Source organism: Streptomyces sp. NPDC002156 (assembly GCF_053593675.1).
The window spans coordinates 1-57,478 of the sequence record NZ_JBSFDA010000040.1; the positions used below are offsets into that span (position 1 = coordinate 1).

Here is a 57,478-nt window from a genome sequence, read left to right on the forward strand (position 1 = left end):
GTACCACCGCGCAGGGCCCCGGTCGGCAGCCCTGCCCGTACAGCGCGTTCAGCGCGATAGGGGGGTCTGGGGGCGCAGCCCCCAGGGATGGGTATGGGTAGGGGCGGCGGGGGCGAAAACATCCAGGGGTGACGGTCACGCGGACATGGGGAACTCTTCGCCCAGGGCCCGGAAGACGCCCGTGTTGAGGGCGAACGCCTTCTTGCACTCCGCTACCATCCGCTGTCGCTCCAGCTCGTCCACCGCCACACCCGCCCCGTCCAGCAACTCGCGATACCCCCGCTTGAACGCCGCCGGGTTCGCGATCTCCTCGAAGACGTAGAAGCGGACACCGTCCCCCTTGCGGGCGAAGCCCCACGTCTTCTCGGCCCGGTCGCGGATGATCTGGCCGCCGGAGAGGTCTCCGAGGTAGCGGGTGTAGTGGTGGGCGATGTATCCGGCCGGCCACTCCCGGGCGCACTCGGCGACCCGGTCCGCGTACGCCCGCGTCGCGGGCAGTGCGGTGAGCGTCGCGCGCCAGTCGGGGCCGCGCAGATGCGCGAGGTCCTTCTCCAGCGCCGGCAGCCGCATCAGCTCGGGCTGGATGAAGGGACCCGCCACCGGGTCGGAGGCCAGCCGTCCGGCCGCCGCCTCCAGGGCCTCGTACACGAACCACAGCTGCTCGGTGTAGCGCGCGTACGCGTCCACGCCGAGCCTGCCGCCGAGCATGTCGCTCATGAACGTCGAGGTCTCCGCCTCCACGTGCTGCTCGTGCGACGCGGTGCGGATGACTGTCGAAAAGGAGTCCATGAGGCCTATCCTCTGAGGTAAGGCTAACCTAAGTCAATACCTTTACCGACTGGCTGTCGGTAAAAGCGTACCCAGAAAAGCAGCCAGCCCGCCCTCAAAGAGAAGGCGGGCTGTATGTCCGGTATGCGGATGGTGGGCGGGTCAGGGCAGCGTGAGGATCTCCGCGCCCGAGTCGGTCACCACGAGCGTGTGCTCGAACTGGGCCGTGCGCTTGCGGTCCTTGGTGACGACCGTCCAGCCGTCGTCCCACATGTCGTAGTCGTGCGTCCCCAGCGTCAGCATCGGCTCGATGGTGAAGGTCATCCCGGGCTGGATGAGGGTCGTGGCGTGGGGGCTGTCGTAGTGCGGGACGATCAGGCCGGAGTGGAACGAGGAATTGATGCCGTGGCCGGTGAAGTCCCGGACGACTCCGTAGCCGAAGCGCTTGGCGTACGACTCGATGACCCGGCCGATGATGTTGATCTGCCGGCCCGGCCTGACCGCCTTGATCGCCCGGTCCAGGGACTCCCGGGTGCGCTCGACGAGCAGCCTGCTCTCCTCGTCCACGTCCCCGACCAGGTACGTCGCGTTGTTGTCGCCGTGCACCCCGCCGATGTACGCCGTCACGTCGAGGTTGACGATGTCGCCGTCCCGCAGCACCGTCGAGTCCGGGATGCCGTGGCAGATGACCTCGTTGACGGACGTGCACAACGACTTGGGGAAGCCGCGGTAGCCGAGGGTGGACGGGTAGGCACCGTGGTCGCACATGTAGTCGTGCGCCACCCGGTCCAGCTCGTCGGTGGTCACCCCGGGCGCGATGAGCTTCGCGGCCTCCGCCATCGCCCGCGCGGCGATCCGCCCGGCGATCCGCATCGCCTCGATCGTCTCGGGCGTCTGCACCTCCGCCCCGGTGTACGGGGTCGGCGCGGGCTTCCCGACGTACTCGGGACGCCGGATGTTTCCGGGCACGGAACGGATGGGGGACAGGTCCCCTGGTACGAGCAGCGACTGGCCAGACATGACAGCGAGTTTAACGAGCCCGGGTGGGGGACGATGAACGTGGTGAAAGGAGCGTGGGCAATGGCCCTGTTCAAGAAGCGCACGGTGGGTAAACCGGGCGAGTGGTACTACTGCCTGGAGCACAAGAAGGTCGAGGAGGGGCCGGACTGTCCGGGCAAGGACCGGTTCGGCCCTTACGCCACTCGCGCGGAGGCCGAACACGCGATGGAGACGGCCCGCGAGCGGAACCTTGAGTGGGAGAACGATCCCAAGTGGCATGACTCGGCGTCGCGTGGGGACGAGGAGTGAGGTTTGGTTGTCGGCTGCGGGTTCGTCGTGGCTGGTCGCGCCCACGCGGCGGAGCCGCAGATCAGATACAGCCCCGCGCCCCTAGGGGGTTGCGCCTAGGCGCGTTGCAGACTCCCGTTGCTCCCGCAGCCGTATCGCGTGTTCGTTCGTGCGGACGTCGTAGCGCATCAGGCCCGGTAGGCACAGGGCCAGTACGCCCACGCCCGCCACGCACGCCAGGCCGCCCGACCACACCGACGTGCGCACCCCGCGCAACGCGGCCACGCCGCCTGCTCTGACCTGGCCGAGCTGGGGGCCGACCGAGTAGGAGAGCAGTTCGATGCCGGCGAGGCGGCCGCGTAGCTCGTCCGGGATGGTCTGGTTCCACATCGCGCCTCGGAAGATCCCGCTGACCATGTCGAAGCAGCCGCCCAGGAGGAGGAACAGCAGCACCAGCCATACGTTCCCCACGACCCCCGCCCCGGCTATCGCCAGGCCCCAGCCCGCCGCCCCGAGCACCACCATCCGCCCGTGCCGGTGCACCCGGGAGGTCCACCCGCTGGTGACGCTCACGAGCAGGGAACCGGCCGGGATCGCCGCGTACATCAGGCCCAGCGACCATTCGGCGTTCAGCTCGTCCGCCAGGAACGGGAGGACGGCCAGCGGCATCGCCAGGAACATCGCGGCCAGGTCGATGGCGTACGTCCCGAGGAGTTCCTTGCGGTTCCACGCGTAGCGGGCGCCCTCCGCGATCGACCGGAGGGAGGGTTTCGCGGCCTCGTGGGAGGCGGGGGAGGCGGCGAGCCCCACGACGAACAGCAGGGACACGGCGAAGGTCACGACATCGACGGCGTACGCCCAGCCGAGCCCCGCGTACGCCACGACCACGCCCGCGAGCGCCGGGCCCGCGACCCCGCCGACCGTCCAGCGGAAGGAGTTGAGCGCCGCCGCGGCCGGCAGCTGCTCGTGCGCCACGATCCTCGGCATCAGCGAGTCCAGCGCCGGCCGCTGCACCGACCCGAGGGCCGAGGTGAGCGCCGCGACGACGTACAGCGGCCAGATGAGGGGGTCGGGCAGCAGGGCGTTGACGAGCAGTGCGGCGCACAGCAGCCCCTGCCCGGCCTCCGTCCACAGGATCAGCTTCCGTTTGTCCGCCGCGTCGGCCAGCGCCCCGCCGTACAGCCCGAACACGATCAGCGGGACCAGCTCCACGGCCCCGATCGCCCCGACCGCGGCGGCCGACCCGGTCAGCTCCTTCATCTGCACCGGCAGCGCGACGAAGGTCAGAAAACTCCCGAAGTTGGTGATCAGCCCCGACAGCCAGAGCTTTCGGAAGTCGGGGGAGGCCCGCCAGGGGGAGAGGTCGGGGAGGAGGGCACGGAGCGCTGAGGTCACGTGGGGTCATGCTGAGCGGTGGGGTGGGGGCTGGGCAACTGCTTTTCACCAGCGGGACGGCGGCGGTGCCGTCAGGACATCCGCCAGCCTCGACAGCCGGTCACGGAAACTCCGCCGCCCTCGGACCACCGGCACCGAGTTCTCCCCGACCGCCGCGCTGACCAGGTGCTGCACCGTGTCCAGGTCCAGTTCCAGGCCCTCCGGCACCGCCAGCGACTCATGCGCCAGAGACACCAGCTCCCCCTCGCCCGACCCCAGCGCCAGCACCTTCACGCCGCTCCGCCGGGCGTCGAGAACCCGCTCCAGCAGGCCGCCGTCCACCCCCTCCGGCGCCACCATCAGTAACGTCTCACCCCGGCGCGCCGCCTCGATCCGCCCGAGGCCGTCCGACCGTACGAGCGTCGGGGCCAGCTCGGGCGTCCCCGACCACGCCGCCTCGTCCACGAGATGCGCCGCCAGGTGCCACGGCTCGTACGCCGGCGTGCCCGCCAACAGGAGTCCGCCCCCGTACGACACCACGGACCCCCGTAACGCCCCCGCGAACCTCCGCGTGGCCCCCAACCACTCGGTTCCCGCGAGCACTTCGCGCAACAGCGCGACCCGTACGGCGTCCATGACCGCGCATCCTGCCGCAACGGACAACTCGGGGCGCTCAATTCACAGTGTTTTCGCCCAACCTGGGTAAGGACACGAATCACTGTGCTCACCACGCACTCATCTTCCACGTAGGCACCTACTTACCGACTCACCGCCCCACCGAGGAGCCGCACATGACCGTCGAGACGAGCATCCCCTTCTGGTCCGGCCAGGAGGGCTACGCCAGTTACCGCATCCCGGCCGTCGTCGTCACCCACTCCGGCACCGTGCTCGCCTTCTGCGAGGGCCGGGTCAACTCCGCGTCGGACCACGGTCACATCGACATCGTGCTGAAGCGGTCCACGGACGGCGGCCGCACCTGGGGCCCGCTCACGGTCGCCGCCAACAACGGCGTCCATCTCGCGGGCAACCCCGCCCCCGTCGTCCTCGACACCGGCCGTATCCTTCTCGTGTACGTCCGGGCCTCGGGCGCGGTGACCGAGAAGGACATCCTGCTCGGCAACGTCTCGGCCGCCGACGGCCGCCGTATCTGGGTCCGCCACAGCGACGACGACGGCGTCAGCTGGTCCTCCTCCGTGGAGATCACCGACCAGGTCAAGCACGCGGACTGGCGCTGGTACGCCACCACCCCCGGCCACGCCATCCAGCTGAGCAGCGGCCGGGTCGTCGTCGCCGCCAACCACACGATCCCGCCCACCGGCGACGACCTGGGCAACGAGGCCAAGTACAACAGCGGCCACTGTCTGCTCAGCGACGACCGCGGCGAGAGCTGGTACATCGGGTACCTGGACGAGAACACCAACGGCTACATCAACGTCAACGAGACCACCGCCGCCGAACTCCCGGACGGCCGCGTCTACTTCAACACCCGCAACGACTCCCCGTCCCCCGGCAACCGCGCCGACGCCCACTCCACGGACGGCGGCCGCACCCTCGTCAAGCAGTTCCGCCCGCAGGCCGGTCTGCCCGCCCCCATCTGCCAGGGCAGCGTGCTCCAGTTCCGCGACCCCGACCTGCTCCTCTTCTCCGGGCCCGCCGATCCCGCCGCCCGCGCCCTGATGACCATCCGCGTCTCCACCGACGGCGGCACCACCTGGCGCCCGGTGCACACGGTGAACGGTCTGCCCGCCGCCTACTCCGACCTCGTCCGGATCGACGCCGACACCGTCGGACTCCTCTTCGAGACCGGCGACTTCGGCCCGTACGAGAGGATCCCCTTCCGGCGGGTGCCCGTGACCCAGCTCACCTGATCCCATGGGTGCCCTGGCACGGACGTAAAGTCGGCCCATGACCTCTACCGACAGTGCACAGACCCCTGCCCAGGCCCCCGCGAAGGCTCCTGCCAAGGACCCCTGGGACCTTCCCGACGTCTCCGGGCTCGTCGTCGGCGTGCTCGGCGGGACCGGGCCGCAGGGCAAGGGCCTCGCCTACCGGCTCGCCAGGGCCGGCCAGAAGGTGATCATCGGGTCGCGCGCCGCCGACCGTGCCCAGGCCGCCGCCGACGAACTCGGCCATGGGGTCGAGGGCGCCGACAACGCCGAGACCGCGCGCCGCAGCGACATCGTGATCGTCGCCGTGCCCTGGGACGGACACGGCAAGACCCTCGAATCGTTGCGCGAGGAACTGGCCGGCAAGCTCGTCGTGGACTGTGTGAACCCGCTCGGCTTCGACAAGAAGGGCGCGTACGCGCTGAAGCCGGAGGAGGGCAGCGCCGCCGAACAGGCCGCCGCCCTGCTGCCGGACTCCCGGGTCACGGCCGCCTTCCACCACCTGTCGGCCGTACTGCTCCAGGACCCGGAGATCGAGGAGATCGACACCGATGTGATGGTCCTCGGCGAGGAGCGGGCGGACGTGGAGATCGTGCAGGCGCTCGCCGGCCGTATCCCCGGCATGCGCGGCGTCTTCTCCGGGCGGCTGCGCAACGCCCACCAGGTCGAGTCCCTGGTCGCCAACCTGATCTCGGTGAACCGCCGCTACAAGGCCCACGCGGGCCTGCGCGTCACCGACATCTGAGTGGATGGGGGACACTGGACGGGTTTCCGTTTCCGGCAGTGTCCCCCCGACCGGTGTCCCCGACAGGAGAGCAGTCCACATGCCCCGCCTCGCCCTCTACGCCCTGGCCGTCTGCCTGCTCGCCGTGGCCGCCGCCGTCGTGTCCTTCGTCCAGGGCAACCTGCTGGGGATCGTGTGGGTGCTGCTGGCCGGACTGTCGTCCAACATGTGCTGGTACTACGTCCGGCGCGGCAAGCAGACCCACGGATAAACCGAAGCCAGAGGAGTTTCACCGCTTCGAAGGAAGCTGCCGGGCTTTCCCTGGAGATGCCGGCCGGCCGGTCATAGCGTCCTGCGGGTAGACGGATCGCCGCGATCCTCACTGTGTCCGGCAAGGAGTACCGCACCCCGATGACCGTGGACAGCAGCCCGGAAGTCCAGGCCGAGCCAGCAGTGCCGCAGCAGGCCCTCGGCACCGCCGCCGCCCGCAACCTCGCCACCACCACCAAGTCCGCCCCGCAGATGCAGGAGATCACCTCCCGCTGGTTGCTGCGGATGCTCCCCTGGGTCGAGACCAAGGGCGGCGCCTACCGGGTCAACCGGCGGCTCAGGCACACCGTCGGCGACGGGCGCATCGAGTTCGTCCAGGAGGGCGCCACGGTCCGGGTGATCCCCCGCGAACTCGGTGAACTGGCCCTGCTGCGGGGCTTCGACGACGTGGACGTCCTGACCGCCCTCGCCGAACGCTGTGTGCAGCGCGACTTCGCCGCCGGTGAGGTCCTCGTCGAGCGCGGCAGCCCGGCGGACCGGATCCACCTGATCGCCCACGGCCGCGTCAGCCAGTCCGGCGAGGGCCCGTACGGCGGGGCGGTCGCCATCGCGGTACTCGCGGACGGCGACCGCTTCGGCGAGAACGCCCTGCTGGACTCCGACGCCCGCCACGACTACACGGTCACCGCCGAGACCTCCGGCACTCTCCTCACGCTCTCCCGCGCCGACTTCGCCGCCGTACGGGAGGCCGCGCCCGGCCTTCGGGCCCACATCGAGGAGTTCGGCTCCGCCGCCCGGCAGCCGCAGAACAAACACGGCGAGGCCGCGATCGCCCTGTCGGCCGGTCATACCGGCGAGGCCGACCTGCCGGCCACCTTCGTCGACTACGAGCTGAAGCCGCGCGAGTACGAACTCTCCGTCGCCCAGACCGTCCTGAGGATCCACACTCGGGTCGCCGACCTCTACAACGGGCCGATGAACCAGTCCGAGGAACAACTCCGGCTCACCATCGAGGCGTTGCGTGAGCGGCAGGAGCACGAGCTCGTCAACAACCCCGAGTTCGGACTGCTGCACAACGCCGACTTCAAGCAGCGCATCCAGACGCACTCCGGCCCGCCGACCCCGGACGACATGGACGACCTGCTCTGCCGCCGCCGCGGCACCAAGCTCTTCCTCGCCCACCCGAGGACGATCGCCGCGATCGGACGCGGCTTCAACGCCTACGGCCTCTACCCGGACCACGTCGACCTCGGCGGGCAGTCGGTCCCGGCCTGGCGCGGGGTCCCGATCCTGCCCTGCAACAAGATCCCGATCAGCAGGGAACAGACCAGCTCCATCATCGCGATGCGCACGGGCGAGAAGAACCAGGGAGTCATCGGCCTGCGGCAGACAGACCTGCCGGACGAGGTCGAGCCGGGCCTCTCCGCGCGTTTCATGGGCATCAACGAGCAGGCCGTCATCTCCTATCTCGTCAGCACGTACTACTCCGCCGCGGTCCTCGTGCCCGACGCGCTCGGAGTACTGGAGAACGTGCAGATCGCCCGCACGCGGGACTGACGGCGCGCCGCGTCGAACAGGTCGACGCCCCCGCTCGTCCCTCCACAGCAAGGAGCAACAGATGCCCGACACCGGGCCCCTCGGACCACCCGTGCCCGAGCGGCGGCCGGGGCCGTCCACCACCACGCCGGTCCTGCCCGCCAGGCCTCCCGAACCCGTCGTCCCCCCGGTCCTCGGCGGGCCGACCGGTCTGGGGACGGCCTCACTGTCCCTGGCCAGTGCACCGCGTCCACCGGCCGCACCTCCACCTCCCGTACCTCCACCTCCCGTACCTCCACCTCCCGTACCTCCACCTCCCGTACCCGTCGTCGAGCGGCGGGTCCTGGGCGGGCCGACCGGTCTGGGGACGGCCTCCCTGTCTCTGGCCCGCACACCCGACCCGGTGCTCCCCACTCCCGCGCCACCCGCCGAGGGCAAGGCTGTTCCCGGCCTGTACCACCACTCCGTCCCGGAGCCCGACCCGGTGCGCGTCGAGGAGGTGAGCGGCCGGATCAAACGCTGGGCCGAGGACGAGGTCCAGCTCTACCCCGAGGAGTGGGAAGGCCAGTTCGACGGTTTCTCCGTTGGGCGGTACATGGTCGGCTGCCACCCCGACGCCCCCACCGTGGACCATCTGATGATCGCCACCCGGCTGATGGTCGCGGAGAACGCCGTCGACGACTGCTACTGCGAGGACCACGGCGGTTCACCCGTCGGTCTCGGCGGCCGTCTCCTTCTCGCGCACACCGCGCTCGACCCTCTCCACACCACCCCGGAGTACGCACCGGAGTGGCAGACGTCGCTCGGCTCGGATCCGCCGCGGCGCGCCTATCGCAGCGCGATGGACCACTTCGTCCGCGCGGCCACGCCCTCCCAGGCCGACCGCTTCCGGCACGACATGGCCCGGCTGCACATGGGCTATCTCGCCGAGGCGGCCTGGGCCGAGACCGACCATGTCCCGGAGGTGTGGGAGTACCTGGCGATGCGCCAGTTCAACAACTTCCGCCCCTGCCCCACCATCACCGACACCGTCGGAGGCTACGAACTCCCGGCGGACCTGCACGCACAGCCGGAGACACAGCGGGTCATCGCGCTGGCCGGCAACGCGACCACCATCGTCAACGACCTGTACTCGTACACCAAGGAACTGGCCAGTCCCGGCCGGCACCTGAACCTGCCCGTGGTGATCGCGGAACGCGAACGGCTCTCCGAGCGCGACGCGTATCTCAAGGCGGTCGAGGTCCACAACGACCTCATGCACGCCTTCGAGGCGGCAGCGGCCGACCTCGCCGCGGCCTGCCCCCTGCCCGTCATGGCGCGCTTCCTCAAGGGTGTGGCCGCCTGGGTCGACGGCAACCACGACTGGCACCGCACCAACACCTACCGCTACACCCTGCCCGACTTCTGGTAATCGAACGGACGAACGGAAGCCTCTGTGACCACGGATATCACCCCCGCCCTCTCCACGATGATCCCGGCCCCGGCGACCCCCTATCAGGGGGACATCGCCCGGTACTGGAACAGCGAGGCGAGGCCGGTGAACCTGCGCCTCGGTGACGTGGACGGGCTCTACCACCATCACTACGGCATCGGCGCCGTCGACCACACCGCGCTCGGCGACCCGGAGGACAGTGAGTACGAGAAGAGGCTGATCGCCGAGCTGCACCGGCTGGAGTCCGCCCAGGCCGAGGTTCTCCTGGACCACCTCGGCCCCGTCACGGCCGACGACACCCTCGTCGACGCCGGGTGCGGTCGCGGCGGATCCATGGTCATGGCCCACCAGCGCTTCGGCTGCAAGGTCGAGGGTGTCACGCTCTCCGCCACGCAGGCCGACTTCGGCAACGGGCGGGCACGCGAGCTGCGGATCCAGGACCACGTCCGCTCGCGCGTGTGCAACATGCTCGACACGCCCTTCGAGAAGGGTGGCGTCGCCGCCTCGTGGAACAACGAGTCGACCATGTACGTCGACCTGCACGACCTGTTCGCCGAGCACTCCCGCTTCCTCAAGGTGGGTGGCCGGTACGTGACCATCACCGGCTGCTGGAACCCCCGTTACGGCCAGCCGTCGAAGTGGGTCTCGCAGATCAACGCCCACTTCGAGTGCAACATCCACTCCCGTCGTGAGTACCTGCGGGCCATGGCCGACAACCGGCTCGTGCCGCAGACCGTGATCGACCTGACTCCCGACACCCTGCCGTACTGGGAACTGCGGGCCACGTCCTCGCTGGTCACCGGGATCGAGGAGGCGTTCATCGAGTCCTACAGGGACGGTTCCTTCCAGTACGTGCTGATCGCGGCCGACCGCGTCTGATCCCAACAGGCGCCCGGGACGAAGCCCCGTTCACCCCGACACGTCAGCCGATGGTGGACGGGGCGTGGCCGGGGCTTCGACATTTCCGCAGGTCTTCGCAGGTCAGGGCGTACATCCGATGTTCGTGCCATTGTCCCGGAGGAAGCTGAACACAGAGTTGTACAAGTACTGACCGCAGTACGTGTCGAACTGGTCGATCCCCAGGCCGCGCAGCACCGAGTCGATCACGTCGAAGAACGCGCTGTTCACCTCGGGGATCCACAGCACCGCGAACACGAACAGCAGCCCGAACGGCGCGAACGGCTCCACCTGACGCTTGACCTTGTACGACAGCCAGGGCTCGATGACCCCGTAGCCGTCGAGGCCGGGCACCGGCAGGAAGTTCAGGATCGCGGCCGTGACCTGGAGCAGCGCCAGGAAGGCGAGCGCGAACCGGAAGTCCGTCGGCACCCCGTCCAGCGCGTCCAGCCAGAACGGCGCCGTGCACATCACCGCGAACAGAACGTTGGTCAGCGGCCCCGCGGCCGAGATCAGACTGTGCTTCCACCGCCCCCGGATCCGCCCCCGCTCGATGAAGACGGCGCCGCCGGGGAGCCCGATCCCGCCCATGATCACGAAGATCACCGGCAGGACGATGCTGAGCAGGGCGTGTGTGTAGGCGAGAGGATTGAGGCTCAGGTAGCCCTTCGCCCCAACGGTGATGTCACCCCCGTGGAACGCGGTGCGTGCGTGTGCGTATTCGTGCAGGCAGAGCGAGACCACCCAGGCCGCGGTGACGAAGAGGAAGACGGCAAGCCCTGGAGACGACGCGAAGCCCGTCCATACGGCCCACCCGGCCACCGCCGTGATGGCAGCGATTCCGAGGAAGACAGGGCTGATTCGCTGCTCTGTCGTAGGAGAGGTGGTGGTCATGGGCAGGTCTCCTGGTATGTGGCGGCCATGCTTAAGGAACGGCGACCGTAACAGCGGACGTGGGGACAACGTCTCGCGAGGCTGTGAGTTCCCGGAACGGACACGTCTGGGTGGGATCGTCTGTCCCGACCGTCGCAGGCCCGACTATCCCAGGTACTTCGCAAGTCGCTTCTGGAAGTCTTCGGGGATCTCCGGGACGTGGCCGCCGCCTCCCTGAGGGTGGCATCTGATGGTGATGCCGGCGTGGACCAGATCCTCGCCGATTTCGCTGATGCCCATGCTCTGCCACCGCTCGGCGAAGGTTTCACCGAGTGGCACGAACTGCCAGTGGTCCTCATCCGCGCAGTGTGACGATTCGCCTGATTCGCCGTTGGCTCTGGTTTGCTGGACGTAAACGCGGCGCGTGACAGGGGTGTTTCCCACAGCTTGGAGCAGCATGCGCAGGACCGGAGTGACGATTTCCTCGTCGGGCAGGAACACGTAGCCCGGGCATGCGGGGGAGGCGACGCGTGAAAGGCAGCGGATCTTCTCGGTGCTCCGGAACGTCCCGTCCTTGCGTCGCTTCCTGGTCGTGTGGAGTTGAAGGTTCTTTCCACACCCCCCGCACTTGATCACATTGAGGAGTGGGGTCCTGGGAGTTGACGAGCGTCGGCCGATCGGCGAAGCCGAATCGGCGAGGGCGTCCTGCAGAAGGTCGAACACTTCTTGGTCCAGCACACCCTCGGCCACACGGATGGGCCGGCCGTCCTGATCGTGAACCAGGACGCGCTTCTTGTATTTTTTCCCGGGGACGTCCTCGCTGCGTGTCTTCAAGCCCAGCAGGGTGGGGGACGTGAGGATTCCCTTCAACGTGCGGGGGTACCAGACGAAGTCCTTGCCGGACTTGTTTCGTAGATAGGTATCCGCAGGGGACGGCACCGCCCGTTCCTCGAAGTCCCGGCAGATGGCGTTGACCGACTCGCCGCCGATGACGCGTCGAGCGGCCTCCCGGACAATGTCAGCGGTCTCTGGGCTGATTTCCAGGTAGCGGGCACCGTCCTTCGCATAGGTGCGGTAGCCGAAGGGCGGTGAACTGCCGCCCCACCTGGTGGACGTGAGCAGGTGCGCACGCGACGAGGCGACCCGCTCGGCAGCGGCACGGGCTTCCATCTCGGCGAAGGTGGCGATCATGGTGGCTGTCGCCTGTCCTGTCGGACTCGTGAGGTCGAACGGTTCGGTGGCGGATACCAACCCCTTGCTCCCATGACTTTCCGCCCACTTGATCATCTGGTCCAGATCGCCGACTCTGCGAACGAACCGATCGAGTCGCCAGAAGACGATGACGTCGAAATCCGGGGCACGGTCGTCGAGCCATCGGGACAACTCCGGGCGCTTCCACGGAGGTACTGCGCTGGCGGAGACGGCAAGGTCCATGGCAACGCCGACGACCTCCCAGCCGCGAAGGAGGGTCCGTCCCCGCACCCCTTCCAGCCCGTCCGGCGTTTGAGGACGAGGCCGTTCAGGCCGAAGCGGGGGTCTGGGGGCGGCAGCCCCCAGGGATGGGTACGGGTAGGGGCGGCGGGGGCGAGATTCGCTTGTCGGTGGTCTGTAGGTGGTTTGTCGGTGGGGAGTGTCAGGTTGAGGGCATGACGCGAATCGACAATCACCCCGCCGACGGGGCCGAACGTGCCGTTTCCGTGCGGGGGCTGGTCAAGCACTACGGCGAGACCAAGGCTCTGGACGGTGTTGACCTGGACGTCCGGGAGGGCACCGTGCTCGGGGTGCTCGGGCCCAACGGCGCCGGCAAGACCACCCTCGTACGCATCCTGTCCACCCTGCTGCAGCCGACCTCGGGGCAGGCGACCGTCGCCGGATACGACGTCCTGCGCCAGCCCCGGCAGCTGCGGCGGGTCATCGGACTCACCGGCCAGTACGCCTCCGTCGACGAGAAGCTCCCGGGCTGGGAGAACCTGTACATGATCGGGCGGCTGCTCGATCTGTCCCGCAAGGACGCCCGTACCCGGGCCGACGAACTGCTGGAGCGGTTCTCGCTCACCGATGCCGCCAAGCGGCCCGCGAGCACCTATTCCGGCGGCATGCGGCGGCGGCTCGATCTCGCCGCCTCCATGATCGGCCGGCCTGTCGTCCTGTTTCTCGACGAACCCACCACCGGGCTCGACCCCCGGACCCGCAACGAGGTCTGGGCCGAGGTCAAGCGCATGGTCGGCGACGGCGTGACCGTACTGCTCACCACCCAGTACATGGAGGAGGCCGAGCAGCTCGCCTCCGAGCTGGCCGTCATCGACCGGGGGAAGGTCGTCGCCGGCGGTGCCATCGACGAGCTGAAGGCGAAGGTCGGCGGCCGTACCCTGCGGATCCGGCCCGCCGATCCACTGCAACTGCGCCCGCTCGCCCGCGACCTCGACGACCTCGGCATCACCGGCCTCGCCACCACCGCCGTGGACAGCGCGAGCGGCACCGTCCTGGTGCCGATCCTGAGCGACGAGCAGCTGACCGCCATCACCGGCGCGGTCGTCGCGCGCGGTATCACCATCTCCTCCATCAGCACCGAACTGCCCAGCCTGGACGAGGTGTTCCTGTCCCTCACCGGCCACCGTGCCGGTGCCCCGCTGGACGACGACGCCACGCCCGCCGACACCCGAGAGGAGGTCGCCGTATGAGCGCCGCGACCGCAACCGTCAATCAGAACGAGATCGACAGGGACTCGCGTGTCAAGGACGACGGGCGTATTCCGCTGCGCGCCCATCTGCGGCACACCGGCGCCCTCGTCCGCCGCAACCTGCTGTGGATCCGGCAGGACCCGGAGTCCATGTTCGACGCGCTGCTGATGCCGATCGTCTTCACCCTGCTGTTCGTGTTCGTCTTCGGCGGCTCGATCGGGCAGGCCCTGGGCGGCGGGCAGGACGGGTACGTGCAGTACGTGATCCCCGGCATGATCGCGATGATGAGCATGACGCTGTCCCAGGGCGTCGGCACCGGGTTCTGCCAGGACTTCAACTCCGGTGTCATGGACCGCTTCCGGTCCCTGCCGATCGGGCGCGGCTCGGTGCTGTTCGCGAAGATCTCGGTCGAGTTGGTCCGGATGCTGTTCGCGACCACCGTGCTGATGATCGTGGCCGTTCTGGTCGGCTTCGACATCAACCACTGGGTCGGCCTGTTCGCGGCCGTGGGCCTGGCCACGCTGTTCGCCTCGTCGATCATGTGGGTGTTCCTCACCCTGGGCGTGGTCATGAAGAGCGCGCAGTCCGTGCAGGCGATGGGGTTCCTGGTGCTGTTCCCGCTGCAGTTCGGTTCGTCGATCTTCGCGCCGACGCAGTCGATGCCGGGCTGGCTCCAGGCGTTCACCGACTACAACCCGCTGTCCACGCTCGCGGACGCGGCGCGCGGACTGATGGTGGGCGGCCCGGTGGCGCACGACCTGTGGGTGACCATCGGCTGGTCGGTGGCGATCACGGCGGTGATGGCGCCGGTCGCGATCCACAAGTTCCGTACGAAGAGCTGAGAGAGCCGGTTTCAGAGGAGGGCGGTCGCCTGCTCCGCGGAGAGTCGGCCGCCCTCCTCGTACGCCGCCTCGTACTCCTCGTCGGTGAGCAGGTCACGGATGGCTCGGACGGCGCGGGTGCGGACCTCGCGCTCCATGTGCCCGGGAATGTGGCCGGGCGGCAGCAGCGCGTCGGCGGCGCCCAGGCAGCGGGCGGCGTCGCGGGCGTGGCTGCCTCCGTCGAGACCGGCGAGGGCCACGGCGCCGGTGGTCAGGAAGGAGGTCTGGAGTTGGGGGGCGATGTTGCGGGACAGCGCGTCGTCGGCCCGGGCCAGCGCCTCCCTCGTCTTGGCGAGGGACTCCTCGTGCCGTCCCTCCACGACGTCCAGCCAGGCCTCCGAGCCGAGGATGAACGCGTCGAAGATGACGAAGGAGGCGGCTCTGAACTCCTGGCGCACCAGCCGGATCTGCTCACGTGCCTCGGGGACCCGGTCGGTGATGCCGAGATAGGCCGTGAGGAAGAGCCGGGCGGCGGGCAGGGCCTCGTTGACCATCCCCTCCGCCTCCTTGATCACCTGGCGCAGCAGCCGTTCGCCCTCGTCGGTCCGGCCGGCCTCCAGGAACACGTTGCCGAGGCGGGCGGCGAGTACGGTCTTCTGGGCGCGGGCGCCGAGTTGTTCGGCCAGTTCCATCGCGTCGGCGAAGTCGGTGGCGGCGCTGTCGTACGCGGCCTTCTTCTCGTGGGCCTCGCCGCGCGCGGAGAGCGCTTCGGCGGCGCCCCAGTCGTCGCCGAGGCGGCGGAAGATCTCCAGGGCCTCGTCGGCGTCGCGGGTCGCGTCGCCGGCCCAGTCGCTGCGGTTGGCGAGGACGTTGGCGCGCATCTGGAGACAGGCGGCGAGTTCCCACTCGAAGCGGGGGGCCGCGTCGCGGCAGGTGCGCACGGACTCGTCGACGATGACACGGAGCCGGTCCATGTCGCGGGTGAGCATGACGGCGTAGAACCAGAGGAGGCCGGGGTAGCGGCAGGTCTGGGGGGCGCCGGGTTCGTAGACGCGGGTGATGGCGTCCAGTTTCTGTTGGGCCTCGGGGGTCTGCCAGGACTCCAACTCCATGTCCATGCAGGCGAGATGGATGAGGTGGACGCCGCGCCGGGCCTCTTCGAGGACGTCGTCGCGCCAGGGCGGCGGGGTGTCCGTGCAGCGCTCCCAGAGGGGCGGTGCCGGGCGGATGGGGAGGGCGAAGGGGTCGGGGCCGAGGTTCATGACCTCGCGGGACCAGTTGCGGGCGGCCAGCCGCAGGTCGCGCATCTGCCAGTACCAGGCGATCGACAGGACGAGGCAGAGCGCCTCCTGTTCGTCACCGGTGACGACGGCGTGCCGGAGAGCGGCGCGGATGTTCTCGCTCTCCTCCTGGAACACGTCGAGGGCGGCGCGCTGGCCGGAGCCGCGCAGCAACGAGTCGGTGGTGCGGGCGAGTTCGCGGTAGTACGTGAGGTGCGCGCGCTCGGCCTCGGGCCGGTCGCCGGACTCGTCGAGGCGGGTACCCGCATACTCCGCGACGGTCTCCAGGAGCCGATACCGCATCCCGCCGCTCTCTCCCGAAGGGGCGGCCACGACAAGGGACTTGTCGACGAGCGAGCCGAGCGCTTCGAGGGCGACGGGGCCGCACACGGCCTCGGCGGCGGCGAGGTCGCAGCCGCCCGCGAAGACGGACAGCCGCCGCAGGACGTCCCGTTCGTCCTCGTCGAGCAGGTCCCAGGACCAGTCGACGACGGCCCGCAGGGTCTGCTGGCGAGGCAGGACGGTACGGCTGCCGGAGATCAGCAGCCGGAACCGGTCGTCGAGGCGGTCGGCGATCTGCCGCAGCGACAGCATCCGCAGCCGGGCGGCGGCCAGTTCGATGGCGAGGGGCAGCCCGTCGAGCCGTCGGCAGATCTCGGCGGCGGCCGCCGGATCGTCCTCGACGCGGAATCCGGGCCGGGCGGCGGCCCCTCGGTCGGCGAGCAGCCGTAGCGCGACGGGCTCGGGCAGCGGTTCGACGGGACGCACCAACTCCCCCGGTACGCCCAGGGGTTCACGGCTGGTGGCGAGCACGGTAACTCCCGGGCAGCGCACCAGCAGCTCCGCGACGAGCCGCGCGGCGGCGTCGACGACGTGCTCGCAGTTGTCGAGGAGGATCAGCATCCGCCGGTTCGCACAGTGCTCGACGAGCCGTACGAGAGGGTCGTCGTGGCGGTCCGCGGAGGCGACGCGCAGTTCCTCGGCGCCGGCCCCGCGCAGTACGGTCTCCCGCGCCCCGACAGCGGTGAGCACGGCCTCCGGCACGGCGTCCGGATCGACGACAGGCGCGAGTTCGGCCAGCCACACCCCGTCCGCGGCCCGGTCCCGCCCACCGTCCCGTGCCGCGTCCCGCACGGCCTCGGCGGCCTCCTGCGACAGCCGCGTCTTGCCCGCCCCGCCGGGCCCGAGCAGGGTAACCAGCCGGGCGACGGCGAGGTCCCCCCGGATCGCCTCGATGTCGGCCTCCCGACCGACGAAGGAGGTGAGCCGGGCGCGGAGGTTGCCCGGGGGCGGGGGTTGGGGGACGGCGGGCCAGGGCTGCGGGGCCGCCGGGGACTGAGCCTCGACACGGTGCGCCGGGCCCGTGGCCGCTGTCGGCCCGGCCGTCCCGGCATCCCCGGAGGCCGCCATCGCCCCTGCGGCCCCGCCGGCCCCGCCGGCAGTGTGGTCCGGGTGGCGCGGGGCGCCCGGTGCGGAGTCCTCTCCCTGGCTGGCCGGAGCCCCCGGTCCGGCGGAGAAAGCGTGCGTCCCCGATCCGCTTGGCGCGTGAGTCGCGCCCGGGCCGAACGGGGCGGAGACCCCGTCGTCACCGACGTACACCGTGCCCCTGCCCACCCCGCGCGATATGTCGTCCGGTCTCAGCAACTCCGCGTGCAAGGACCGCAGTTCGGGGCCCGGGTCTGCGCCGAGGCTGTCTGCCAGGAGGGTGCGTACGTCCTCGTAGGCGGCCAGGGCCTGGGCTGGGCGGCCCGTGTCTCGGAGGGCGCGTAGGCGGAGGGCCTGGAGGGGCTCGTCCAAGGGGTGGCTGTCGCACAGGGCGGTCAGTTCGGGGAGGGACTGTTCCGCGGCGCCCAGGGCCAGGGCGGCGGTGAGGCGGGCGCGGCGCGTGTCCAGGCGGCGGGTCTCCCAGCGGGCTGCCTCGGCGGTGCGGTCGGGGAGGTCGGCGAGGGCCGGGCCGTGCCACAGGGCGAGGGCGTCGTCGAGGACGACGGCGGCCTTGGCGGGGTCGCCGTCGGCCAGCGCGCGCTTGCCCTCGTCGGCCAGCCGCCCGAACCGGTGCAGGTCGACGTCGTCCGGCGCGGCGCACAGCCGGTAGCCGCCCTCGGCGGAGGCGATCGCGTCCGGGCCGAGCGCACGGCGCAGCCGGCCGACCAGTGCCTGGAGCGCTCCCTGTGCGTCGGCGGGCGCGTCCCCGTTCCAGACCTCCTCTACCAGGACCCCCGCGGCCACGGTCCGGCCGGGCCGCAGCGCGAACACGGTCAGCAGGGCGCGCAGCCGTGCTCCGCCGACCGGGACGGAGGTGCCGTCGGGACGGAGTGCCCGGGTGGTGCCGAGGATGCGGTAGCGCACGGGTCCATTGTCACTTGCCTTAGCCCAGAGGGAGCAGGGGATAGGCAGGCGCGGCGGGGGCGGAAAAGAATGGCGCAGCCCGCCGATGGGGGAAGTCGGCGGGCTGCTGTGGTGCCGCAGTGGCTTGTCCGGTCAATGGGCTCAGTGCACGGAGTGCTCCTCCAGCGGGAACGTCCCGCCAGTCACATCCTCCGCGAACGCCTTCGCCGCATTCCCCATCACCTCACGCAGATTCGCGTACTGCTTGACGAACTTGGGCACCCGCCCCCCGGTCAACCCGAGCATGTCCGTCCACACCAACACCTGCGCGTCCGTCTCCGCCCCCGCCCCGATACCGACCGTAGGGATGTGCAGAGTCCGCGTGACCTCCGCGGCCAACTCCGCCGGCACCAGCTCAAGGACCACCGCGAACGCCCCCGCGTCCTGGATCGCCTTCGCGTCCCGCAGCAACTGCTGCGCGGCCTCCTCGCCACGCCCCTGCACGCGGTACCCCATGGAGTTCACGGACTGCGGCGTCAGCCCGATGTGGGCCATCACCGGAATCCCGGACTCGACCAGCAGCTCGATCTGGCGGTGCGAGCGCTCGCCGCCCTCCAGCTTGACGGCCCCGACCCCCGCCTCCTTCACCAGCCGGGTCGCCGAGCGCAGCGCCTGCACCGGCCCCTCCTGGTAGGACCCGAAGGGCAGGTCGCCGACGATCAGGGCGCGGCTCGTGCCCCGTACGACGGCGGCGGACAGCATGGTCATCTCGTCCAGCGTGACGGGCACGGTCGTCTCGTACCCGAGGTGACAATTGCCCGCCGAGTCGCCGACCAGCATGACCGGGATCCCGGCCTCGTCGAAGACGGACGCGGTCATCGCGTCGTACGCGGTGAGCATGGGCCACTTCTCGCCGCGCTCCTTGGCGGCGCTGATGTCGCGGACCGTGATGCGGCGTGTGCCCTTGCCTCCGTACAGCGCGTTTGTGCTGCCGGCGGAGGTCTGGTGGGCAGCCTGAAGCTGCGTCATGGCAACGGCTCCTTCAATCATCTCGAGGCGCCCTGACGGCGTCCCCGGATCACCACCCATGGTGGCACCTCGCGTCCGGGATCGGCTAGTGGTCGCCCGCCGAGCGGATGCCCCTGTGCTGAACATCTCGTGCCCCGCGTTGCACACGGACCCCACCCTGTTTAAGGTCTCGGTAAAGACTTTCGATACGAGACGGTCTCGTATCGAAATGAGCTTAGGGTGGCAGCCATGACGACTTCTGCCGGCCCGTCCGCCCTCGGCCCACGGATCCCCGAGTCCGTGCACCGCAGACGCTGGGTCATCCTCGGCGTGCTCATGCTCAGCCTGTTGATCGTGGTCCTCGACAACTCCATCCTCAACGTCGCGATCAAGACCATCTCCACCCCCGCCCCGACCGGTCTGGGCGCCACCCAGAGCGAGCTGGAGTGGGCGATCAACGCCTACACCCTGGTCTTCGCGGGGCTCCTGTTCTCCGCCGGCATCCTCGGCGACCGCCTCGGCCGCAAGAAGGTGCTCCTCGGCGGCCTCACCGTCTTCGGCCTCGGCTCCGCCCTCGCCGCATTCGCGGGCTCGCCCACCGAACTCATCCTCTTCCGGGCCGTGATGGGCCTCGGCGCCGCCTTCGTGATGCCCGCCACCCTCGCCGTCCTCATGAACGTGTTCGAGCGCGAGGAGCAGCCCAAGGCCATCGGCATCTGGGCCGGCGGTGTCGGACTCGCCATCGCCATAGGGCCGATCACCGGAGGCGTCCTCCTCGACCACTTCTGGTGGGGGTCCGTCTTCCTCATCAACGTACCGATCGTGATCATTGCCGTCGTGCTGATGACGGTCCTGGTGCCCGACTCCCGAGACCCGAAGCCGGGCCGGATCGACCCCGTAGGGGTCCTGCTCTCGGTCGTCGGTCTCGTACTACTCGTCTACGGCATCATCAAGGGCGGCCAGCTCGCCGACTTCACCGACCCGCAGGTGCTGGCGACCATCGGCGCCGGTCTCGCCGTACTCGTCGGCTTCGTGCTGTTCGAGAAGCGCAGCGACCATCCGTCGATCGACGTGACGTACTTCCGCGACAAGACCTTCTCGGCCGCGATGTCCGTCATCGCGCTCGTCTTCTTCGCGCTGATGGGCGTGACCTTCTTCTCGGTCTTCTACACCCAGAGCGTGCGCGGCTACTCGCCCCTCCAGACCGGCCTGCTGATGCTGCCGCTGGCCGCAGCCCAGCTGATCTTCGCGCCGCGCGCCCGGCTCGCCGTCGACCGCTTCGGCAACCGGGCCACGACCACCGCCGCGATGCTGCTGATCGCCGCGACGCTCGCCGCGTTCGCGACGTTCGAGGCGGACACCCCCATCTGGATCCTGGAGATCGTCTTCTTCCTCATGGGCACCGGCATGGCGCACATCATGACGCCGACCAGCGTCGTCATCATGCAGTCCCTGCCCCGCGAGAAGGCCGGCTCCGCCTCCGCGCTCAGCAACACCTTCCGCCAGGTCGGCGGCGCGCTCGGGATCGCCGTACTCGGCTCCGTCCTCTCGGCGGCCTACCGCAGCGGCATCGAGGACAAGCTCGGCGCGCTGCCCGCCGGCGTACGGCACACCGCGGGCGAGTCCATCGAGGCCACCCTCGGCGTCGCCGCGAAGCTCGGCCCGAAGGGCGAGGCGCTCGTCGGCCCCGCCAACGACGCGTTCCTGCACGCGATGCACATCACCGCGCTGTGCGGCGCGGGTGTCGCCGTCCTGGGCGCCCTGGTCGTCGCCCTGTGCCTGCCGGGCCGCCCGGCCGCGCCCCAAGAGGGCGAGGAGAAGGCGCAGTTGGTGTCCACGGATCACTGAAATGCCGATCACCGGAGAGAATCGAACGCAGGACGTACGACGCACGACGCACGACGAGGAAGGGAAGAGGGCGCGTGAACCTCGCGGACGGCTCGGCCGACCGACCCCCCACGGGCAGTTCCCCTGCCGGGGGGACCCCTGCGGGCAGCTCTCCTGCCGGGAGGGGTCCTGCGGGCAGTTCCCCTGCTGACCGACCCCGCACGGGCAGTTCTCCTGCCGGGGGGACCCCTGCGGGCAGCTCTCCTGCCGGGAGGGCCCCTGCGGGCAGCCTCCCCACCGGGAGGCACCCCACGGGTACGCCCCCCGCGAGCGGGCCCCCCACGGGTGGCACCCCCGCCAGCCGCCCCCCGACGGGCGGAACCGCCCCCCGCCCCACCGCCGGAGGCACCCGTGGCCGCCCCCGCAGCGAAGCCGTGGAACGCTCCATCATCGAGGGCGTGATGCAGCTCCTGGAGGAGGGCGTGCCGCTCGCGGACATCTCCATCGAGCGGGTGGCCCGTACCGCCGGTGTCGGCAAGGCCACCATCTACCGCCGCTGGCCGGGCAAGGAGGAGCTGTTCGTCGACGTCATGCGCGTCATGGAACCCGCGGACCCGGAGCTGCCCGGCACCTCGATGCGCGACGACCTGGTCGTCCTGCTGGAGGCGCTGCGCCGGCGCGGACTGGCCAACCGGTCCTCGGCGTTCCTGCACAACGTCCAGGCCCAGATGAAGAGCAGCCCCAAACTCTGGGCCGCCTACCACGCCACCGTCGTCGAACCGCGCCGGCTGCTCGGCCTCGAACTCCTGCGCCGCGGCCAGCGGAACGGCGAACTACGCACGGACGTCGACGTCACCCTGATGAACGACCTCTTCGTCGGTCCGATGCTCCTGCGCGCCGTACTGCGCCCCGACGCGGACCTGCCGGAGGGTCTCGCGGAGCAGATAGTCGACACGCTGCTGGAAGGTCTGCGGCCGGCCGCCCCGTAACCGGGAATTCGTACGTCTGTCGGAGCGCCCGGCGGACGACTGTGCGTGTTTCGTCACAGAGAGCGCTATCCGGCACAGCGACTGGAACTGGTCGCGCCGACTTGTTCGTCATCGTCCCCGTACGGCCGTCATGGGACGGCGAGAACGGAACCGATCATCCCCTAGGGTCTTAGTCGCGGGGACGGACGGGATGCACGGCAGGTTGTGAGGCGACGGTATGGCCCAGCAGGCGTACATGACGGAGACGGACAACGGAGGCTCGGGACCCGAGCGCCGGGGACCCCGGCTTCGGCGCCTGATGAGCCGTCTGGTGGCCGGCTGGCGGGACGATCCGAGAATCTGGCGCCGGGGCATCGTCACGGCGGTACTGGCCCTGCTGCTGGCCCTCGTGATGGTGCTGCACGCGCAGATCCCCAACAGGATCGGCAACCTCGGCAGCCTCAGCGAGACGTTCCTGCCCTGGTTCGGCATCGTCTCCGTACCGCTGCTCCTGATCCTCGCGCTGATCCGGCGCTCCGCGACCGCGCTGATCGCGGTGCTGGTTCCGACGGCGGTCTGGTTCAACCTCTTCGGCGGGCTGCTCGGCAGCAACGCCGGTACGGGCGGCAATCTGACGGTGGCCACCCACAACGTCAACGCGGAGAACCCGGATCCGTCCGGCACGGCCCGCGAGGTGGCGGACGGCGGCGCCGACGTCCTCGCCCTGGAGGAGCTGACGGAGACGGCGGTCCCGACGTACGAGAAGGCCCTCGCGTCGACGTACAAGTACCACTCGGTGCAGGGCACGGTCGGCCTGTGGAGCAAGTACCCGATCAGCGCCTCCCGGCCGGTGGACATCAAGCTGGGCTGGACGCGTGCGATGCGCGCCACCGTGGCGACGCCGGAGGGACCGGTCGCGGTTTACGTCGCCCATCTCCCGTCGGTACGCGTGAAGATGGAGGCCGGCTTCACGGCCCGCCAGCGCGACCGGAGCGCGGACGCGCTGGGCGAGGCCCTCTACGACGAGAAGCTGACCCGCAAGATCCTGCTCGGCGACCTCAACGGCACGATGAACGACCGCGCGCTGAACGCCGTCACGGCGCAGATGCGCTCGACGCAGGGCGCGTCGGGCAGCGGCTTCGGGTTCAGCTGGCCGGCGTCGTTCCCGATGGCACGGATCGACCAGATCATGGTGCAGGGCGTGGAACCGGTCAGCTCCTGGTCACTGCCGCGCACGGCGAGCGACCATCTGCCGATCGCGGCGAGGGTGAAGATTCCGGCATCGACATCGGCAACGGGCTCGTAACCAGGGAGAACCCCGCTGTTCCCCCAGGGGAATACTGGGCGTGGCAGCCTTTGTTCCGTACTTGAACATAAACTGTACGGACCTACGCCCGCCGCACCCTCCGAAAGGCCGCTCCTCCTATGTCCCGGCGCACGCCGACCCTGGCCCTGCTAGCCCTCGCCGTAGGTGCCTTCGGCATCGGCACGACCGAGTTCGTGATGATGGGCCTGCTGCCCGACGTCGCCGACGACCTGGGCGTCTCGATCCCGTCCGCCGGACACCTGGTCTCGGCGTACGCACTGGGCGTGGTGATAGGCGCCCCGCTGCTGGCGGCGGTGACGGCCCGGATGTCCCGCCGCAAGCTCCTGATAGGCCTGATGGCCCTGTTCGTGGCGGGCAACGCGCTCTCCGCCTTCGCGCCGACCTACGACTACCTCCTGGCCGCCCGCTTCCTGAGCGGACTGCCGCACGGCGCGTTCTTCGGCGTGGGCGCGGTGGTGGCCACGACGATGGTCGCCCCCGAGCGCAAGGCCCGCTCGGTCTCCCTGATGTTCCTGGGCCTGACGGTCGCGAACGTGGTCGGCGTCCCGGTGGCGACGGCGATGGGCCAGCAGCTGGGCTGGCGGGCGACCTTCCTCGGCGTGAGCGTGATCGGCGTGGCGGCCATAGGAGCACTGGCGCTGCTGGTCCCGCAGACCCGGACGGAAGCGCCGGTGGCGGGCCTGCGCGGCGAACTGGCCGCGCTGCGATCCCTCCCGGTGTGGCTGGCCCTGGGCACGACGGTGGCGGGCTTCGGCGCGCTGTTCTCGGCGTACAGCTACATCACGCCGATGCTGACGGACTCCGCGGGCTACAAGGACTCCAGCGTGACGGTGCTGCTGGCCCTCTTCGGCGTGGGCGCGACGATAGGCAACCTGCTGGGCGGCCGCCTGGCGGACCACGCGATGCGACGCACGCTGTTCGGCGGCCTGGTGTCGCTGATCGTGGTCCTGGCCGCGTTCCCGCTCCTGATGAGCACGACGTGGAGTGCGGCGCTGGCCGTCATGCTGCTGGGCGCGGCGGCGTTCGTCACGGGCTCACCGCTCAACCTGATGGTGATGGAGCGTGCGTCGACGGCCCCGTCCTTGGCGTCCTCGGCGAACCAGGCGGCGTTCAACCTGGCGAACGCGGGCGGGGCGTGGGTCGGGGGCCTCGCCTTGGCGGCGGGGTTCGGCGTGACGTCTCCGGCGTTGGTGGGCGCGGGGCTGGCTCTGCTGGGGCTGGGAGTGGCGGGGGTGGCGTACGTGGTGGACCGGCGCGGGGCGACTCCGTCGGTAGGGCGGGAGCGGCTGGTGGCGTCGCATGTGCCTTCGCGGGGGGAGAGGGTGCACCACTGAGGGGGTTTGCCCACCCACCCGTTTCCAGTCTGTTTGCCGGGCGCCGTCGAACCCCTCGACGGCGCCCGGCATTCTGAGCTCGCCCGGCGTATCGAGGCGTGGAAGCGGTTGGATGCCCCTGTGAGCGATTACTGGACACCCGCCCATCACGCAGTCGAGCACGAGGACGCGGAGACCCTGGCGCGGTTGCTGGCCGGCGGCTCCGACCCGGACGAGGTCTTCGGCAATATGACTCTGCTGACGCATGCGATCGACGTCGAGGGCGACAGTTCTCTACAGAGCGGCAAACCGCTGACCGTGCACACCACCGCCGTGCTGCTGGCCTTCGGAGCTGATCCGGAACTCGCCGATCCCGACGGCCACACCCCCATGTACATGGCCGAGCGCTACGGCCACGGCCTGGCGGCGAAGCTGCTGCGGGCCCACATCAGCGGCCGATGAGTTTCCCCGCGCCCCGGAGTCAATCAGGGTAGAACCGAACCGGCTGAGAACCAGCCACGGGACACACCCCCGAGACACACCCCCGAGACGCACCCAGGAGACCAGAGATGCGCACCCTGATCAGCACCGCCTTCGTCTCGCTCGACGGAGTCGTGGAGGCCCCGGGCGGCGAGCCCGGCTACCGGAACTCCGGGTGGACCTTCAAGGACGTCGAGTTCCTGCCGGAGGCGTACGAACTCAAGGGCCGGGAGCAGAAGGAAGCCACCGCGATGCTGCTGGGCCGGACCAGCTACGAGGCGTTCAGCCCGGTCTGGCCCGACATGGAGGACTTCCCCGACTACAAGGTGATGCCGAAGTACGTCGTCTCCACCACCCTCACCGAGGCCGACCTGGTCTCGAACTGGGGCGAGACCACGATCCTGCGCTCGCTGGACGACGTGGCAGCCCTGAAGGAAACGGACGGCGGCCCGATCATCATCCACGGCAGCGCCACCCTCACCCGAAACCTCTCCAACGCCGGCCTCATCGACCGCTACCACCTGCTGGTCTTCCCCCTGCTGCTCGGTGCGGGCAAGCGCCTGTTCAGCGACACGGACAAGGACGCCCAGAAGCTGAAGCTCGTCGAGTCCGAGGTGTACGCCAACGGCCTGCAGAAGAACGTGTTCGACGTCGTCCGCTGACGGTCCGCCCGAAGGCGGACCAAGGTGACTACTGAGCATCCAACGCAGGCGGAACGAACGCTGTTTGGTGGCAGCAGCACGTGCACACCAGATAACGCAGTCCAGGAACGCCGCTCTCTCGGGGCTTCGCGTCCTGGCACTGGCCGTGGGTGCCGATGGTGCAGAGGCTGGACACGTACGGGGGTTCCGGAGGCCAGGCAGGCTCGGAGGCGAGGGTCATTCGCCCGTCCCCCTGCCGGGGTTGGTCATGGGGTAGAGCGGGATGACGTTCCATGTGCCGCCCCAGGGGTCCCGGTGGTCCCCGTCGTGCCCGTGGGGGAGGACGCACGCGCCTACCTCGCTGAGGATCGGGGCGCCGTACAGCAGGGAAGCGCGGACCTTCCCGCACCTGGCCGTGTTCGTTGGCGGCTGCGTCATCGGTCGCCTCCGGCGTAGGCGTGACGGTAGCTCGCCCAGAGTTCCTGCCCGCTCTCGCAGCCGTCCTGTGCCTTGCGCACGCTCTTGCAGCCGTCGCCGCACTTGCGGGTGTGCTCGTGCCACAGGCGGTAGGCGCGCAGCATGGGCAACTCGGGCTGCCGCACGGCCGCACTGACTCTGGTACGCCCTGCGCCGCTCATCGAACGCAACCACGTGTTGTTGGGACGGAGATCCGGATGTCGAGGCTGTACGGCCGTACACGGGCCGCACGGAGTGCCGTGACCATTCCCGAGGCCAGGCTCTCGGTGAGGGTGGGCAGGTACGGCCGTGACAGGCGGGACGCCGAACCGTCCAGAGGTGCCTGGTCAGTGCTGTACGGCGACCGGTGTGGAGACGGCACCCGTGCGGTGAGGATCGGGTAACCCTCTACGTTCCTGTTCCTAGTGGTCGCGACAGTTCGAATCGTCATCGGCACCCTGCGGCGGGAACCGGTCGCGGGCAGTAGGCGGGCCAGGCTCCAGAGGGCCAAAGCCACCAGTGCCCAGTGCAGCGCCGCAGCGCTACGCTCGGCCATGTTCAACAACTCCCATGCGGTTGGTGGGCCACGCTCCCGGACGGTCGCCGAGTCGCGGGTCTCTGTTCGCTGTTCGGGGCGATGTTCACGCGCGCTCCCCTGGGGATCGCGAGAGAGCACCACGTCATCTCTCCACCGCGACTGACGCCCCACTCGCGCGCAACGGCGGCGACGATCAACAGCCCTCGGCCGCTCTCGTCGTCGTCCCCCGCCACGCGGGGTTCGGCCGACTTCGGTGTCCCGTCGGCGACTTCGACACGCAGTTCGTCGGCGTGGCGCTGCTGCACGCGGAGGCTCACCGAGGCGCCATCGGTGTGCTGGATGGCATTGGTGACCAACTCGGAGACGACCAGCGTCGCGGGTTCGATCAGCGAGGGCAGATCCCACAGGCGCAGATGGGCGGCTGTGATCCTCCGTATGTGCCGGACGCGGGAGTAGGCGGGGGCAAGATCCACCTCGAAGGCATGGAGCACGGCCGGCTCTGTGGCCGACAAGGCTTGTGAGGTCTTGCGCATGGTGCCCTCGCATCGTCGCTGGTGGTTGGGAGCTGCCCGCCGTACGGCCCCGAAGCCTCGTTCGGGCCTGCCCCGTGCGCCCCGAGACGGCCGATCTCGATCAGTGCGCTCAACCACCGTGCCGTGTGTGCGATTTACTGTGCAAGCCCAATTGCGGTGAGGATAAAATTGGCACATGCCCGAACATGGGCAGGGGGTTGTTCAGTCGGATGCAGAGGGTGGCGCGCTCAGGGACAGACCCCCCAACAGCATCGAGCACAGGGCACGTTGAGCACCGGCAGGGTTGGGGAGAGGATCACGCAGTGGCAGCAAAGCGCGGAGCGACCTTCCGACGCAGGGAGTTGGGCAAGGAGCTGCGCAGGCTCCGGGAGAAGAAGGGCGAGACGCTTCAGGAGGTGGCCAAGGCGCTTGGCTTCTCCCACACGAAGCTCGCGCGAGTGGAGATCGGCGAGAACGACCTGCCACGGGTGAGTGACCTCGAAGGTCTCATCGACCACCTCGACATCGACCTTCCCCGTGAAGACCGGGAGCTGCTGCTCCAACTGCACAGGGAGTCGTTGAGCAAGGAGCCGTGGATGCCGTACAAGGCGTTCATGCCGTCGAGGATGCCGACGTTCCGTGGCCTGGAGCAGGACGCGAGGGTGATGCGCGCCTGGCAGCCGGCCTTCGTCTTCGGCCTGTTTCAGACGGAGGACTACGCCAACGCTCTGTACCGGATCGCGAAGCCGGTCGACGAGACGACGAGCGAGTACGTCGAGCAGAACGTTCGGCTGAGGCTGGAGCGGAAGGAACTGATCACTCGCTCGGAAGAGCCTCTGGAACTGCGCGTCATCATGGACGAGGCGGCGGTCCGACGGATGGTGGGTGGCCCCGAGGTGATGCGCGCCCAGTTCGAGGAGATCGTGAAGCTGGGCGAGTTGGAGAACGTGACCGTCCAGATCCTGCCGCACGACGTCGTGACGTACCGCACGGAATCGAACTTCATTCTGCTGGACTTCTCCGAGACACTCGACCCTGTAGTGGAGGTCGACATGCCCAACACGATCAGCGTCACCGACGAGCGGCGGGAAGTCCAGAGGCACATCCGCCGCTATGACGCCATGCGCGACAGCGCCCTGCCCCCGGCTCGCACAGCCGGCTTCCTGGAAGCACTAGCACGAGAGTGGACATAGCCATCATCACCAAGATCACGGCCCTTGAAGTGGCCGACGAATCCGCCTGGTTCAAGTCCTCGTACAGCAACGACACGGGTGGCGCGTGCGTCGAGATAGCGGCGTGCACCGACCACGTCGGCATCCGCGACTCCAAGGACAGAACCGGCCCCGCACTCCTCGTGCCGACTGCGGCCTGGTCCTCGTTCGTCGGCCTCGTGTGCACCGGAGACGTCGACTTCGGCACGTACGAATGATGAAAATGGACTCGACCTTCCTCGGCCGGCGCCCGGGCAATCGGACCTTTCCGTAGAGCCGCACCAGTGGTCTGGCGGGTGCGCCAGCCTTGGTGGGCAGCGGGGAAGCAATGCGGTTCCTCGAAGTTGAGCGATGCGGCCCTCTGGGTGTCGGCCCGTCCTGGAGGGCTTGTCGAAGCGTGACGAAGGGGCGCCCGGCCCGACCTCGGCCGACCAGGCGCCCTTTTCGTGCAGTTGTTCAGGATTGATCCGGTTCTTCTTTTACGTCTTCGGAAAATATTTGGCCGGACAGTGAGACCCCTTCACCGTCCACGCCGTCACTCGCACACCGGCAGAATCGGGCAAAAGTCCCGACCGGGCGTCCATCGGATTGAAGTCCAGAGTGTCGCTCTTTATCGCGTCTTGGTGATTTCCGGGTTTGTCATGGGACTTCCCTGACGCTTCAACAACGTGCTCCGCGCGCCCCTTGTTAGATTCTGCGCCGCCCGTCATCACAGTGCCTCCATGGATGGCACACACGGTTGACGGCGCAAGGAGGGGGACAGAACCGATGAAGTACATACGCCCGCGCGGGAGAGTCTTCGCGGCGGTGCTGGCCGCCACGGTGACGGCACTGCTCGCCACCGCCGCGCCCGCCTACGCCGGAACGTTCAAAGTCACGTCCAACTGCGATGTCCCGTGGGTCAGTTGCTCCGACGAGCCCGAGCTCTGGGAGATGTACAACTCGAAGGCCTACTCGTTGTCGGGCGACAGCTACGTCACGAGCTGGGCCGAGTTCTGGGGAGACGTCTACAACTACGACGGCACCAGCGAGTACCAGGGTTCGACCCTGGAGACCTACCGGTACGTCTTCAACGGCAACGGCAACGGCTCCGGACAGTACGTCAAGAACAACGCCGGATCGATACAGAACTGCTCGGAGGTGAACAACTACCGGGTCTACTTCAACTCCGACTACGCCGGGCACTCCCAGTACATTCCGCATCGCGACGCGTACGCCGACTGCGTCTGGTACGACCTCGATTCCACCCTGAAGAACAACGAGGCCTCCCAGCACTTCGCCTGAATTCGTCGAAGCCGAAAGGTGTGCGTCCGATGACCGTCCGTAGGACCGCCGTGTCCATAACCGTCGCAGCCGCCATCACCGTGCTGCTCACGTCCTGTTCCACCGGGGGAACCGATTCCACCGGGCGAACCAATTCCGCGGGCGCCGGTCCGCACACGAAACCGGTCGCCAACGCCTCCTCCAGCGTGAACAAGAGCACATGGCCGCAGGCCACTCCCACCGCCGGGCTCGCCAAGGGGCTCTCGCTGCCCCTGGAGGCCTACATGGAGACCTATCAGGACACCGTCGCTCTCGACGACGCCGAGCGGCACCTGGAAACCCAGTGCATGGCCGACTACGGCCTGCACATCAGTTTTCCGCCGGCCGGCCAGAACCCGCCGCCCAACGCCGACGACTCCAACATGCCTCGCCGCTACGGGATCACCGACCAGGCCATGGCGGAGAAGTACGGCTACGGCCTGCCCGACAGCATTCAGCACCAGGAGGGCACCAGGATGCCCGAACTGACAAAGGAACAGATCGAAGTGCTGACCGGCCGCACCGGCATCCGCAACAGCCCTGCCGACCCGGCTCCTGCCAAAGCGCCTTCTGCCTACCACGGCAAGCAGATCCACAAGGACGGCTGCGCAGGCTGGGCGGACGACCAGATCGGCAGCCGCAATCTGGACTTCTCGCTGGTCTCCCGGCTCGACGGCGAAAGCCTCACGCAGTCCCAGCAGACGCCCGCCGTGCACAGCGCCATCACCGCCTGGTCGACGTGCATGAGCAGCAAGGGCTACACCGTCGACACCCCCTACCACGCCGACGAGATCGTCCCGCACACCGACGGCAGCCCCTCCAAGGAGGAGATCGCCGTCGCGGTCGCCGACATCGGCTGCAAGAAGAGCACCGACCTCGTGAAGACCTGGTTCACCGAGGACTCCAGGATCCAGGAGCGGCAGATCAAGGACCACCAGACAGAACTCGACGCCCTGCGTACGCGCCGTACCCGAACGGTCGACGCCGCGCAGAAGACTCTGAACGGCTGAGCGGCGATGCCACACCTGCGCCACATTCTGGCCGGAGCCGGCGTAGCCGCTGTCCTCGTCGGTGCGGCCGTCTACGGCGGCGTGCGCGCCACGCAGACTTCCGGCGCCGAATCGCGAGCGTCGTCCCACGACCCGCTGCCCACCACGCTTGTCACTCCGCAGCCTGTCGGAACGCGGGCACCGACCGCATACGGCTACGGCAGGCCGATGGCCACCGCCGAACACGGCGAAGTCCTCGCCTACACCCCGCACCGGCTTCCGTACAAGCTGCTCCAGGTCCCGTTCACCATCACCAACACGGGCCACGAAGCAGCCATGTACAGCGTGTACTTCACCGTGGAGATCGGCGACGGCGCCGACAAGGCGTCCTACCGGCAGGTCGTCACCAGCGGCGGCCTCGACGCCCACCGCACCATGGCGACCCGGGCCACGATCGGGAACGTCGGCGAGCTGCCCGCGGGAGCGATCCGCATCACCATCACCGACGTACAGAAAAGGAGCCACAGTGACCTCCCTTCGTAGGAGATCGCCGGCGACCCCGCCCTCGCGGCGCGTTCGCGGAAGGGCTGACCCGTGCCGTCCATGAAGGCGATCGCGGCTGCCACCGCGGTAGGCCTGGTACTCGTGGGCGCGGTGGTCTACGGCGGCATCCGCCTCGCCGACAGTGTCGATCACGATTTCGCGGCCCCGTTCCCCGCTCCGAGCGCGAGCAGCACCTGGCTGCCGGCGCCGTACGACACGCTCAGTCCCGCGCAGTACCACTTCGGAGACGCTGTCGCCCACGCCGCCGGCAGGGATGTGGTCGCGTATGTGCCGCAGCAGCACTCGGATCATGTGCTGACCGTGCCGTTCACCATCACCAACCACGGCAGCGAGCCGTACGACTACGAGATCACGGTGACCGTCACCGGGGCGATCGATCCCGGTATGCCTCAGAGTGCGCATATCTCCAGTGCGGGGATGCTGCCGCCGAACGCCACGATGAGCACGGAGATCAACTTCGAGAGCCGTGGCGACGAGCCGGTCCGGGACATCGATGTCCGCATCGCGAATGTCAACAAAAAGGGGGAAACATGATAGTCCGTCGTAGGCGAAGAGCGGTGACGGTTCTCGCTGTTGCCGCCGCTGTGGCAGGACTGACACAGGTCCAGCCCGCCGCTGCGAATCCCACCACCTCCAGTCCCACGTCCACTTCGAGACCGACGCCCGCTGCTCCGAAAGGGGCCGTCAAGGCTCCGGACACCACGTTGGGCAAGGGATGGAAGACCTCCGCGGACCGAGCCGTGACCACCGCCGCCGACAGTGACGGACTGCATCTGCTCGTCGCGGACAGCAGGAACGCCTATGTGTGGAAGACGGTCACGGTGCTGAGTGAGCCTCAGCTTCCGGCCGACACCTGGATCGGCAACAGTTGCGTCATGGATGACGACCACGCGGCCGTTGTCTACGCTCCCCGCACCTTCACCAACAAGCCGGACCTGATGATGGGCGGCGCGTTCACCGCGATCGTGAACCTCGATGACGGCAGCGTCACCAAGCTGCCGTTCACCGCGTCCCTGGCCTACTTCGACCCGACGTGCAACCCGGCCACGCACACCGCCGTCTTCACCGCGCTCCGCGACACCGAGACGCGCCTGGTCACGGTGAACGCCAAGGGCTCCACCCTCGCGGACACCACGGCGAAGGGTGAGATCACCTCCGCCGTGCCCACCGGCGACGGCGTGATCGCGGCCGCCGGAAACCGGCTCGTCCACGTCGACCGCGAGGGCAGGACGGCCGAACTCACCACCACCCGGCACGCCCCGTACGGCATCCGGGTGAGCGGCGACGGCACCGTCACCTACATCGACCGCACCGGCGACACCGACGCCGACGTGCAGACGTACGCGCACGGCAGGAAGACGACCGTCGCGAGCGGCAGGCTCACCGCGATGAACCTGCGCCAGGGCACGGACGGCACGGTCTACCTCACCGGAACGGCCGACCACGGCAAGGACTTCGCGGCCAGCGGCATCAAGGCCCTGAACGTCTCACCCGACGCGGAACCATCCACCCGTGGACGCCTGGCCGTCGACCCCGTCGTCTCCCCGGCCGTGCTGGCGGGCGTCGACAACGTCCAGGGCGCGGGCCAGGGCTTCACCAGGACCACGACCAGGGAACCCGCAGCCGAGACGACGCCGGGCCGCGTCAGCCACGCGCTGACCATCACCGCCACCGTGCCGGGCACGGGCAGGCGCACGACACAGAGGGCCGCCGAGCCGGGCACCACCGCGGGCAGCCGGCCGTCACCGGCACTGACCGGCTCCCCGAAGCCGCAGCTGTCGACGATGAGCACGCTGACCACGGCCGACGACGACACCAGGGCCAACGACCCGGTCGACACCGACGCCTGGTGCTCCGTGCCCCGCAACGACACCGCGACCCAGGCTCTGCAACCCACCCCGAACCAGGTCGAGTGGGCCGTGGACATGGCCGTCCGGGGCGACCTGCGCTCCGGCTATCTCACCCAGGGCGGCTGGCGCTCGCAGACCGGGATCTCCACCATCGACCCGCAGGGCCTGTTCCCCGTCCCGACGCTGAACTCCACCACCGGCCGGATCCCCGCACAGGTCGAACTGGGCATCCTCGCCCAGGAGTCCAACCTGTGGCAGGCCGAATCCGGCGCCATCCCCGGCCAGATGGGCAGCCCGCTCGCGGCCGTCGACGGCTACTACGGGCACCAGAGCGGCGGCACGCTCGCCGACTACTGGACCATCCACTGGGACCTGTCCGACTGCGGCTACGGCGTCGGCCAGGTCACCGACGGTATGCGCAAGGCCGGTTACGAGAAGGAGGGCGAGACCTCGCTCCCGGCCACCACCCAGCGCGCGATCGCCGTCGACTACGCCACCAACATCGCCGCCTCGCTGTACATCCTCGCCGACAAGTGGAACGAGGTGCACGAGTCCGGCCAGACGATCACCGTGAACAACGACGACCCGGCGAAGCCCGAGAACTGGTTCACCGCGGTGTGGAACTACAACCTCGGCCTCAACACGAAGGCGGACGAGGCCACCAACGGCAACTGGGGCCTGGGCTGGTACAACAACCCGGCCAACCCGGTCTATCCGGCGTCCCGGCTGAGCTTCATGAACACCGACATCGACCCCCTCGCCGCCAAGGACGCCGCCGAGCCCCAGAAGTGGCCGTACGAGGAGAAGGTGATGGGCTGGGCCGCCTGGTCCATCGACACTGGTCACTCCTACGCCACCTCGGGCCGCCAGGACTGGCCCGGCGAGTCCGGCTTCTCCTCCGCCGGCTTCCGGCCCGCCTACTGGAACGGCACGACCGACCTCTACACCGTCCCGGGCAGCGCGACCTACAACCGGGCGCACGTCTCGCCGCCGCTGGACACGTTCTGCAACTCCCAGAACGGCTGCGACGCGGCCGATCCGCCGGACTGTTCCGACGCCGCCTGCTACACGCCGTACTGGTGGAACGCCTCCAACGCCACCTGGAAGTCTGACTGCGCCACGACCTGTGGCTTCGAGAACATCAAGTACCAGACCCTGGTCAGCGAGCCCGGGCGCGGTTACCGCCTCCAGTACGGCACACCCGTCTGCTCCGGCGCACCCTCGGGCGCCCTCGTGGTCGATGACGTACCGACGGGCACCAGCACCTGGAGCGACTGTGGGTCCACCACGACCGACGGCTCGTTCCAGTTCACCTTCTACCCCGACCCGGACGCGACCGGCCCCGGCCTCGGGCAGTACGACGCCAAGGCCGACCTGCACCAGATCGGCGGCGGCTACGAAGGCCACTTCTGGTATACGCACGCACGCGACGCCGACCATCTGGGCGGCGACGGGGGACGTATGACCGTCCTCGGCGACTGGAAACTGAACTCGGCCGTCGACGGCAGCCAGGCCAAGGTGTACGTACACATCCCGGACACGGGCGCGCAGGTCGCCAACGCCTCGTACAAGGTCATCACCCCGTTCGGCGCGGTGACCAGGACCGTCGACCAGAACGCCAACGCGGCCGACACATGGGTCTCGTTGGGCGCATACAACTTCAAGGACCAGGCGCCGGAGGTGCAGCTGACCAACACCACCTCGGACGGCGCCGCCGACAAGGACGTGGCGTACGACGCCGTCGCGTTCGTGCCCGGCGAATACAGCGGTATCCCCTCCGACCTGACCTTCCACGACCCCGACCTCAACGCGGCGCAGCCCGCGGACATCACCACCCCGACCGACGTCGGCATGAGCGTCATCGGCGGAAGCGGACCGGCCGGGCCGTCCGCCACCTCCGCCGCCTCCGTCAGCGCGGTCGTCGCGGAGCGGCCGGGCAGCTTCGTCCTCTGGTGCAACGCGGAGCCCTTCAACCTCCTCCAGCAGTGGGTCAACCGGTCGGAGGCGTGCATCAAGAACCACGTCACCGTCGTCATCGTCGACGAGGACCAGAACATCATCGGCACCATGGAGTTCGACGAGCAGGCGGAGCTCAAGGCCTATTCGGACAACGCGACCTCCAACGCGCTGCTGAAACTCGTACCCACCGCCGCGACCGGTGTGGGAGCGACAGCGCCCGTCACCATCACCTCGGCCGGTGTCTGCTCCATCGACTGCACCCCCACCAGCCAGATCTGGAACACCTCCGACACCTGGGACTGGGCGACAGGGGACCGGCATGTCGGGGAAGTACAGACAGGGATCGTCTGGGGACAGTCCCTCTCGGAGGACATTCTCGGCATGACGTGGAAGCTCGGCGCCCTGGTGGCGGACGTTCCGTCGGAGAACGAGGCCGCCATCGGCACCGACCGCTACTCAGAACTGCGCTGCGACACCGTCGTCAAGACGACGCCCGGCTGCATCTTCGACTACTACAAGCCGACCTACTCCATGAACTCCCAGAAGTTCCCGGCCGCGGCGGCCCACGCATGGTTGGTCCAGCACCAGCTGCCTGCCCACCTCGGCCTCAGGGGTGAGGGTCAACCGCTGACCTATCTCGGCGACAGCGTGATGTCTCCGACGAATCCGAGCAAGAAGCAGAGCGACGCCAACAGGGACCTCATGTGCCCGACCGCCTGGGAGCGCAATCAGGACGTCACGCTGTCACCGGAACTCTCCTCCCAGGGAACGGACACACCCAGCTGCGACGAATTCGCCTTCGCCAAGAGCTATCAGAGCGGCGGCACGCCGACCTCTGTGGGCGGTACGAATCCCGTCGGCTCCGGTGACGACTGTCTTCAGACCTACGCGAAGAAGGACGCCGACGGACTGTGGCGGCTCCATGCGGACCTGCGCTATCCCCTTCCGACGTGGCAGGAGGTCTGCGGACGGTCCAGCATGTCCAACAATCAGAACACACAGTCCATGTCCCTGTTTCCCACGTTCCGCCGGAACAACCGGGTCATGGACAAGGACGACTACTGGCTTGACGTGGCCAAGCCGGACTGAGCCGGTCAGCTCGTCCAGCGGAGCCTTCCGTCGGTAACGGTGAAGCGCTCGTGCTCCATGACGGAGCCGGGCGCCGAACCGGTCTCCAGCAGGTTGGAAAGAGGCCGGAGATAATCATCGAGAGAGGGCAGGAAGAAGCTCGGGAAGTCGCCTTCGCTGAACGTCAGAAGGGGCGGCGGGCCAGGAGGGTTCTGCGCGTCCAGAATGACTCCGTAGGGCCCGTCGCTCTTCTCCATGATCGGGATCCACGGCGACTGCCAGTACTCGTCGTCCCCGATGTCCTGGGCGATGTGCAGATACTCCGCGTGCCGGCCGGCCATTTCCTTGCAGCCGAGGAATCTCATACCGCCAGGGAAGATGACCGAATCACGGTGCGGGAGGAGGGAGATCCCACCACCAGGAATGGGCTTCGCGGAATCCTTCGCGGTACTTCCGTTGTTCATGCGGAGCCAGGTCTCGAGAACGGTGGGGATCTCGAATCCCAGGTTCTCGTTCAGGCCCGCGATCTCCTCGTCCGAGGCCCCCGGGCGTAGTGCCTCCGCACTGGCCGGAGCGTGTCCCTGGAGCCAGCTGACGATGCGCTCCCACACCGAGGCCACCTCGTAGCCCTGTGGCATATCGGTACGTCCTTTCCGTTCCGTGTCCGGCCTTTACACCGACTCCCGCCACCCATTGGTAATAGGCAACCGCCGGTCCTTCCCGAACCCCTTCGCCGAGATCTTCGTCCCCGGCGGATACTGCCGCCGCTTGTACTCAGCCGTGTCCACCATCCGCAGCACCCGAGTCACCAACTCCGCGTCGTACCCGGCCGCGACGATCGCATCGGCACCCGTGTCCCGGTCCACGTACAGCTCAAGGATCGCGTCCAGCACCGGATAGTCGGGCAGCGAATCCGTGTCGATCTGCCCCGGACGCAACTCCGCACTCGGCGGCTTCGTGATCGAGTTCTCCGGGATCGGCGGGGTCTGGCCCCGCTCAGCCGCAGCCCTGTTGCGCCACTCGGCGAGCCGGAAGATCGACGTCTTGTACACGTCCTTGATCGGGCCGTACGCCCCCACCGAGTCGCCGTACAACGTCGAGTAACCCACCGCCAACTCGCTCTTGTTGCCCGGCGCCAGCACGATGTGGCCCTCCTGGTTGGAGATCGCCATCAGCATCGTGCCGCGCAGGCGGGACTGGAGGTTCTCCTCCGCCAGGCCCGTCAGGCCCAGGGAGCCCATGTACGCGTCGAACATCGGCGCGATCGGCACCGTACGGAAGTTCAGCCCCGTCCGGCGAGCCAGTTCCTCCGCGTCGCCGATCGAGTGGTCGGAGGAGTACTTGGACGGCATCGCCACGCCGTACACGTTCTCCGCGCCCACCGCGTCGCACGCCAGCGCCGCCACGAGGGCCGAGTCGATGCCGCCGGACAGGCCGATCAGGACCGAGCTGAAGCCGTTCTTCTTCACGTACGCCCGCAGGCCGACCACCAGCGCCGAGTACATCTCCTCGTCGTCGTCGAGGCGTTCCGCGTACGAGCCCGTCCGCTCGGCCTCGTACGCCTCCACCGGCTCCTCCGACAGGACCACTCGGTCGATGCGCAGACCGTCGTCCACCACGCCCGTCGGGGCGTCGGGGAGGGCCGCCGGCAGGTCCAGGTCGAGGACCACGCAGCCCTCCGTGAACTGGGGGGCCCGCGCGATCACCTCGCCGTTCCCGTCCACCACGATCGAGTCGCCGTCGAAGACCAGTTCGTCCTGGCCGCCGACCATCGCCAGATAGGCGGTCGTGCAGCCCGCCTCCTGGGCGCGCTTGCGGACCAGTTCCAGGCGCGTGTCGTCCTTGTCGCGCTCGAAGGGGGAGGCGTTGATCGAAAGCAGCAGGCCCGCCTTCGCCGAGCGTGCCGCCGGGACCCGGCCGCCGTCCTGCCAGAGGTCCTCGCAGATGGCCAGCGCCACGTCCACACCGTGTACCCGCAGCACCGGCATCGTGTCGCCCTGCACGAAGTAGCGGAACTCGTCGAAGACGCCGTAGTTGGGGAGGTGGTGCTTGGCGTACGTCAGGATCACTTCGCCGTTGTGCAGTACCGCGCCCGCGTTGCGCGGGGAGCCCGCCGGGCGGCCGAACTTCGGCAGGTCGGTCTCGGAGCGGTCGAGGTAGCCGACCACCACCGGGAGGTGGCCGAAGCCCTCCTCGGCCAGGCGCGTGGCGAGTGAGCGCAGGGCCGTGCGGGACGCCTCCACGAAGGAGGAGCGCAGGGCGAGGTCCTCGACGGGGTACCCGGTCAGCACCATCTCCGGGAACGCCACGAGATGCGCTCCCTGCTCGGCGGAGTGCCGGGTCCAGCGGAGGATCGATTCCGCGTTCCCGGCGATGTCGCCGACGCGCGAGTCGATCTGGTTCAGGGCGAGGCGTAGTTGAGGCACGTCGCCAAGTGTAATCGTCAATGCGACGCGATGGGGTGGCGGCGGGAGGGATGTGGGTCACCCCACGTCACTCCCGCCACCACCCCGGCACCGCGCGGACAGCGCGGTCAGCGCCTCAGCGGCGGTACGACTCCACGTAACCCTTCGCGGGCGTACCCACGCCGGTCACGTCGTCGTAGCCGCGTACGGCCTTCAGCGAGCTGTCCTTGCCGAGGCTGCGGACGGAGGTGAGGATCCCGTCCGTGGCGTCGTAGCCGTTGGTGAAGTCCAGGCGTGCCACGGCGAGCCCGTACCCCGTGGGGTTGTCGGTCACGTCGTGGTAGAGCCCCGCATGGGAGGCGTACCTCGCGTAGATCGCCGGGTTGGCGAAGCCGATCGGCGCGCCGCCGCGGGCCTCCTGCGCGAGCGCCTGTACGGCTGCGATCACCGGTGCCGCAAGCGACGTACCGCCGATGCGGTACTCGCTGTACGCGACGCCGCCCTCCGGCAGGGTCTGGGTCTGGCCGACCTTGAAGCCGGTGTTCGGGTCGGCGATCGCCGCGATGTCCGGGACGACCCGGTTGCCCTTCTCGCTGTTGGCCTTGGCCAGCGAGTTCGGGACGATGCCCTTCTGGTAGAAGGGCTCCGCGACCGTCGCGCTGGTGCCGCCGCCCGCGCCCGAGGTGAAGGCACCCGGGAAGTCCGTCCAGGACTTGCCGTCGGCCGACAGGGTGGCCTTCTCGGTGCCCCAGCCGGTCTCCCACTGGTACGCGTCACCCTTGCCGACCGCCAGCGAGGTACCGCCGACCGCCGTCACCCACGCCGAGTTGGCCGGGGTGTCGACCTGCTTCGTACCGGTGTTGACGACCTCGTCGCCGTTGTCGCCGGAGGAGAAGTAGAAGCCGATGCCCTCGACCGCGCCGAGCTTGAACACCTGGTCGTAGGCGGCGGCCAGGTCCGGCGTCTGGTTGGCCTCGATGTCGCCCCACGAGTTGGAGACGATGTCCGCGAGGTGCTTGTCGACGATCGTGCCGAGCGAGTCGAGCAGATCGTCGTCGGTGCAGGACGCGGAACCGACGTACGTGATGTCGGCGCCCGGCGCGACCGCGTGCACGGCCTCGACGTCGAGGGTCTCCTCGCCGTACCAGCCGGCCGCGGAGCACTCCTCGGTGTACCTGTAGTCCGTCGGCAGGACCTGCTTGAGCTGGCCGCTCCGGTAGGCGGCGTCGCCGTGCTTGGCCGCGTAGGTGGCGGCGTCGCCGGCGATGTACGGCGAGGCGTAGGCGTCGGTGATGGCGACGCGCACCTTCTTGCCGGTCCAGCTGCCCGCGCCGTACGCGGCCCGCAGCTGCTTGCCCGTGTAGCCCTCGACGGTGTACGGGATCTGCTTGCCGTACGCCGTCGGCAGCGTGGTGGCGGTGTTCGAGCCGTAGTACGTGGAGAAGGGTCCCAGGTTGCGGAACACGGTCTCCGGTGCCGGCAGCGTGTCGTCGTGGGTCGCCGTGTGCGGGGCGTTGTCCAGACCCGTGACGGTCAGCACGGCACCGTTCAGGCTCTCCGGCGCGGACGCGGTCTTTGCGGGAGCCCGATAGGTCCGCTTGCCCTTGGCGTAGTTGTGCAGCTGCGTGCCGAAGGCCTTCTCGGCGGCGGCCACGTCACCGGTCACCGTGACGTAGTGCGCCGTGACACCGGTGACCTTGAGGCCCGCCGACGTCAGCCACGCCTTGACCGCGGCGACCTGGGCCGGGGAGGCCCCGAAGCGCTGCTGGACCTGCGCGGCGGTGAGGTACTTGCCGTACACGGCGGACGTCGGGTCGGAGACGGCCTTCGCGTACGCGGCCAGACCGGTGGCATCCCGGCCGGCGAGGTAGACCCGGGCGGAGACCTTGGAGCCGTCGGACGTGGCTCCCTTGTCGGCCTTGGCGGTGGCCCACGCGGGCCTGGTGCCGGCGAGCGTGTCCCGGCCCGGGGAGTCCGCGGCATGGGCCGCGGGTATGCCGAGCGCCAGCGCGCCGGCGAGGAGCGGCAGGGTCGCTGCCAGGCTCACACCGGCGCGCGTGATGGCGCGATTGGATCTCATTGAGGAACCCCCTGATGCGGTTCAACGCGAGTGATCATCCGACTCTCGCGATGAACCGTCCATGCCAGGGGAATCTGGGGGGCATGGCTGGGCCAAGAAGCTCCCAAGGAACCGTATACGCAGGGGATTTAAGGCAAATATCCCAACTTGGCGGCCATCTCAACTTGGCGGCTATCCCAACTGAGTGGCTATCTCAACTGGGTGCCTACGACAGCGCCTTGGCGCCGCGCTCCTTCAACATCCCCGCCATGAGGGAGATCTCGGACTCCTGCGCGTTGACCATGCCCTGCGCGAGCCGCTTCTCGACCCCCACCTCGCACCGCTCCACACACCCCTGGGCCATGTGGACCCCGCCCTGGTGGTGCTCGGTCATCAGCTGGAGATAGAAGACCTCGGCCTGCTTGCCGCTGAGCTTGCCCAGCTTCGTCAGGTCGGTGTTGGTCGCCATGCCCGGCATCAGCGCGCCGTCCTTGCCGTCGGCCATGCCCGCCATGTCCATCCAGGACATGGGCGCGTCCGAGGACACCTTCGGCAGCTCCCACAGGTCGAGCCAGCCCAGCAGCATGCCGCGCTGGTTGGCCTGCGTCTGCGAGATGTCGTACGCGAGCCGCCGGATCTCCTCGTTGTCCGTCCGGTCGCGCACGATGTACGACATCTCGACGGCCTGCTGATGGTGGACGGCCATGTCACGGGCGAACCCGGCGTCAGCCGAGTCGGCGGCGGGCGCCGTCATCCCGGAGTCGTCGCCGTCGGCGACCGCGTAGGTGATCGCGCCGGCCGCGACGAGCGCCGTCACGGCGGCGCCGGCGATCCAGGGCGCGCGCATCACTGCGACAGCCCGTTCGTGCAGGCGGCGCCCGGCTCGGGGGTCTGGTCGCCCTGGACGAACTCCGAGAAGAACTTGTCCACGTTCGGGTCGGTGGCGCTGGTCACTGTGCGCTGCTTGCCCCACGCGGAGAGCATGATCGGGTCGGCCTGCTTGTCGTCCGGGCTCATGAGCGTGTACGGCGTCTTCTTCACCTTGGCCGCGAGCGCGTCGATGTCGGTCTTCGACGCCTTGCTGTTGTACGTCACCCACACGGCGCCGTGCTCCAGCGAGTGCACGGCGTTCATGTTGTTGATCGCCTTGGTGTAGACGTCGCCGTTGCAGTTCATCCAGACCTGGTTGTGGTCGCCGCCGACCGGGGGCTCCATCGGGTAGTTCACGGTCTTGGTGACGTGGTTCTGGGTGAGCTTCGTGTCCCAGGTCTTCACACCGTCCGCGCCGGTGACGAACTTGCCCGTGCCCTTGGAGTCGCTCGCGGCGGTGCTGCTGTCGTCGTCGGACTGCGACTGCACGAGAACCGTCGCGCCGACAACGAGACCGGCCACTATGACGACGCTCACGCCGATCGTGAGGATCCGGTTCCTGCGCTCGCGTGAGCGCTCGGCGCGCCGCATCTCCTCTATGCGCGCCTTGCGCGCCGCGCTGCCGCTGCCGCTGTCTTTGGCGCTCTTCTTGGCGGAACCCATGGGATCGATCCTTCTGGGGAAAGGGACGGGGAAAGGGACGGTCGGTCCCCTGATCGTAATCCGTGGCGGCCGATCGTCGGCCCCGATGGCCCGCAACGGTTCCGGTCGGTGGTCGCCCATTACGGATATCGCCGCGAACAGGCAAGATGGGCTGCAGAGCGGTCCACCCGCCGTACGCGAGGCGTTCACTCCGAGGTCGGCTGGACGATCAAGGTGCGCAATGCGCATGAAATGCTGTTGTGGTGGGATGCTCAGGTGCCCGACCGCCTTCCGTGGTGCGGGAGACAGGCGGCCTGACCAGCAAGGATGGGGAAGCGGAAGATGGACAAGCAGCAGGAGTTCGTGCTCCGGACGTTGGAGGAGCGTGACATCCGGTTCGTCCGGCTGTGGTTCACGGACGTGCTGGGCTTCCTCAAGTCCGTGGCCGTGGCCCCGGCGGAGCTGGAGCAGGCCTTCGACGAGGGCATCGGTTTCGACGGCTCCGCGATCGAGGGATTCGCCCGCGTATACGAGTCCGACATGATCGCCAAGCCGGACCCGTCGACGTTCCAGATCCTCCCGTGGCGCGCGGAGGCCCCCGGTACGGCCCGGATGTTCTGCGACATCCTCATGCCGGACGGCTCCCCGTCCTTCGCGGACCCGCGCTACGTCCTCAAGCGCGCCCTCACCCGCGGCTCCGACCTGGGTTTCACCTTCTACACCCACCCGGAGATCGAGTTCTTCCTCCTGAAGGACAAGCCGCTCGACGGCACCCGCCCGACCCCGGCCGACAACTCCGGCTACTTCGACCACACCCCGACCCACGTCGGCCAGGACTTCCGTCGCCAGGCGATCACGATGCTGGAGTCGATGGGCATCTCGGTCGAGTTCTCCCACCACGAGGGCGCCCCCGGCCAGCAGGAGATCGACCTCCGCTACGCCGACGCGCTCTCCACGGCGGACAACATCATGACGTTCCGCCTGGTCATGAAGCAGGTGGCGCTGGAGCAGGGCGTGAACGCGACGTTCATGCCGAAGCCGTTCTCCGAGTTCCCCGGCAGCGGCATGCACACGCACCTCTCGCTCTTCGAGGGCGACCGCAACGCGTTCTACGAGTCGGGCTCGGAGTACCAGCTCTCCAAGGTCGGCCGCTCCTTCATCGCGGGCCTGCTGAAGCACTCGGCGGAGATCGCCGCCATCACCAACCAGTGGGTCAACTCGTACAAGCGCATCTGGGGCGGCTCGGAGCGCACGGCGGGCGCCGGCGGCGAGGCCCCCTCGTACATCTGCTGGGGCCACAACAACCGCTCGGCCCTGGTCCGCGTCCCGATGTACAAGCCCGGCAAGACGGGCTCCGCGCGCGTGGAGGTCCGCTCCCTGGACTCGGGCGCGAACCCGTACCTGGCGTACGCCGTCCTGCTGGCCGCAGGCCTCAAGGGCATCGAGGAGGGCTACGAGCTGCCCCCGGGCGCCGACGACGACGTATGGGCCCTCTCGGACGCGGAGCGCCGCGCGATGGGCATCGAGCCGCTGCCCCAGAACCTGGGGGAGGCGCTCACGCTGATGGAGCGCAGCGAACTGGTCGCCGAGACGCTTGGCGAGCACGTGTTCGACTTCTTCCTGCGGAACAAGCGGCAGGAGTGGGAGGAGTACCGGTCCGAGGTGACGGCCTTCGAGCTGCGGAAGAATCTGCCGGTTCTTTAAGGGGCGCTTTTTTTGGGGTCCACCGGCCGCTCTCCTCGCTGCGGCCGGTGGGGGCTTGTCGCGCAGTTCCCCGCGCCCCTTAAGGGCGCGCCAGCTCGGTCAGCAGCTCGTGCAGGGGCTTCTGTGCCCGCACTCGGTACTCCTGGATCGCCCAGCCGTTCCCGTCCGGGTCCTTGAAGTACATGAAGGTGGCGCCGTCGTCCGGGGAGTACTGCATCGGTTCCGAGACCTCCAGGCCGCGTTCCGTCAGTTCGGCGTGGGCCGCCTTGATGTCGGGGACGCAGAGTTGGAGGCCCTGGTACGAGCCCGGGGCCGGGGTCGGGCCGTCCATCGTCTCCCAGACGGTGTCGCCGAGGGCGATCGAACAGCCCGAGCCCGGTGGCGTGAGCTGGACGATGCGCATTCCCGGCATGACCTCCTGGTCGATGTCGACGTGGAAACCGGCCTTGTCGCGGTAGAAGTCGCGGGCCCGGTCGATGTCGCTCACGGGCAGCGGGATCACTTCCAGCGTGTACTGCATGGCAGTCCTCCAGATCGCTTCACGTCGTCGTTGACGGGCGCTCAGGGCGCTCAGGGTGCTCAGTCGAACCGCCAGCGCGTCTGGCTGAACGGCTCCCCCTTACCGAAGCCGAAAACCGTGCGGGGCGCCACCGAAAAGACCACAGCGTGTCCGGAGCCGTGCTGGAAGTGACCGTCCCGCACCTCGAAGTGCCAGAAGCTGCCGTACTTGGCCTCCCAGGCCGCGGCCAGCTCGCGCAGACGGTCGTCGTCCGACACCCGTACGGCCTCGCCCTCGACCACCAGGTCGTACCCCTTGTTCCAGGTGTTGGTGCCCGTCGTCAGCACGACCTGCGGGTTCTGGGCGAGGTTGCGCGCCTTGCGCTCCTCGGGGCCCGTGCAGAAGTGCAGCGCGCCGTGCGACCAGATCGCGGGCAGCGGGGTGACATGGGGACGGCCGTCGGGTCGTACCGTCGAGATCCAGAAGAGTTCTGCGGCGCTGAGGCGTGCTTCTGTCTCGGGCCACGGGGGTGCGGTGGCGGTCTCCTCGCTGTAGCGGGGGTCGAGCCGGGTCCGCGGGGCAGTGGTGCCGGACATGGGGTGCCTCCTCGGCGTCGGTGGTCCCGTCGTAGGGCTGACCCCGTACGGCGGCCGAAATCATCGGTCCCACCAGTGGACATCGGGCCGCTCCGTCCGGCGCTTCCCACGGACTCTCCGGCTAGGCTCATGGCCGTACGACCTTGATCCGCTGGTCCGACGGGAGGCCCAGGATGATGGCGCCGGGGCGCAGGAGCAGTACCTTCACGCGGCTGCTGCGGCACGGCTTCACCGATCCCTCCGGGGCCGAGCGGCTCCTCGAGAGTGCCGGGCTGGCCTCCCTGCGGGACGACCCGGTGCTGCTCGACGCGCTGGGCGCGACCGCCGACCCGGATCTCGCGCTGCTCGGGCTCGTCCGGCTCGTCGAGGCGCAGGACGGGCGGACCGCCAGGCACGAGCTGCTGGACACGGTGATAGCGGCCAAGCCGCTGCGCGACCGGCTGCTCGGGGTGCTCGGCGCCTCCGCTGCCCTCGGCGACCATCTGAACCGGCATCCCCGCGACTGGCACGCCCTCGTCATGTACGAGCCCCGGGACCTCCACCCCGGGGTGGAGGAGTTCGAGCGGGGGCTCGCCGAGGCCACCGACCCCATCTCGCTGCGCGTCGCCTACCGGCGCTGCCTGCTGTCCATCGCCGCCCGTGACGTGTGCGGCACCACCGACATCGCCCAGACCGCCGCCGAACTCGCCGACCTCGCCACCGCCACCCTCCGCGCCGCCCTCGCCATCGCCCGGACCGCCGCGCCCGAGGACGCCTCGATCTGTCGGCTCGCCGTGATCGCCATGGGCAAGTGCGGCGGCCACGAGCTGAACTACGTCTCCGACGTCGATGTCATTTTTGTGGGGGAGGCTGTTGAGGGGGCCGATGAAGGCAAGGCTCTTCGCGCCGCCACACGCCTCGCCTCGCACCTCATGCGCATCTGCTCCGAGACCACCATCGAGGGCAGCATCTGGCCCGTCGACGCCAATCTCCGGCCCGAGGGGCGCAACGGACCCCTCGTGCGGACGCTCAGCAGCCATCTCGCCTACTACCAGCGCTGGGCCAAGACCTGGGAGTTCCAGGCGCTGCTCAAGGCCCGGCCGGTCGCCGGCGACCCGGAGCTGGGGGAGCAGTACGTCGCCGCGCTCGCCCCCCTCGTCTGGCACGCCGCCGAGCGCGAGAACTTCGTCAACGACGTGCAGAAGATGCGCCGTCGGGTCGTCGAGAACATTCCCATCGCCGAAGTCGAGCGGGAGCTGAAGCTCGGGCCCGGTGGTCTGCGTGATGTCGAATTCGCCGTGCAGCTGCTTCAGTTGGTGCACGGGCGGGCCGACACCTCCCTGCGGAGCGGGACCACTCTCGATGCCCTCAACGCGCTCGCCGCCGGCGGGTACGTCGGGCGTGCCGATGCCGTCCAGCTCGACGACGCCTATCGGTTCCTGCGGTCCATGGAGCACCGGATCCAGCTGTTCCGGCTCCGGCGCACCCATCTCGTCCCCGAGGACGAGGCCGATCTGCGGCGCATCGGGCGCTCGCTGGGGCTGCGTACCGACCCCGTCGCAGAGCTGAACCGTGAGTGGAAGCGGCACGCGTCCGTCGTACGGCGGCTGCACGAGAAGCTCTTCTACCGGCCGCTGCTCGATGCCGTCGCCCAACTCGCCCCCGGCGAGAGCAGGTTGAGCACCGGTGCGGCCCGGGAGCGGCTGGTCGCGCTCGGGTACGCCGATCCGGCCGCCGCCCTGCGGCACCTGGAGGCGCTGGCGAGTGGGGTGAGCCGGAAGGCCGCCATCCAACGGACGCTGCTGCCCGTCCTGTTGGGCTGGTTCGCCGACTCCGCCGATCCGGACGCCGGGCTGCTCAACTTCCGCAAAGTGTCCGACGCGCTCGGCCGAACCCCTTGGTATCTACGGCTGTTGAGGGACGAGGGCGCCGCCGCCGAGAACCTGGCTCGGGTTTTGTCCGCCGGGCGTCTCGCCCCCGACCTGCTCATGCGGGCCCCGGAGGCCGTCGCGCTCCTCGGGGACGGCGACGGCGGAGGCCAGCTGGAGCCCCGCGAACGCGACCACCTGGAGCAGGAGATACTGGCCGCCGTCGGACGCTCCGAAACCGGCGAACAGGGCGTGTACGCCGCCCGCGGTGTCCGCCGACGCGAACTCTTCCGTACGGCCGCCGCCGACATCGTCGGCTCCTACGGCACCGAGCAGTCGCCCGCCGCGGCCGACCAGGGCGCCCTCGTGGACCTCGTCGGCAGCGCACTCTCCGACATCACGGCCGCGACCATCGCCGGGACCCTGAGGGCTGTCGTGCGAGACGGGTGGGGCGACACCCTGCCCACCCGGTTCGCGGTGATCGGCATGGGCCGCTTCGGCGGGCACGAACTCGGCTACGGCTCCGACGCCGATGTGCTCTTCGTGCACGAGGCCCGTGAGGGCGTCGGCGAGGAGGAGGCCGCCAAGGCAGCCAACGCCGTGGTCTCCGAGATGCGTCGGCTGCTCCAAGTGCCCAGCTCCGACCCGCCGTTGCTCATCGATGCGGATCTGCGCCCCGAGGGCAAGTCCGGGCCGACCGTGCGCACCCTGACCTCGTACGAGGCCTACTACCGCCGTTGGTCCCTCGTCTGGGAGTCACAGGCACTGCTGCGGGCCGAAGTCGTCGCAGGGGACCTGGAGTTGGGGCGCCGCTTCATCGAGCTGATCGACCCGCTGCGCTACCCGGCGGAGGGCCTCGGCGACGACGCGGTGCGCGAGATCCGGCGGCTGAAGGCACGGATGGAGTCGGAGCGGATGCCTCGCGGCGCTGATCCGACCCTGCACACCAAGCTCGGCCGGGGCGGCCTCTCGGACGTGGAGTGGACCGTCCAGCTGCTGCAGCTCCAGCACGGCTGGGCCGAACCCGGGCTGCGGACCACCCGTACCCGCGAAGCCCTCGCCGCGGCCTGCGCCGCCGACCTCATCTCCGGTGAGGACGCCGCGATACTGGACGAGGCGTGGGTCCTGGCCACCCGGGTGCGCAACGCCGTGATGCTGGTGCGCGGACGGGCCGGGGACACCTTCCCCTCCGACGGGCGTGAACTCGGCGCGGTCGGGCGGTACCTGGGATACGGGCCGGGGCATGTCGGCGACATGATCGACGCGTACCGGAGGACCACCCGACGGGCCAGGAGCGTCGTGGACACGCTGTTCTACGGGGCGGCATCCGCGTAGGAGGAGCCGTAGGAACGGCCCGGTCGGCTATGGCTTGACCGGGAGCAGCGGCCCGCCCTGCCCCTGCACCGGGACCAGCTTCGGAAGGGCGTACGGCAGCTTGCCGTACCAGAGGCGGGCCACCAGGAAGCCGAAGCTCAGGCACATGAGGCCGCCCACCGCGTCCAGCCAGAAGTGGTTGGCGGTGGCGACGATCACCAGCAGGGTGGCCATCGGGTAGAGCAGACCGAGGACGCGCACCCACGGCACGGTCGCCAGGGCGAAGATCGTCAGACCGGCCCACGTGGACCAGCCGATGTGCATCGACGGCATCGCCGCGTACTGGTTCGACATGTGCTTCAGGTCGCCGGAGGCCATCGAACCCCAGGTGTGGTGGATCATCACCGTGTCGATGAAGTCGCCGCCGTTCATCAGCCGGGGCGGGGCCAGCGGATACAGGTAGTAACCGACCAGTGCGACGACCGTGGTCGCGAAGAGGGTCAGCCGTGTTGCCGCGTACCGGCCCGGGTGACTGCGGTACAGCCACACGAGAACACCGAGCGTGACGACGAAGTGCAGCGTCGCGTAGTAGTAGTTCATGCCCACGATCAGCCAAGTCACCGAGTTGATCGCGTGGTTGACCGATTCCTCGAAGGCGATGCCCAGGCTGTGCTCGGTCTTCCAGATCCAGTCCGCGTTGCGCAGCGCCTCGGCCTTCTGCTCCGGTACCGCATTGCGGATGAGTGAATACGTCCAGTAACTGACCGCGATCAGCAGGATCTCGAACCACAGCCGCGGCCGACGCGGAGCGCGGAGCCTGCGCAGGAAGGCATTGCCCGCGCGGCCGTTCACCTCGTCCGGCGCGTCCGGTGCGTTCGTGGCGTCCGTCGCGTCTGCCGGGTCCGCTTGGCCAGCTTGGCCCGCGACAGAGTGCGGAGCGGCCATGTCATGGCCTTCCTTCGTCGTCACGGTCGTCTCACCCATGGGCACAGAGTCTGCCAGATACGGCCCCCTTCCAGATCATCCCCTGGTCCTGTACGACCCGCACGTTCTACGGCAGGGGAGGCGCCCGAACTCCTACCTAGGAACGAGTACGTTCCCCAGGGGCCGAAGCCGTCGAACCCCGAACCACCAGCTCAGGCATGAACACGAACTCGCTGTGCGGGGCGGGCGTACCGCCGATCTCCTCCAGGAGCGTGCGTACGGCGGCCTGGCCCATCGCCGGGACCGGCTTGCGTACGGTGGTGAGGGGCGGGTCGGTGAAGGCGATCAGGGGGGAGTCGTCGAAGCCGACGACCGAGATGTCCCGGGGGACCTCCAGACCGCGCTGGCGGGCCGCCCGTATCGCGCCCAGCGCCATCATGTCGCTCGCGCACACCACCGCCGTACAGTCGCGGTCGATCAGCGCCGTGGTCGCCGCCTGGCCGCCCTCAAGCGTGTACAGCGAGTGCTGGACGAGGCGCGTCTCTACGTCCTGTGCCGTCAGGCCCAGCAGATCCTGCATCGTGCGGACGAAACCCTCGATCTTGCGCTGTACCGGCACGAAACGCTTCGGGCCGAGCGCGAGACCGATGTTGGTGTGGCCGAGCGAGACGAGGTGCGTGACCGCGAGGTTCATCGCCGCGCGGTCGTCGGGGGAGATGAACGGCGCCTGCACCTTGGGGGAGAAGCCGTCGACCAGTACGAACGGCACGCCCTGGGCGCGCAGTTGCTCGTAGCGCTGCATGTCGGCGGAGGTGTCCGCGTGCAGTCCGGAGACGAAGATGATGCCGGCCACGCCCCGGTCGACGAGCATCTCCGTCAGCTCGTCCTCCGTGGAGCCGCCGGGCGTCTGGGTGGCCAGGACCGGGGTGTAACCCTGCCGGGTCAGGGCCTGGCCGATGACCTGCGCCAGGGCCGGGAAGATCGGGTTCTCCAGCTCCGGGGTGATGAGGCCCACCAGGCCCTCGCTGCGCTGCCGCAGCCGGACGGGGCGCTCGTACCCCAGTACGTCGAGGGCGGCGAGCACGGACTGGCGGGTGGTGGCGGCGACGCCCGGCTTCCCGTTGAGGACCCGGCTGACCGTCGCTTCGCTCACCCCCGCCTGGGCGGCGATGTCGGCAAGCCGTGTGGTCACAGGGCTGGACTGTACCGGCCGGCCCTCTCCTTGCACACCGAACGCACGCCTGGCACGGGCCGTCGGACGACCCACCGGACGGCCGGAACGGCCGCCTGCCGCTGGGGGTTGCTGCGTCATCGCGCTCCCTCGGTGTTCTGGTCGGGCCTGGTTGGCAAGAGCTTGCAGAGTCTTGCACAAGAGTCCCGGATCGCGCTGATCGACGGTAGAGAGACGGTAGAGAGCAGGCCCAGGGCGGGGTCAGGGCGTGTGCGGGAGGGGTTCGGGGTGAGCTCGGAGCGGTGTCGGACGGGTCACGGCACGGTAACTGTCGTCGGTTCTTGCACTTTTTTTCTGCAAGGTCTTTCGTAACGCTTACATGGCTGTTACGTTCACGTCGCCCGGCGGCGGCAACGAAGCGGCCGGCACATCGGTGGAAACGGCGGACGGGGCCGTTACCGCCAGTACACGGGCTTTCATCCTCAAGGAGAACTCATGCGGCGTGGCATAGCGGCCACCGCGCTGGTGGCGTCCATCGCCCTCGCGGCGACGGCCTGCGGCGGAGACGACAGCGGCAGCGACAAGGCCGACGGCCCGGTCACCATCACCTGGTGGGACACCACGAACGCTACCAACGAGGCACCGACGTACCAGGCCCTCGTCAAGGAGTTCGAGGCCGCCAACAAGGACATCAAGGTCAAGTACGTCAACGTCCCCTTCGACCAGGCCCAGAACAAGTTCGACACCGCCGCCGCGGCCTCGGGCGCCCCGGACGTGCTGCGCTCCGAGGTCGGCTGGACCCCCGCCTTCGCCAAGAAGGGCTACTTCCTGCCGCTCGACGGCACCGAGGCCCTCGCCGACGAGGCCAAGTTCCAGCCCAGCCTGATCGAGCAGGCCAAGTACGACGGCAAGACGTACGGCGTCCCGCTGGTCACCGACACCCTCGCGCTGGTCTACAACAAGGAACTCTTCGAGAAGGCCGGCATCACCGAGGCCCCGAAGACCTGGGCCGACCTGAAGACTGCCGCCGCCACCATCAAGACCAAGACGGGCGTCGACGGCTACTGGGGCTCCACCCAGGCCTACTACGCGCAGAACTTCCTCTACGGCGAGGGCACCGACACCGTCGACGCCGCCGCGAAGAAGATCACCGTCAACTCGGCCGCCGCCAAGAAGGGTTACGAGACCTGGCTCGGCCTGTTCGACGGCAAGGGCCTGCACAAGGCCGACACCACCGCGGACGCCTACGCCCACATCCAGGACGCGTTCGTCAACGGCAAGGTCGCCGCGATCGTCCAGGGCCCGTGGGAGATCACCAACTTCTACAAGGGCACCGCGTTCACGGACAAGGCCAACCTCGGCATCGCCACCGTCCCGGCCGGCTCCACCGGCAAGGCGGGCGCCCCGACCGGCGGCCACAACCTCTCCGTGTACGCCGGTTCGGACTCCGCGCACCAGAAGGCCGCGCTGAAGTTCCTCAACTTCATGACCTCGGCAAAGTCCCAGGAGACCATCGCCCTGAAGAACTCCACGCTGCCCACCCGCGACGACGCCTACACCGCCCAGGTGAAGGCCGACCCGGGCATCGCCGGCTACCAGAGCGTCCTCTCGGCCGCGCAGCCCCGCCCGGCCCTGCCCGAGTACAGCTCGCTGTGGGGTCCGCTGGACACCGAGCTGCCGCAGATCGCGGCCGGCAAGGAGTCCCTCGACAAGGGCCTGAGCAACGCGGAGACCGCGATCGCCAAGCTGGTCCCGGACTTCAGCAAGTGACCCCGATCGGCCGTCGGAACTGCCCAGTCGGACCCGGGGGACAGTTCCGGCGGTCGTCGGCCTGTAGACCTGATCTTCTGACTTTCCAGGATCTTCCAGAAGGTGTCGAACCATGACAGTCGCCATCGACCGCGCGACCGGCAAGCGCCGCGGTGAGCCCGGGCAGCGGCCCGGACGGCTCGATCGTCTCAAGCACGCCTATCAGCGGTACTGGTACGCGTACGCGATGATCGCCCCCGTGGTCGTCGTGCTCGGCGGACTCGTGCTGTACCCGCTCGTGCGCGGCTTCTACCTGACGCTCACGGACGCCAACAGCCTCAACTCGGCCCGCACGATCGGCGTCAACCACATCGACGCCACCTACAAGTTCATCGGCCTCGACAACTACGCCGACATCCTGTGGGGCGACACCGCGTACGACCGCTTCTGGTCGCACTTCATCTGGACGATCGTCTGGACCGCGCTCTGCGTGACCCTGCACTACTGCATCGGCCTCGGCCTCGCCCTCCTCCTCAACCAGAAGCTGCGCGGCCGCACCTTCTACCGGCTGATCCTGGTCCTGCCGTGGGCCGTGCCCACCTTCGTCACCGTCTTCGGCTGGCGGTTCATGCTCGCCGACGGCGGCATCATCAACTCGATGCTCGACGCGGTGCACTTGCCGACACCGCTGTGGCTGGAGGACACCTTCTGGCAGCGGTTCGCCGCGATCATGGTCAACACATGGTGCGGTGTGCCGTTCATGATGGTCTCGCTGCTCGGCGGCCTCCAGTCCATCGACTCCACCCTCTACGAGGCCGCGGACATGGACGGCGCGACCCCCTGGCAGAAGTTCTGGTACGTCACTCTCCCGGGCCTGCGCTCCGTCAGCTCGACGGTCGTACTCCTCGGCATCATCTGGACGTTCAACCAGTTCGCCGTGATCTTCCTGCTGTTCGGCACCACCGCGCCCGACGCGCAGATCCTCGTGACTTGGGCCTACTACCTCGGCTTCGGCCAACAGCCGCGCGACTTCGCGCAGTCGGCGGCCTACGGCATGCTGCTGCTGGCCATCCTCGTCGTCTTCACCTCCTTCTACCGCCGCTGGCTGAACCGCAATGAGCAGCAGCTCGCGAACTGAGGCAGGAGCTTCCGTACCCATGAGCGCCATGACAGTTGAGAAGTCCGAGCCGACGAACCCGGCCGAAGCGTCTGTGACCCCGCAGCCCGGGGGACGCGGCCGACGCGGCCTCGCCACGACCCTCGCCTCCCACGGCATCCTGACCGTCGCGAGCCTGATCGCGCTGTTCCCGATCGCCTGGCTGTTCTTCCTGTCCCTCGGCCCGGACAAGGACGACTATCTCCACCCCGGGCGCATCTGGGACAAGATGACGTTCGACAACTACTCGTTCGTCCTCCAGCACACCAACTTCTTCGACTGGATGAAGAGTTCGCTGATCGTCTCGCTGGGTACGACGGTCATCGGGGTGATGGTCGCGGCGACCACGGGGTACGCGGTCTCGCGGATGCGCTTCCCCGGCTACCGCAAGTTCATGTGGGTGCTCCTGGTGACCCAGATGTTCCCGATCGCCGTACTGATCGTCCCGATGTACCAGATCCTGTCCGACCTCCAGTTGATCGACAACTACTTCGGCCTGATCCTGGTCTACTGCTCGACGGCCGTGCCGTACTGCGCCTGGCTGCTCAAGGGATACTTCGACACGATCCCCTTCGAGATCGACGAGGCGGGACGCGTCGACGGGCTGACCCCCTTCGGCACCTTCGCGCGACTGATCCTCCCGCTCGCCAAGCCGGGCCTGGCGGTCGCCGCGTTCTACAGCTTCATCACCGCGTTCGGCGAGGTCGCCTTCGCCTCGACGTTCATGCTGTCGGACACGAAGTACACCTTCGCGGTCGGCCTCCAGAGCTTCGTGAGCGAACACGACGCCCAGCGCAACCTGATGGCCGCCACAGCGGTACTGGTCGCGATACCCGTCTCGGCCTTCTTCTACCTGGTCCAGAAAAACCTGGTGGCGGGCCTGACGGCAGGCGGCACAAAGGGCTGACACCAACTCCCGTACGGCTCTGCCGTACGGGTCGGCGGCCCACGGTGTCCATCCGACCCCGCTGACACCGTGGGCCGCGCCCCTTGCTTTTGGCTTTTAGGGGCGCGGGGAACTGCGCGACCAGCCACGACGAGCCCGCAGCTCGAAGAACCAGCAGAAACCACCCATGACCCGAACTCCGTTACATATCAAGGACGTTATGAGCCAGCACTCCGCCGCTCAGGCCCCGACCCCCGCAGTCACGACCGCCAACGTCGCCGCTCACGGCGACTGGTGGCGCGACGCGGTCATCTACCAGGTCTACCCCCGCAGCTTCGCCGACAGCAACGCCGACGGCATGGGCGACCTGGAAGGCGTACGCTCCCGGCTGCCGTACCTGCGCGACCTGGGCGTAGACGCCGTGTGGCTCAGCCCCTTCTACGCCTCCCCGCAGGCCGACGCCGGCTACGACGTGGCCGACTACCGCGCGGTGGACCCGATGTTCGGCAACCTCCTGGACGCGGACGCGCTGATCCGAGACGCCCACGAACTGAACCTCAGGATCATCGTCGACCTGGTCCCCAATCACTCCTCCGACCAGCACGAGTGGTTCAAGCGGGCGGTGGCGGAAGGCCCCGGCTCACCCCTCCGGGACCGCTACCACTTCCGCCCCGGCAAGGGCGAGACCGGCGAACTCCCGCCCAACGACTGGGAGTCCGTCTTCGGCGGCCCGGCGTGGACGCGGATCACGGAGCCCGACGGCACCCCCGGCGACTGGTACCTGCACCTCTTCGCGCCGGAGCAGCCCGACTTCAACTGGGAACACCCGGCGGTGGGCGACGAGTTCCGCTCCGTCCTCCGCTTCTGGCTGGACATGGGCGTCGACGGTTTCCGTATCGACGTGGCGCACGGCCTGGTGAAGGCGGAGGGTCTCCCGGACCTCGGAACCCACGACCAGGTCAAGCTTCTGGGCAACGATGTCATGCCGTTCTTCGACCAGGACGGTGTGCACGCCATCTACCGCGAATGGCGCCTGATCCTCGACGAGTACGCGGGCGAGCGCATCTTCGTGGCGGAGGCCTGGACCCCGACCATCGAGCGCACGGCGAACTACGTCCGCCCGGACGAACTCCACCAGGCGTTCAACTTCCAGTACCTGGCGACGTATTGGGACGCGACGGAGCTGAAGACGGTCATCGACCGCACCCTGGACGCGATGCGCCCGGTAGCCGCCCCCGCCACCTGGGTGTTGTCGAACCACGACGTGACCCGCCACGCCACCCGCTTCGCGAACGAGCCCGGCCTCGGCACCCAGATCCGCCTCGCCGGAGACCGCGCCCTGGGCCTGCGCAGGGCCCGCGCGGCCAGCCTGCTGATGCTGGCGCTGCCCGGCTCCGCGTACGTGTACCAGGGCGAGGAACTGGGCCTGCCCGATGTCGTCGACCTTCCCGACGAAGTCCGTCAGGACCCGGCCTACTTCCGCGGCGCGGGCCAGGACGGCTTCCGCGACGGCTGCCGCGTCCCGATCCCATGGACGCGCGAGGGCTCGTCGTACGGCTTCGGCGCGGGCGGCAGCTGGCTTCCGCAGCCGGCGGACTGGGCCGAGCTGAGCGTGGAGGCGCAGACCGGCACGCCCGGCTCCACCCTGGAGCTGTACCGCACGGCACTCGCCGCCCGCCGCGAACACCCGGGCCTCGGCGCGGGCGACTCGGTGGAGTGGCTGAAGGCGCCGCAGGGCGTACTCGCCTTCCGGCGCGGCCAGTTCGTGTGCGTGGCGAACACGAGCGGCGAGGCGGTCACGATTCCGGCGTACGGCGAGGTCCTGGTCGCCAGCGGCGAGGTGACCGTGGTGGCCGACGAGGCGAAGCTGCCGGCGGACACGACGGTGTGGTGGACGACGGTCTGAGTTCCAGCTATCCAACTGGCAGGGCCCGCCTCCCGGTTCGGGGTGACGGGCCCTGCTGCGGTCAGTAGGGGATGCCGACGTGTTCCGGCTTGCTCTCGGTCAGGCGAGGCCGAACTTCTCGGCGTGCACCTGTCGCGAGGGGACCCGAAGGTCTCGTAGACCGGCCAGCGCGGCCGCGGTCATGGCGGGCGGGCCGCAGACGTACACGTCGCGGTCGGTGACGTCGGGGACCAGTCGGTGCAGGCTGTCCGGGCCGAACGGCGGGGCGCCCTCGGCGGTCCTGCCGGTGAGCAGGTGCAGTCGGCCGCCCCGGAGGGCGATCAGTCGGCGGATCTCGTTCAGGAGTACGGCGTCGGCCTCGCTGCGGACGCGGTAGAGCACGACGATGTCACCCGCCGACTGCTCCTCGAGCATCGCCCGCACAGGCGTGATCCCCACGCCGCCGGCGATCAGGAGGGCGCCGGGCCGGGAGCGGTGCAGAGAGGTGAATGCCCCGTACGGGCCCTCGACGAAAGCGCGAGTGCCGACCGGGACGTTGCGCAGACCCGCGCTGGTGCTGCCGACGGCCTTCGCGGTGAGGCGCAGCCCCCGTCCGTCGGGCGCCGCCGACAGGGAGAAGGGGTTGGCCAGCCACCAGTGGTTGTGTCCGGGGAACCGCCAGATGCAGAACTGGCCCGCGCGGGCGGGGAGTTTGTCGAGGTGGCGGCCGGTGACGTACACGGAGACCACGTTGTCCGACTCCGGCACCACGGCCGTGACTTCGAACCGGTGGTAGGCGTTGCGCCACAGGGGCATGGCGATCCGCCCGGTCAGCAGGGCGCCGAAGGAGAACAGCCACAGGATCCACCAGTAGGCCTCGCCGAACGCGGAGGACGTGAAGGTCGTGGTCTCCTCCAACTGGTGGACGAACGCCAGCCCCAGGGCCACGTAGAGCAGCAGATGCAGCCCGTGCCAGACCTCGTACGGCAGCCGCCGCCGCAGAGGCCGGGTGGAGATTACGCCGATGACGAGGATGATGCCCGCGGCGAGCATGCCCAGCAGGGAGGCCGTCACGCCGCTCAGCGCGACGAACGTCTTCCCCATGGACGCGTCGTCGAGGGTCGCGTAGCCGAGCACGACGAGCGTGGCGTGGGTGAGGACGGTCCACAGCAGGGTGAAGCCGACCCAGCGGTGCCACACCGTGAGCCGGTCCATCCCGATACGGCGGTCCAGCCACGGCAGCCGGGCCACCAGCAGCAGTTGGAACAGCATCAGCAGCGCCGCGTGCAGCCCGAAGAACTTCGCGACCGTGAGCACGCCGTTCTTGCCCGAACCGGCGCTCACGAACAACGCCTCGACGATCACCACATTGACGACGACAAAACCCCACATCGCCGAACGCGCCGCGTCCACCGGAAGCACGGTGCCTCTTCGCACCGAGTCGCTCGTCGCCGCCATGATCGCCTCTCGTCCCCCGAGGCCGCGGTACTCGCGGCCCGCCTCGATTCGGGTAAGGGTACGGCGGACGGGCCGGATCCGTTCATGCCGGAACCGCCGAATCTGACTGCCTTTGGCGGGTTCGGCGGCCCTGAGCTCCGCAA

General features: G+C 69.0%; 49 protein-coding genes. 28 read left to right on the forward strand and 21 right to left on the reverse strand.

The annotated features are described in order from the left end of the window. Window positions 1–135: 135 nt before the first annotated feature. A complete protein-coding gene (locus tag ACWCRB_RS18595) occupies window positions 136–789 on the reverse strand; it encodes a biliverdin-producing heme oxygenase (protein WP_450997077.1) in 654 nt (217 codons plus the stop codon). A gap of 141 nt (window positions 790–930) precedes the next feature. Beyond that, a complete protein-coding gene (gene map, locus ACWCRB_RS18600) occupies window positions 931–1,788 on the reverse strand; it encodes a type I methionyl aminopeptidase (RefSeq protein WP_369030813.1) in 858 nt (285 codons plus the stop codon). Window positions 1,789–1,848: 60 nt separating this feature from the next. Here map and ACWCRB_RS18605 point away from each other — a divergent pair, with 60 nt between their 5' ends. Beyond that, window positions 1,849–2,076: a hypothetical protein gene (locus tag ACWCRB_RS18605; RefSeq protein WP_450997078.1), complete on the forward strand. Its 228-nt coding sequence runs from the start codon at window positions 1,849–1,851 to the stop codon at window positions 2,074–2,076. Between the two features lie 81 nt (window positions 2,077–2,157). Here the strand turns inward: ACWCRB_RS18605 and ACWCRB_RS18610 are convergent, their stop codons facing one another. Beyond that, on the reverse strand, window positions 2,158–3,450 hold the full coding sequence (locus ACWCRB_RS18610) for an MFS transporter (protein ID WP_450997079.1): 1,293 nt from the start codon (window positions 3,448–3,450) through the stop codon (window positions 2,158–2,160). A gap of 45 nt (window positions 3,451–3,495) precedes the next feature. Beyond that, window positions 3,496–4,065: a hypothetical protein gene (locus ACWCRB_RS18615; protein WP_450997080.1), complete on the reverse strand. Its 570-nt coding sequence runs from the start codon at window positions 4,063–4,065 to the stop codon at window positions 3,496–3,498. A 155-nt stretch (window positions 4,066–4,220) separates the two neighbouring features. Between ACWCRB_RS18615 and ACWCRB_RS18620 the strand changes: the two genes are divergently transcribed. The 6 genes from ACWCRB_RS18620 to ACWCRB_RS18645 all read left to right on the forward strand — a co-directional run bounded on the left by ACWCRB_RS18620 (window position 4,221) and on the right by ACWCRB_RS18645 (window position 10,156). Then, on the forward strand, window positions 4,221–5,297 hold the full coding sequence (locus ACWCRB_RS18620; protein ID WP_450997081.1) for a sialidase family protein: 1,077 nt from the start codon (window positions 4,221–4,223) through the stop codon (window positions 5,295–5,297). Between the two features lie 37 nt (window positions 5,298–5,334). Continuing rightward, window positions 5,335–6,060: an NADPH-dependent F420 reductase gene (gene npdG, locus ACWCRB_RS18625; RefSeq protein WP_369030818.1), complete on the forward strand. Its 726-nt coding sequence runs from the start codon at window positions 5,335–5,337 to the stop codon at window positions 6,058–6,060. A gap of 4 nt (window positions 6,061–6,064) precedes the next feature. Next, a complete protein-coding gene (locus ACWCRB_RS18630; protein ID WP_235479640.1) occupies window positions 6,065–6,310 on the forward strand; it encodes a hypothetical protein in 246 nt (81 codons plus the stop codon). A 140-nt stretch (window positions 6,311–6,450) separates the two neighbouring features. Continuing rightward, the gene (locus tag ACWCRB_RS18635; RefSeq protein ID WP_450997082.1) at window positions 6,451–7,866 is read left to right on the forward strand and encodes a family 2B encapsulin nanocompartment shell protein; all 1,416 of its coding nucleotides are present in this window, start codon (window positions 6,451–6,453) and stop codon (window positions 7,864–7,866) included. Between the two features lie 61 nt (window positions 7,867–7,927). After that, the gene (locus ACWCRB_RS18640) at window positions 7,928–9,256 is read left to right on the forward strand and encodes a family 2 encapsulin nanocompartment cargo protein terpene cyclase (RefSeq protein WP_450997083.1); all 1,329 of its coding nucleotides are present in this window, start codon (window positions 7,928–7,930) and stop codon (window positions 9,254–9,256) included. Between the two features lie 57 nt (window positions 9,257–9,313). Beyond that, window positions 9,314–10,156 (forward strand): geranyl diphosphate 2-C-methyltransferase, encoded by an 843-nt coding sequence (locus tag ACWCRB_RS18645; RefSeq protein ID WP_443046091.1) that lies wholly within the window; start codon window positions 9,314–9,316, stop codon window positions 10,154–10,156. Between the two features lie 102 nt (window positions 10,157–10,258). Here the strand turns inward: ACWCRB_RS18645 and ACWCRB_RS18650 are convergent, their stop codons facing one another. Continuing rightward, entirely contained in the window at window positions 10,259–11,068 is an 810-nt protein-coding gene (locus tag ACWCRB_RS18650; protein ID WP_450997084.1) for a site-2 protease family protein, read from the reverse strand. Window positions 11,069–11,212: 144 nt separating this feature from the next. After that, entirely contained in the window at window positions 11,213–12,529 is a 1,317-nt protein-coding gene (locus tag ACWCRB_RS18655; protein WP_450997085.1) for a recombinase family protein, read from the reverse strand. A 164-nt stretch (window positions 12,530–12,693) separates the two neighbouring features. On the opposite strand from ACWCRB_RS18655, the gene ACWCRB_RS18660 reads away from it, so the two are divergent. Together ACWCRB_RS18660 and ACWCRB_RS18665 are read left to right on the forward strand one after the other, a co-directional pair. After that, a complete protein-coding gene (locus ACWCRB_RS18660; protein WP_450997086.1) occupies window positions 12,694–13,728 on the forward strand; it encodes an ATP-binding cassette domain-containing protein in 1,035 nt (344 codons plus the stop codon). Continuing rightward, entirely contained in the window at window positions 13,725–14,570 is an 846-nt protein-coding gene (locus tag ACWCRB_RS18665; RefSeq protein WP_450997087.1) for an ABC transporter permease, read from the forward strand. Before ACWCRB_RS18660 ends, ACWCRB_RS18665 begins: the two co-directional genes overlap by 4 nt. An 11-nt stretch (window positions 14,571–14,581) precedes the next feature. Here the strand turns inward: ACWCRB_RS18665 and ACWCRB_RS18670 are convergent, their stop codons facing one another. Both ACWCRB_RS18670 and panB read right to left on the reverse strand, forming a co-directional pair. Beyond that, a complete protein-coding gene (locus tag ACWCRB_RS18670) occupies window positions 14,582–18,178 on the reverse strand; it encodes an AfsR/SARP family transcriptional regulator (RefSeq protein ID WP_450997088.1) in 3,597 nt (1,198 codons plus the stop codon). Window positions 18,179–18,319: 141 nt separating this feature from the next. Beyond that, a complete protein-coding gene (panB, locus tag ACWCRB_RS18675; protein ID WP_369030826.1) occupies window positions 18,320–19,186 on the reverse strand; it encodes a 3-methyl-2-oxobutanoate hydroxymethyltransferase in 867 nt (288 codons plus the stop codon). A gap of 228 nt (window positions 19,187–19,414) precedes the next feature. On the opposite strand from panB, the gene ACWCRB_RS18680 reads away from it, so the two are divergent. The 6 genes from ACWCRB_RS18680 (at window position 19,415) to ACWCRB_RS18705 (ending at window position 25,742) form a co-directional block, all read left to right on the forward strand. Next, on the forward strand, window positions 19,415–21,013 hold the full coding sequence (locus tag ACWCRB_RS18680; RefSeq protein WP_450997089.1) for an MFS transporter: 1,599 nt from the start codon (window positions 19,415–19,417) through the stop codon (window positions 21,011–21,013). Window positions 21,014–21,426: 413 nt separating this feature from the next. After that, window positions 21,427–21,981 (forward strand): TetR/AcrR family transcriptional regulator, encoded by a 555-nt coding sequence (locus tag ACWCRB_RS18685; protein WP_369030828.1) that lies wholly within the window; start codon window positions 21,427–21,429, stop codon window positions 21,979–21,981. 298 nt (window positions 21,982–22,279) lie between these two features. Beyond that, entirely contained in the window at window positions 22,280–23,266 is a 987-nt protein-coding gene (locus ACWCRB_RS18690; RefSeq protein WP_450997118.1) for an endonuclease/exonuclease/phosphatase family protein, read from the forward strand. A gap of 119 nt (window positions 23,267–23,385) precedes the next feature. After that, the gene (locus tag ACWCRB_RS18695) at window positions 23,386–24,621 is read left to right on the forward strand and encodes an MFS transporter (RefSeq protein WP_450997090.1); all 1,236 of its coding nucleotides are present in this window, start codon (window positions 23,386–23,388) and stop codon (window positions 24,619–24,621) included. 120 nt (window positions 24,622–24,741) lie between these two features. After that, window positions 24,742–25,062, forward strand: coding sequence for an ankyrin repeat domain-containing protein (locus ACWCRB_RS18700; RefSeq protein ID WP_450997091.1), 321 nt, complete (start codon window positions 24,742–24,744; stop codon window positions 25,060–25,062). A gap of 107 nt (window positions 25,063–25,169) precedes the next feature. Further along, on the forward strand, window positions 25,170–25,742 hold the full coding sequence (locus ACWCRB_RS18705; RefSeq protein WP_450997092.1) for a dihydrofolate reductase family protein: 573 nt from the start codon (window positions 25,170–25,172) through the stop codon (window positions 25,740–25,742). A 216-nt stretch (window positions 25,743–25,958) separates the two neighbouring features. Here the strand turns inward: ACWCRB_RS18705 and ACWCRB_RS18710 are convergent, their stop codons facing one another. The 3 genes from ACWCRB_RS18710 to ACWCRB_RS18720 all read right to left on the reverse strand — a co-directional run bounded on the left by ACWCRB_RS18710 (window position 25,959) and on the right by ACWCRB_RS18720 (window position 27,227). Continuing rightward, the gene (locus ACWCRB_RS18710; RefSeq protein ID WP_450997093.1) at window positions 25,959–26,159 is read right to left on the reverse strand and encodes a hypothetical protein; all 201 of its coding nucleotides are present in this window, start codon (window positions 26,157–26,159) and stop codon (window positions 25,959–25,961) included. Further along, a complete protein-coding gene (locus ACWCRB_RS18715) occupies window positions 26,156–26,359 on the reverse strand; it encodes a hypothetical protein (protein ID WP_450997094.1) in 204 nt (67 codons plus the stop codon). The genes ACWCRB_RS18710 and ACWCRB_RS18715 overlap by 4 nt, the downstream gene beginning before the upstream one ends. A gap of 376 nt (window positions 26,360–26,735) precedes the next feature. Then, complete coding sequence (locus tag ACWCRB_RS18720; protein ID WP_450997095.1) at window positions 26,736–27,227, reverse strand: ATP-binding protein; 492 nt, start codon at window positions 27,225–27,227, stop codon at window positions 26,736–26,738. Window positions 27,228–27,550: 323 nt separating this feature from the next. On the opposite strand from ACWCRB_RS18720, the gene ACWCRB_RS18725 reads away from it, so the two are divergent. The 7 genes from ACWCRB_RS18725 to ACWCRB_RS18755 all read left to right on the forward strand — a co-directional run bounded on the left by ACWCRB_RS18725 (window position 27,551) and on the right by ACWCRB_RS18755 (window position 36,191). Then, window positions 27,551–28,420, forward strand: coding sequence for a helix-turn-helix domain-containing protein (locus ACWCRB_RS18725; RefSeq protein WP_450997096.1), 870 nt, complete (start codon window positions 27,551–27,553; stop codon window positions 28,418–28,420). After that, window positions 28,411–28,656: a DUF397 domain-containing protein gene (locus tag ACWCRB_RS18730; RefSeq protein ID WP_450997097.1), complete on the forward strand. Its 246-nt coding sequence runs from the start codon at window positions 28,411–28,413 to the stop codon at window positions 28,654–28,656. The genes ACWCRB_RS18725 and ACWCRB_RS18730 overlap by 10 nt, the downstream gene beginning before the upstream one ends. Window positions 28,657–29,206: 550 nt before the next feature. Continuing rightward, window positions 29,207–29,722, forward strand: a complete 516-nt coding sequence (locus ACWCRB_RS18735) for a hypothetical protein (RefSeq protein WP_450997098.1) — start codon at window positions 29,207–29,209, stop codon at window positions 29,720–29,722. Window positions 29,723–29,751: 29 nt separating this feature from the next. Beyond that, the gene (locus ACWCRB_RS18740) at window positions 29,752–30,750 is read left to right on the forward strand and encodes a hypothetical protein (RefSeq protein ID WP_369030833.1); all 999 of its coding nucleotides are present in this window, start codon (window positions 29,752–29,754) and stop codon (window positions 30,748–30,750) included. Between the two features lie 6 nt (window positions 30,751–30,756). Next, window positions 30,757–31,272 (forward strand): hypothetical protein, encoded by a 516-nt coding sequence (locus tag ACWCRB_RS18745; RefSeq protein ID WP_405538061.1) that lies wholly within the window; start codon window positions 30,757–30,759, stop codon window positions 31,270–31,272. Between the two features lie 51 nt (window positions 31,273–31,323). Continuing rightward, on the forward strand, window positions 31,324–31,827 hold the full coding sequence (locus ACWCRB_RS18750; protein ID WP_450997099.1) for a hypothetical protein: 504 nt from the start codon (window positions 31,324–31,326) through the stop codon (window positions 31,825–31,827). A 206-nt stretch (window positions 31,828–32,033) separates the two neighbouring features. Beyond that, window positions 32,034–36,191, forward strand: a complete 4,158-nt coding sequence (locus ACWCRB_RS18755; protein ID WP_450997100.1) for a golvesin C-terminal-like domain-containing protein — start codon at window positions 32,034–32,036, stop codon at window positions 36,189–36,191. Window positions 36,192–36,196: 5 nt separating this feature from the next. Here the strand turns inward: ACWCRB_RS18755 and ACWCRB_RS18760 are convergent, their stop codons facing one another. The 5 genes from ACWCRB_RS18760 to ACWCRB_RS18780 all read right to left on the reverse strand — a co-directional run bounded on the left by ACWCRB_RS18760 (window position 36,197) and on the right by ACWCRB_RS18780 (window position 42,167). After that, window positions 36,197–36,808 (reverse strand): SMI1/KNR4 family protein, encoded by a 612-nt coding sequence (locus tag ACWCRB_RS18760; protein ID WP_405538062.1) that lies wholly within the window; start codon window positions 36,806–36,808, stop codon window positions 36,197–36,199. Between the two features lie 33 nt (window positions 36,809–36,841). After that, window positions 36,842–38,596, reverse strand: a complete 1,755-nt coding sequence (locus ACWCRB_RS18765; RefSeq protein WP_450997101.1) for an NAD+ synthase — start codon at window positions 38,594–38,596, stop codon at window positions 36,842–36,844. A 115-nt stretch (window positions 38,597–38,711) separates the two neighbouring features. After that, window positions 38,712–40,655 carry a S53 family peptidase gene (locus tag ACWCRB_RS18770; protein WP_450997102.1) on the reverse strand — a complete coding sequence of 648 codons (1,944 nt, stop codon included), beginning with the start codon at window positions 40,653–40,655 and terminating at the stop codon, window positions 38,712–38,714. 205 nt (window positions 40,656–40,860) lie between these two features. Then, a complete protein-coding gene (locus ACWCRB_RS18775; RefSeq protein WP_450997103.1) occupies window positions 40,861–41,481 on the reverse strand; it encodes a DUF305 domain-containing protein in 621 nt (206 codons plus the stop codon). Continuing rightward, the gene (locus ACWCRB_RS18780; RefSeq protein WP_450997104.1) at window positions 41,481–42,167 is read right to left on the reverse strand and encodes a DUF3105 domain-containing protein; all 687 of its coding nucleotides are present in this window, start codon (window positions 42,165–42,167) and stop codon (window positions 41,481–41,483) included. Before ACWCRB_RS18780 ends, ACWCRB_RS18775 begins: the two co-directional genes overlap by 1 nt. Window positions 42,168–42,488: 321 nt before the next feature. Between ACWCRB_RS18780 and ACWCRB_RS18785 the strand changes: the two genes are divergently transcribed. Beyond that, a complete protein-coding gene (locus ACWCRB_RS18785) occupies window positions 42,489–43,850 on the forward strand; it encodes a glutamine synthetase family protein (protein ID WP_369030842.1) in 1,362 nt (453 codons plus the stop codon). Between the two features lie 79 nt (window positions 43,851–43,929). Here ACWCRB_RS18785 and ACWCRB_RS18790 read toward each other — a convergent pair whose 3' ends face one another. Both ACWCRB_RS18790 and ACWCRB_RS18795 read right to left on the reverse strand, forming a co-directional pair. Further along, window positions 43,930–44,370 (reverse strand): VOC family protein, encoded by a 441-nt coding sequence (locus tag ACWCRB_RS18790; protein WP_450997105.1) that lies wholly within the window; start codon window positions 44,368–44,370, stop codon window positions 43,930–43,932. Between the two features lie 59 nt (window positions 44,371–44,429). After that, window positions 44,430–44,945 carry a pyridoxamine 5'-phosphate oxidase family protein gene (locus ACWCRB_RS18795; protein WP_450997106.1) on the reverse strand — a complete coding sequence of 172 codons (516 nt, stop codon included), beginning with the start codon at window positions 44,943–44,945 and terminating at the stop codon, window positions 44,430–44,432. A gap of 173 nt (window positions 44,946–45,118) precedes the next feature. Between ACWCRB_RS18795 and ACWCRB_RS18800 the strand changes: the two genes are divergently transcribed. Beyond that, window positions 45,119–48,127 carry a bifunctional [glutamine synthetase] adenylyltransferase/[glutamine synthetase]-adenylyl-L-tyrosine phosphorylase gene (locus ACWCRB_RS18800; RefSeq protein ID WP_450997107.1) on the forward strand — a complete coding sequence of 1,003 codons (3,009 nt, stop codon included), beginning with the start codon at window positions 45,119–45,121 and terminating at the stop codon, window positions 48,125–48,127. A gap of 27 nt (window positions 48,128–48,154) precedes the next feature. On the opposite strand, the gene ACWCRB_RS18805 is transcribed toward ACWCRB_RS18800, so the two are convergent. Together ACWCRB_RS18805 and ACWCRB_RS18810 are read right to left on the reverse strand one after the other, a co-directional pair. After that, entirely contained in the window at window positions 48,155–49,090 is a 936-nt protein-coding gene (locus ACWCRB_RS18805; protein WP_450997108.1) for a phosphatase PAP2 family protein, read from the reverse strand. A 97-nt stretch (window positions 49,091–49,187) separates the two neighbouring features. Then, window positions 49,188–50,222, reverse strand: coding sequence for a LacI family DNA-binding transcriptional regulator (locus ACWCRB_RS18810; protein ID WP_268828249.1), 1,035 nt, complete (start codon window positions 50,220–50,222; stop codon window positions 49,188–49,190). Window positions 50,223–50,696: 474 nt separating this feature from the next. Between ACWCRB_RS18810 and ACWCRB_RS18815 the strand changes: the two genes are divergently transcribed. From ACWCRB_RS18815 to ACWCRB_RS18830, 4 genes are all read left to right on the forward strand, one after another. Further along, complete coding sequence (locus ACWCRB_RS18815; protein ID WP_450997109.1) at window positions 50,697–51,971, forward strand: extracellular solute-binding protein; 1,275 nt, start codon at window positions 50,697–50,699, stop codon at window positions 51,969–51,971. Between the two features lie 112 nt (window positions 51,972–52,083). Next, window positions 52,084–53,088, forward strand: a complete 1,005-nt coding sequence (locus ACWCRB_RS18820) for a carbohydrate ABC transporter permease (RefSeq protein ID WP_450997110.1) — start codon at window positions 52,084–52,086, stop codon at window positions 53,086–53,088. Window positions 53,089–53,107: 19 nt separating this feature from the next. Then, a complete protein-coding gene (locus ACWCRB_RS18825; protein WP_450997111.1) occupies window positions 53,108–54,013 on the forward strand; it encodes a sugar ABC transporter permease in 906 nt (301 codons plus the stop codon). Window positions 54,014–54,212: 199 nt separating this feature from the next. Next, the gene (locus tag ACWCRB_RS18830) at window positions 54,213–55,898 is read left to right on the forward strand and encodes a glycoside hydrolase family 13 protein (RefSeq protein WP_450997112.1); all 1,686 of its coding nucleotides are present in this window, start codon (window positions 54,213–54,215) and stop codon (window positions 55,896–55,898) included. Between the two features lie 99 nt (window positions 55,899–55,997). Here the strand turns inward: ACWCRB_RS18830 and ACWCRB_RS18835 are convergent, their stop codons facing one another. Beyond that, a complete protein-coding gene (locus tag ACWCRB_RS18835; RefSeq protein WP_450997113.1) occupies window positions 55,998–57,335 on the reverse strand; it encodes a ferredoxin reductase family protein in 1,338 nt (445 codons plus the stop codon). Window positions 57,336–57,478: the final 143 nt, after the last annotated feature.

Excerpts from the sequence above, each read along its gene's own strand:
- ACWCRB_RS18790 (WP_450997105.1), bottom strand. The coding sequence starts at position 44,370 with ATGCAGTACACGCTGGAAGTGATCCCGCTGCCCGTGAGCGACATCGAC.
- ACWCRB_RS18775 (WP_450997103.1), bottom strand. The coding sequence starts at position 41,481 with ATGCGCGCGCCCTGGATCGCCGGCGCCGCCGTGACGGCGCTCGTCGCG.
- ACWCRB_RS18615 (WP_450997080.1), bottom strand. The coding sequence starts at position 4,065 with ATGGACGCCGTACGGGTCGCGCTGTTGCGCGAAGTGCTCGCGGGAACC.
- ACWCRB_RS18680 (WP_450997089.1), top strand. The coding sequence starts at position 19,415 with ATGACGACTTCTGCCGGCCCGTCCGCCCTCGGCCCACGGATCCCCGAG.
- ACWCRB_RS18635 (WP_450997082.1), top strand. The coding sequence starts at position 6,451 with ATGACCGTGGACAGCAGCCCGGAAGTCCAGGCCGAGCCAGCAGTGCCG.
- ACWCRB_RS18630 (WP_235479640.1), top strand. The coding sequence starts at position 6,065 with ATGGGGGACACTGGACGGGTTTCCGTTTCCGGCAGTGTCCCCCCGACC.
- ACWCRB_RS18695 (WP_450997090.1), top strand. The coding sequence starts at position 23,386 with ATGTCCCGGCGCACGCCGACCCTGGCCCTGCTAGCCCTCGCCGTAGGT.
- panB (WP_369030826.1), bottom strand. The coding sequence starts at position 19,186 with ATGACGCAGCTTCAGGCTGCCCACCAGACCTCCGCCGGCAGCACAAAC.
- ACWCRB_RS18785 (WP_369030842.1), top strand. The coding sequence starts at position 42,489 with ATGGACAAGCAGCAGGAGTTCGTGCTCCGGACGTTGGAGGAGCGTGAC.
- ACWCRB_RS18595 (WP_450997077.1), bottom strand. The coding sequence starts at position 789 with ATGGACTCCTTTTCGACAGTCATCCGCACCGCGTCGCACGAGCAGCAC.
- ACWCRB_RS18645 (WP_443046091.1), top strand. The coding sequence starts at position 9,314 with ATGATCCCGGCCCCGGCGACCCCCTATCAGGGGGACATCGCCCGGTAC.
- ACWCRB_RS18795 (WP_450997106.1), bottom strand. The coding sequence starts at position 44,945 with ATGTCCGGCACCACTGCCCCGCGGACCCGGCTCGACCCCCGCTACAGC.
- ACWCRB_RS18650 (WP_450997084.1), bottom strand. The coding sequence starts at position 11,068 with ATGACCACCACCTCTCCTACGACAGAGCAGCGAATCAGCCCTGTCTTC.
- ACWCRB_RS18740 (WP_369030833.1), top strand. The coding sequence starts at position 29,752 with ATGACCGTCCGTAGGACCGCCGTGTCCATAACCGTCGCAGCCGCCATC.
- ACWCRB_RS18825 (WP_450997111.1), top strand. The coding sequence starts at position 53,108 with ATGAGCGCCATGACAGTTGAGAAGTCCGAGCCGACGAACCCGGCCGAA.
- ACWCRB_RS18780 (WP_450997104.1), bottom strand. The coding sequence starts at position 42,167 with ATGGGTTCCGCCAAGAAGAGCGCCAAAGACAGCGGCAGCGGCAGCGCG.
- ACWCRB_RS18805 (WP_450997108.1), bottom strand. The coding sequence starts at position 49,090 with ATGGGTGAGACGACCGTGACGACGAAGGAAGGCCATGACATGGCCGCT.
- ACWCRB_RS18710 (WP_450997093.1), bottom strand. The coding sequence starts at position 26,159 with ATGACGCAGCCGCCAACGAACACGGCCAGGTGCGGGAAGGTCCGCGCT.
- ACWCRB_RS18660 (WP_450997086.1), top strand. The coding sequence starts at position 12,694 with ATGACGCGAATCGACAATCACCCCGCCGACGGGGCCGAACGTGCCGTT.
- ACWCRB_RS18800 (WP_450997107.1), top strand. The coding sequence starts at position 45,119 with ATGATGGCGCCGGGGCGCAGGAGCAGTACCTTCACGCGGCTGCTGCGG.
- ACWCRB_RS18830 (WP_450997112.1), top strand. The coding sequence starts at position 54,213 with ATGAGCCAGCACTCCGCCGCTCAGGCCCCGACCCCCGCAGTCACGACC.
- ACWCRB_RS18620 (WP_450997081.1), top strand. The coding sequence starts at position 4,221 with ATGACCGTCGAGACGAGCATCCCCTTCTGGTCCGGCCAGGAGGGCTAC.
- ACWCRB_RS18665 (WP_450997087.1), top strand. The coding sequence starts at position 13,725 with ATGAGCGCCGCGACCGCAACCGTCAATCAGAACGAGATCGACAGGGAC.
- ACWCRB_RS18640 (WP_450997083.1), top strand. The coding sequence starts at position 7,928 with ATGCCCGACACCGGGCCCCTCGGACCACCCGTGCCCGAGCGGCGGCCG.
- ACWCRB_RS18770 (WP_450997102.1), bottom strand. The coding sequence starts at position 40,655 with ATGAGATCCAATCGCGCCATCACGCGCGCCGGTGTGAGCCTGGCAGCG.
- ACWCRB_RS18820 (WP_450997110.1), top strand. The coding sequence starts at position 52,084 with ATGACAGTCGCCATCGACCGCGCGACCGGCAAGCGCCGCGGTGAGCCC.
- npdG (WP_369030818.1), top strand. The coding sequence starts at position 5,335 with ATGACCTCTACCGACAGTGCACAGACCCCTGCCCAGGCCCCCGCGAAG.
- ACWCRB_RS18705 (WP_450997092.1), top strand. The coding sequence starts at position 25,170 with ATGCGCACCCTGATCAGCACCGCCTTCGTCTCGCTCGACGGAGTCGTG.
- ACWCRB_RS18835 (WP_450997113.1), bottom strand. The coding sequence starts at position 57,335 with ATGGCGGCGACGAGCGACTCGGTGCGAAGAGGCACCGTGCTTCCGGTG.
- ACWCRB_RS18815 (WP_450997109.1), top strand. The coding sequence starts at position 50,697 with ATGCGGCGTGGCATAGCGGCCACCGCGCTGGTGGCGTCCATCGCCCTC.
- ACWCRB_RS18735 (WP_450997098.1), top strand. The coding sequence starts at position 29,207 with ATGAAGTACATACGCCCGCGCGGGAGAGTCTTCGCGGCGGTGCTGGCC.
- ACWCRB_RS18690 (WP_450997118.1), top strand. The coding sequence starts at position 22,280 with ATGAGCCGTCTGGTGGCCGGCTGGCGGGACGATCCGAGAATCTGGCGC.
- ACWCRB_RS18760 (WP_405538062.1), bottom strand. The coding sequence starts at position 36,808 with ATGCCACAGGGCTACGAGGTGGCCTCGGTGTGGGAGCGCATCGTCAGC.
- ACWCRB_RS18605 (WP_450997078.1), top strand. The coding sequence starts at position 1,849 with ATGGCCCTGTTCAAGAAGCGCACGGTGGGTAAACCGGGCGAGTGGTAC.
- map (WP_369030813.1), bottom strand. The coding sequence starts at position 1,788 with ATGTCTGGCCAGTCGCTGCTCGTACCAGGGGACCTGTCCCCCATCCGT.
- ACWCRB_RS18715 (WP_450997094.1), bottom strand. The coding sequence starts at position 26,359 with ATGAGCGGCGCAGGGCGTACCAGAGTCAGTGCGGCCGTGCGGCAGCCC.
- ACWCRB_RS18745 (WP_405538061.1), top strand. The coding sequence starts at position 30,757 with ATGCCACACCTGCGCCACATTCTGGCCGGAGCCGGCGTAGCCGCTGTC.